Here is a 57,671-nt window from a genome sequence, read left to right as displayed (position 1 = left end):
GAGAATATCACGGGCGGCATTACACCCTGGGTTCCTGCCAGGGACAACCCATTTGGTCATGGAAAATATCAATTCAGTGCCAGTAATATCCGTTTTAATGACATGTCTGTTGAACATGCTGTTGTGCAAGGCAGTTACCAGAATAAAGCCCTGACTATCGACGCTTTTGGCGCAACATTTTTGCGAGGCGCCATTTCTGGCGATGGTCAGCAATTACCGGACGGCAGTTGGCGCTGGAACAATATCCTGCTCAGTGATATTCGCTGGCAAACCCCGATGACACTGAGTGATTTGAAAGGAAAAATCAGTCATCTGCCGGCGATGTATGTCAAAGATCTCAATATCACCAATGCCAAACTGCAAGGGCAAAACTGGTCTGTTGATTATCTGGACAGTTCTATCAAAAATTTAGGCTTAGTCAACGGCAGCTGGAACGCCGAAGATGGGTTGATTGATTTTAATGCGATGAACATAACGTTGAATAATGCACAGTTCAGCGACACGCTTGGAAAATTCCGTTTTTCTGGTGATACCTTTACCATCGCAAGCCTGACAACCCACTATCAAAAAGGGTTGTTCAATATCCAGTCTCAATGGGATCGCAAAAACCGATTGCTTACCCTCAAAGAGAGTTCTGTCACCGGGCTGCTTTATGCTCTGCCACCAACATGGCTCGATTATTTCAAACAGCCCGCGCCGGAATGGATTTCAGGCGTGAAACTCAACGATATTACTCTCAATAATACGCTGTTGATTGATACCAATCCCAATTTCCCGTTCCAGCTCACCACCCTTGCAGCCCATATTAACAACATGGATATCTTGAAAAATGGCAAGTGGGGATTATGGAAGGGTCAGGCATCGCTACAAGCGGCGGCGGGAACCTTTAACAAGGTCGAAATAACCCGTCCTTATCTGCAACTACACGCTACAGACGGCAAAGTCACTATTGATAAACTGAATGGCTTTACCCGTGAAGGGCTGCTGCAAGTGACTGGTTCAGCGGAACAACAAACTGCTCATACGCCTTTTAACCTCAATTTCAAAGGGATGAATGCAGATTTGAACATCTTGCCACAATGGGGCTGGATACCGCTTAATATTCAGGGAGAAGGCAATTTTTCACTCGCTTTCACGGGGGATCTCTCCGCTGACGATGTGAAGGGAACCATCAACGGGACATTAGTTGCTGAAGATAAATCATCAGACAAGGAGTCACAATCTATTGAGCAAGGTTTGATCTCAACGAGCCGCTGTACCCCGACAGCCCCGGCCTCCGTAGATAATCCTGAAACTGGAAACTCAACAACAGGCCACTCTACGGAAAGCCAACCCTGCGCAAAAATCAAGCTTTAGTGAGACGTTCGGGAGGCAGGACGATATAAGTCCCGGTGAACACGCTACCTACGCCATGTTCACCGCTAACCTGCACGTCCACCGTTACGCGGGCTTTATTACCGCGGGCAAGACGGGCAAGATCGCCGCTCATATTATTGAAATCCGCAGTTGCACAGGGGCGCCCTGTAATCGGTTGCCGATAACGAATATTGGCATCCACCAAAATGATATTTCCCCCCAATTGGCGCTCCTGTAGCAACAACCAAATCAATCCCCATGCCGTTAAGGTGGCCTGAGAAAATAAGCTACCCGCGAAAATAGTATGGTGGGGATTCTGGTTTCCGGCTTCCGGCATCGTCGTAACGAAGCGTTGCCCGGTATATTGGGTGATCCTAAGCCCCATTTTTTCACTCAAAGGGATTTGCTTATGCCATGCTTGCTGCAACTCCGCACACCAATCAGGACGGTGCAAGATATCATCAAGGCTTATTATCGGTTTGATCATGAGAAAATGGCTAATCGGCAATGCCTTAGCACCATTGATCAAACCCCTGTTTTGAAAACCCAACTTACCGAAGAAATCAACCGCGTTTTCCCGTGCGCTGCAAACAATTCGTTTCACACCTTCCTGTCTGGCTACAGATTCCAATGCCATCGCAATCAGTGTCCCCAAACCTTTTCGTTGTACATTGGGATGAACGGCCAGAAAACGAATAGCGCCTTCATTGTCTGCATTGATGTATAAACGCCCAACAGCCAGCGGATTACCCTGTTCATCCACCACCATTTGGTGATGAGCCATCGAATCGTAACCGTCTTTCTCTGATCCGACGGGCTGGTGAAGCGGTTTACGCAGCATCTCCCAACGAAATTGGTAATAGGTGTCCAACTCTTGTTCTGTTTGAGGTACTCTCAGATGGTACATAGAAACAACCCCTTCTTTTGTGTGTTGCCCTGTGTCGACAGAAAAATCCATCATACTTGCAACCAAAAAGTCACTGGCCCGTCATTTATCAAACTGACTTGCATGTCTGCCGCAAATTTCCCCGTTTCTGTTTTTACACCCGTTACACGACACTGTTCAATAAAATAGCGATACAGTTCCTTTGCTTTTTGTGGTTCAGCTCCACCCGAAAAACTGGGTCTTAAGCCTTTCTGCGTGTCCGCAGCTAATGTAAATTGCGATACAACCAGTAAACTACCACCCGCTTGCTGAACGTTAAGGTTCATTTTTCCCTGTTCATCGCTGAATACCCGATATCCTATTACCTTGTCGCATAAACGTTGCGCTTTCTGTGGGGTATCGTCTTTTTCCACCCCCAGCAACACCAGCAACCCCTGTCCAATGTCTCCAATCGTCTCATCTTCAACAACAACCTTTGCCTGTGTTACACGCTGAATTAATGCGATCATTTCTCTTGCCTGTTATTTCGTTGCAATAAGCAAACAATGTTAATTTTTTGCGGGAAGCGAGAAATCATGTGACTTAAAATAATCGGGGATGACACTCTTGTCAGTCACATGAATTGCATTGATGCCTGATTTTTTTGCTGCTTCGACGTTTTCTGACAGATCATCAAAGAATATGGCTTGTTCCGCTGCCACACCTTCTGCGGCCAGCACATAATTAAAAATATCCAGATTTGGTTTACGCATACCTAAATCCTGGGATAAATAAAGGAAATCCGTTGATGCAGCAACTTCAGGATAATGCACTGACCAGTAATCAAAATGCAGACGGTTGGTATTTGACAGCACAACTACACGATGCCCTTCGGCACGCAATTTATGCATTAGCTCAATGACTTCCTGCCTGACACCGACAAAGATTGTATTCCAGCCTTCCGCAAATTGTTCAAAACTGAGTGAGATATCCATTTCATCACACATCATTTCTGCAAATTCAGGGTCACTAATTTGCCCACGCTCGTGCTTTTCAATAGTTTCTCCCTGCGAAAATTTGGGGGTCAATGTTGCCAGTGGTGTCCCGCTCAGATTACTCCAGACAGCCAATACTCTTTTAAAATCAATATTAATAATCACGTTACCCAGATCGAAAATATACAGCATAATCCCTCCTGACTGACGCTCATTGTTTAGTACTTTTATCATACTTTTATTAAGAAAAAAGAAGGGCGGGATAAAAAAACAAATAAATTGTTCTTCTTATGAAGTGTCTTATAAATCGTCGTTGAAGCTCTTGACTGGCTACCGACCGATCAGCAGAGATAGATCACAAATGGCTAGAAGGGGATATCATAAAAGAACTCAGGGCACCGAAGCGCCCTAAGCAATTGATTTTCAGGTCATCAAATACAGCACATGACCCAAAAATTAAACGTCTTTGCTACGATTTGCACGGCGGCGATCGTTTTCAGTCAAATGACGCTTACGCAAGCGAATTGACACTGGCGTCACTTCAACCAACTCGTCATCATCAATAAACTCCAGCGCCTGCTCCAATGTTTTCTTGATATGTGGAGTCAGTGTTGTCGCTTCATCCGTTCCTGACGCACGCATGTTAGTCAGTTTCTTACCGGTCAGACAGTTAACGGTCAGGTCATTTGAACGTGAGTGAATACCAATGATCTGGCCTTCATACACTTCCGTACCATGACCCAGGAACAACTTACCACGCTCCTGCAAACTATACAGCGCGTAAGCCACTGCCTTACCTTGTCCATTGGCAATCAGTACCCCATTCAGGCGACGACCAATCTCACCTGGGCGGATATCATCATAGTGGCTGAATGTGGCATACAACAGGCCAGTACCCGAAGTCATGGTCATGAATTCAGTACGGAAGCCAATCAGGCCACGGCTTGGAATAACGTAATCAAGACGAACGCGGCCTTTGCCATCTGGCAGCATGTCACGCATTTCACCTTTACGCTCACCCAGTGCCTGCATCACATCGCCTTGGTGCTGCTCTTCGATATCCAGAGTAACCTGCTCGAAAGGTTCCTGCTTACGGCCATCAATGTCACGGAAAATCACTTTTGGACGGGAAACGCCCAGCTCGAAACCTTCACGACGCATGTTCTCGATCAGAACGGACAAGTGCAGTTCACCACGGCCAGATACACGGAAAGCGTCTGGATCTTCCGTTTCCTCAACACGCAGTGCAACGTTATGAACCAGTTCTTTTTTCAGACGATCAAGGATCTGGCGAGAAGTCACGTACTTACCTTCACGGCCACAGAACGGTGAAGTGTTGACACAGAAGTACATGCTGACGGTAGGTTCATCAACGGCCAGTGCAGGCAATGCTTCGACCGTATTAACTTCACACAGGGTATCGGAGATGTTCAGATCACCCAGACCGGTAATTGCGATGATGTCGCCGGCTTCCGCCTTATCAGACTCAATACGCTCCAATCCCAGATGGCTAAAGACCTTACCGACTTTACCGTTGCGCGTTTTACCTTCGCTGTCGATAATCGTGATGTTTTGGTTTGGTTTTACCATACCGCGCTTAATGCGACCGATACCGATAACCCCAACGTAGTTATTGTAATCCAACTGCGAAATTTGCATCTGGAATGGGCCATCAAGGTCAACCTTAGGTGGCTCAACGTGATCAACGATTGCCTGATACAACGGAGTCATATCTTCAGCCATTTCGGTATGCTCGTTACCCGCAACACCCATCAGTGCAGAAGCATAAATGATTGGGAAATCCAGTTGCTCATCGGTTGCACCGAGGTTCACAAACAAGTCAAATACCTGATCCACCACCCAGTCAGGGCGAGCACCCGGACGGTCAACTTTGTTGATCACCACAATCGGTTTCAGGCCGTGAGCAAACGCTTTCTGGGTAACAAAGCGAGTCTGTGGCATTGGGCCATCCATCGCATCAACCAGCAACAGCACGCTGTCTACCATTGACATGACACGTTCAACCTCGCCACCAAAATCGGCGTGGCCTGGGGTATCTACGATGTTGATACGATAGTCATTCCATTTGATCGCCGTATTCTTTGCCAGAATGGTAATACCACGTTCTTTTTCCAGATCATTGGAATCCATCACACGTTCGGTTGTTGCAGCACGCTCCCCAAAGGTGCCAGACTGTTGCAGGAGTTTATCAACCAGCGTGGTTTTGCCATGGTCGACGTGAGCAATAATTGCTATATTTCTTAAATTACTGATTTCATTTGACATTTAAAAATTCCGATAACGCTAAGATCATTTATGCACTCTCAATGCAGTACACAAAAAGAATTCTGTTTTACTTGGCCGCCGCCGAACAAAAGTGCAGCATTATACACTTTGGATGGTTGCACTGGTATTAAAAGTTGTGCAGTATTGGCGGTTTTCTCTTTATTTAGCGAGTTCCTTAAGTTCCGAGCCAACTACAGAAGCGAGCTTGGTATAGACAGCCTAGGGCATTCCTTCCCGCAAAATTTGATGCAAGTTTGCGAGATTTCAGCCGGCCAGTCGCACCATAATAATGCAAGCACATTGTCAGAATTCACCACTTTGGTGCAAAAATACCTAAAACCATACTCCTGTCTTATTTATTTTTTCTCTTCCCTCTGCCATACTTTTTTATCATATTGATATTAAATAATTTTTAAATATTGGCACATTTTTCGCATTTATCTTTAGCGATAGTGATTTCATAACATTGATCATACAGAGATCCACAATCGCCCTTAACTTTTAAGATAAAACAGCCTATTTCTTGCCCTGTTTTATCAGGCCGACGTAAACCAGGAGAGCCAGTATGTCCGTTGAACATGTTTTGTCCATGATTGAAGAACATCAGGTGAAGTTTATTGACTTACGCTTTACTGACACCAAAGGTAAAGAACAACACATCACTATTCCTGCCCACCAAGTTGATGAAGACTTCTTTGAAGATGGCAAAATGTTTGACGGTTCATCTATCGGTGGCTGGAAAGGTATCAATGAATCCGACATGGTGCTCATGCCAGATCCAGGCACCGCGATGCTTGATCCCTTCTTTAATGATGCCACCCTGATCCTGCGTTGTGATATCCTTGAACCCGGCACCATGCAAGGCTATAGCCGCGATCCTCGCTCCATTGCCAAACGCGCAGAAGATTTCCTGCGGGCAAGCGATATTGCTGATACCGTTTTATTTGGGCCAGAACCCGAATTCTTTTTGTTCGATGATATCCGTTTCGGCAGCTCCATCTCTGGCTCTTATTATCATATCGATGATACGGAAGCCGCCTGGAACAGCGGCACACGCTATGAAGGCGGTAACAAAGGCCATCGGCCCGGCATTAAAGGCGGGTACTTTCCGGTTCCTCCGGTGGATTCTTCCCAAGACCTGCGTTCAGCCATGTGCCTGACCATGGAAAAAATGGGCCTGGTCGTTGAAGCCCACCACCATGAGGTCGCAACTGCCGGACAAAACGAAATTGCCACCCGCTTTAATACTATGACCAAAAAAGCGGATGAAACCCAGATTTATAAATATGTGGTTCATAACGTTGCCCATAAATTGGGTAAAACCGCGACATTTATGCCAAAACCGTTGGTGGGCGATAACGGATCAGGTATGCACTGTCATATGTCACTGTCCAAAAATGGCACTAACCTGTTTGCAGGTGACAAGTACGGTGGCTTGTCCGAAATGGCGCTTTACTATATCGGCGGTGTCATCAAACACGCACGTGCGTTAAATGCCTTTACCAACCCAACAACTAACTCGTACAAACGTCTGGTGCCTGGCTTTGAAGCCCCGGTGATGCTGGCCTATTCTGCCCGTAACCGTTCTGCGTCTATCCGTATCCCGGTGGTCGCCAGTGCCAAAGCTCGCCGTATTGAAGTGCGTTTCCCTGATCCCGCAGCGAACCCTTACCTGGCTTTCTCTGCGCTGTTGATGGCAGGTTTGGATGGCATCATCAACAAAATCCATCCAGGTGATGCGATGGATAAAAACTTGTATGACTTGCCCGCAGAAGAAGCCCAGGAGATCCCAACCGTGGCCCCTTCTTTGGAAGAAGCGCTGGCCGCATTAGATGCCGACCGTGAATTCCTGACGCGCGGTGGTGTTTTTACCGATGATACGATTGATGCTTATATCACTTTATTGAATGGGGAAATTGAACGTGTTCGCATGACACCACATCCTCTGGAGTTTGAACTGTATTACAGCGTGTAGTGCTTTATCAGGTAATGCCCCATAACGTAAGGGCATTACTTGTGTTTTTTTGTTGCCGTGAAACTTTTGGCCCATCCTTGGATGGGCTTTTTTCCCTCGCATAGACACAATGACATCATGATTGACGATATATGCTGAGTAAAAGGATTCATCGAACTATGCTTAAATAAGCTACAACGCACCAAAAAAGTGCAGGAACTGAATGACAATGGTTAGTTTGCCCAAAGCAGAACAGATTCTCGACTCACAGATAAACAACGTCCTGATACTGGATAATGATTTAGTGATTCGCTACGCCAATCATTCTGCCATGCAACTTCTGGCACAAAGTTCCCGTAAATTATTCGGCACGCCGCTTCCTATCCTGTTTAGTTATATTTCACTGGATACAGAATTGATGCGTTCCAGTTTGATCAACGGTCATGGCTTTACCGATAACGAAGTCATATTGGTGATCAATAATCACTCTCATGTGATGTCGCTCAGTGCCCAACCAATTTCCGAACAGTTTGTCCTGCTGGAACTGGCATCTATGGACAGTCAACGCCGGTTAAGCCAAGAGCAGATCCAACAAGCACAGCAGGCGGCTGCGCGGGAATTGGTTCGGGGACTGGCACATGAAATCAAAAACCCTCTCGGCGGGCTGCGGGGAGCCGCACAGTTGCTTGCCAAGGCTCTGCCTGATCCGTCCTTGAGGGAATATACCCAAGTGATCATTGAACAGGCAGACAGGCTACGTAACCTGGTTGATCGCTTGCTGGGACCACAGCATCCCGGCTCCCAAACCCGCCAGAGCATTCACCATGTGGTCGAGCGGGTCTGTCAATTGGTTTCGCTGGAAATGCCCGCCAATGTCACGCTGATTAAAGATTATGATCCGAGCTTACCTGAGCTGGCGCATTATCCTGATCAGATTGAACAGGTATTACTGAATATCACCCGTAATGCCCTAAAAGCACTCGGTGAGAAGGGAGGAATTATCACCCTGAGAACACGAACCGCATTCCAGATTACCTTACAAGGGGAGCGTTACCGATTGGCAGCCCGAATTGATATTGAAGATAATGGGCCTGGTATTCCTCCCAATATTCAGGATACGCTTTTTTACCCGATGGTCAGCGGGTATGAAGGAGGAACTGGACTTGGCTTATCCATAGCACGTAATCTTATCGACCAACATGCGGGCAAAATTGAATTTACCAGTTGGCCAGGACATACGGAATTTTCCATTTACCTGCCTATCAAGAAATAACCGTTAAGTAGGAGTGACTATGCAACGAGGAAAAGTTTGGATCGTTGATGATGACAGTTCTATCCGCTGGGTACTTGAACGGGCGCTGAGTGGTGCAGGGATGGAGTGTATCAGTTTTGAAAATGCCGATGCCGTACTGGCCGCGCTGGCACAGGGTCATTCAGGGCAGGGTAATCCAGAAGTGATCCTGTCAGATATCCGTATGCCCGGATTGGACGGACTGAGTTTGCTCAACCAGATAAAGCAGAGCTACCCACAGCTTCCGGTCATCATTATGACGGCCCATTCTGATCTGGATGCCGCTGTCAGTGCCTATCAACACGGTGCCTTCGATTATTTGCCAAAGCCTTTTGATATTGATGAAACGGTTGCACTGGTCGAGCGAGCACTAAGTCATTATCGGGAACAACATCAATCAACCTCGAACCCACAGTTGCCGGTATCGGTTTCAGATATGATCGGAGAAGCCCCGGCCATGCAGGAGGTATACCGGATTATCGGCCGCCTTTCCCGCTCCTCCATCAGTGTGTTAATTAATGGTGAATCCGGCACGGGAAAAGAGCTGGTTGCCCATGCCCTTCACCGCCACAGTCCACGCGCCTCAGCCCCCTTTATTGCCCTGAATATGGCGGCAATCCCGAAGGATTTGATTGAATCCGAACTGTTTGGTCACGAAAAAGGGGCATTCACCGGTGCCAATCAAGTACGTCAGGGTCGTTTTGAGCAAGCCAATGGTGGTTCACTGTTTTTAGATGAAATTGGTGATATGCCGCTGGATATCCAGACTCGCTTGCTGCGGGTTCTGGCTGAGGGGCAATTTTATCGCGTCGGAGGCTATGCACCTGTGAAAGTGGATGTCCGTATCATTGCCGCCACTCACCAGAATCTTGAACAACGCGTTGCAGAAGGTAAATTCAGGGAAGACCTCTACCATCGCCTGAATGTGATCCGCGTCCAATTACCGCCTTTGCGGGACAGAGTGGAAGATATTCCTCGTCTGGCACATCATTTCCTGCAACACACTGCCAAAGAGCTGGGCGTTGAAGCCAAGGTGCTGCATCCTGATACGGAACTCGCGCTGATGCGCCTGCCGTGGTCAGGCAATGTCCGTCAGTTGGAAAATGTTTGCCGCTGGCTGACCGTGATGGCGGCAAGCAAGGAGATACTGGTACAGGATCTGCCCGCTGATCTGATTGGCAACTCACCCACAGGGCAGACCGGAAATACTCCTATTTCCCGCGTCATGCCACCATCGGAAGACTGGCCACAACTGCTGGCTGAATGGGCGCGACATGCCTTAGAAGAGGGAAAAACTGATCTCCTTGCCGATGCCCTGCCATTACTGGAACGCACTCTGCTTAATTGCGCACTGGAATATACCAATGGACATAAACAGGAAGCCGCCCGTTTGCTGGGCTGGGGAAGAAATACAATCACGCGGAAATTGAAGGAATTGGGTTTGTAACGGGCTATTCAGCCAAGGCCCAGAACGAGAGCGAGAATATTAAAGACTGTTTGGTGTCCATTGAAGCTATGGGATGCCAGACTAAAATTGCCAATTATTTGTTATTTCTCTAACTAATTTAACAATTATACCAATCCAACTTCAAGATGCATGTTATATTTCTCCGCTGCGCGGGGAAATATAAGGCCTCGCGTCGTCTTGCGGATTGCAACGTGAAGTTTATCGTGTATAAAAATCACACATAGATTATTTAATTGAAATTTAAAAAATAAAATCCCAAAGAAAAACCATATTATTGCAAAATAAAAAGATAATTATTTAAATATTCACTTATGGAAATATAAAACACCAGAAATTAAATACAGTTAATGTGGTTTAAAATATGATAAATATCATTGACAAAACAAATAATTATTCTGTATTTTATAGCAAATTAAAATACAATAAGGAAAAAATAGAATGGCTAATATTATTTATTTAACGATTAAAGGAAAAAAACAAGGTCTAATATCTTCTGGATGTTCATCAGAAAGTTCAATTGGTAATCTTTATCAAACTGGTCATGAAAATGAAATATATATTTACGAATTAAACTCTTCTTTATCCAGAGAACAAAATGTAAATCACTTCCCTATTAACATAAAAAAACCAATAGATAAGTCAACACCATTACTAGGAGTCGCAATATCAGATAATGAAGAACTAGAATGTATGTTTAATATGTACAGAACAGATAGCAACGGTGGGTTATCTCTTTATTTTTCTATAAAGGTCATCGGTGTAACAATTTGCAATATTGATATTATTTGCCCTAACTCATCAACTCATAATGATGCACAACCATTAGAGAGCGTCTCATTTAAATACAAAAGTATAACATGGCAACATCACTTGGCGGGTACTAGTGGTTATAGCATCTGGGATGATAGGATTTATTAAACATGGACATATATGCAAATAGAGATAATGATTATTTTTCTGCAATGGGAGCATTAACTGCTAGAAGTGTCACCGAGGCAGCTTTGAGTGCTTCACTATTTTTAGATAACTTTATTACAAAACAAAAATTTAAATCGGAAATAAAAAAATTTACTGATCATAATTTAGATATAATATTAAGCAAGTCATCTACACAATCATCTAAATCGCAAGCAATAAAAGATCTAAAAAAAGAAAAACTCTATCTATCACAACAAGAAAGTATCTTACGAAATAAGATAATTCAGAAATACGCTGTTATAGAGATTAAGAAAGAACTTGATTTTTTCACTTATGTTTTAAAGGGTATTGGATTGGTTGCTGGAGGGTTCCAACTAATTACAGGTACTGCTATGGTAACAACTACAAGTCAAACAGTGGTTGGTTATGTTGCAGGTTCAGCGCTCATAGTTCATGGCATGGGTAATATAGAAGAAAATTTAATATCATTATTAAATAATGATGCCGACTATAAAGGATATCTAAGAAAAGGATATGAGCATGCTTTTTCATTTATAGGATCAGACAATAAAACCGCAAATTTAGTTTATGGTGGTGTAGATATTGCTCTATCTGGCTATGGTGTATTTAGAAATGTGTTAAAGCCTGAAGCATGGCGACTATTTAATTATATAAAAGATGATTATATCGCCAGTTATAAAATAATGAGTGGCTATGCCCTTACATTTGAAATGTTAGCTGATGGAGTAACATTAAAATCAACCTACGATTCTTATAATGATCCCCAAAACAGCAAAAAATAATACTTATTCGCGTTTATATTTTCTCATAAATATAAACGCTCTATAGGATAACCTAAACGAAAGCATAAATAAAGTAGGTGGAATTGTAATAATAATAGCTATAATAAAACCGATAACACTAACCTCTCCCGCTATCAAAAATAAAAAAGCAAACCCCAAAAAAATTAAAGCATTAATAACTATTAATTTATAAAAACGTTTTTCCAAATCAATCATATTATCTATAAATGTAGTACCGTCTCTTTTATTAAGAGATCTCAATAAACTAATATCATTAGATGTGAATCCACTTTTCATCATTAATTCTTCTATATCTTCATTAGCCATTTTATGGCTCCTTTTTATTTATTCCGGTTTTTCTTCAACTTTTCATAATTATTTGTGATTATATTTGGTTTTTATCTAGCTGTTCAAACTTTTGATAAATAACCGTAACTGCATTGTAATTCTTCTCTAGCCAAGAAACAAATAATAATTTTACATTCAAATCGATAAGCACAGCCACTAACTATCTGATCCTAATTGTGCTACATTTTGGATATTATATGAATATTCGGCATTATCAATAAATTGGAATCATGTTAAAAAACAACAAAGATAAATCACCCATCCTTTATATTTTTTATAAAAATAAAGGATTTGTATCTTAAAGTTGGGGAGAAAAAGAGTAACACAAGAAAAATAGAAATAAAAAATGTTAATGCCACACTCAAATAATCAACATCTGGAACAAAAAAATGGCAGAAACAACAGAAAATAAAATAATAAGAAAAACCAATATCAACCTATAAAAACTATTACTTAGAATCATAACTTCTTTTTTATATTGTGACCAGACCGTTGAGAAGCCGATTTTATTTGATTTATTTACTTTAATGTAAAACCATGCTCCATCATCAACTCTTCTGTTACTTTTTCCATAGTGACTTACCTCAGATTTTTAGTGTGTTAGATATTTCAATAGAAAATTAAGTCCTCATATCACCCGCGAGAACTGCCGCTGTCGCATCTGGTTACGCAGATAGCTATCAAAACACATACAAATATTACGTATCAGTAATCGCCCTTTCGGGGATACCTGGAGCTGCGATTCGGTCACTTCAACTAATCCATCTTCGGTCAACGGTGCCAGCAATTGCAGGTCTTCGGCAAAGTAATCCGTGAAATTCAGCCCATAACGCTGCTCAATATCCGCAAAGTTCAGCCGGAAGTTACAAATTAGCGCCTTAATCACATCACGGCGAATACAATCATCTTGCGTCAAAGCTAAACCCCGCCACAAAGCATGGCCTTGTGCTTCTACCACAGCGTAATAAGTTTTCAGGTCTTTCTGGTTCTGGGCATAGCTATCCCCCAACATGCTGATCGCGGAAACCCCCATACCCAGTAAATCGCATTCCCCCTGCGTGGTATATCCCTGAAAATTGCGGTGCAAGATGCCTTGGCGTTGGGCAATCGCCAATTCATCATCAGGGCGGGCAAAGTGATCCATCCCAATAAACTGATAACCATTCCCTGTCAGGGTCGCAATCGTTTCTCGCAAGATATCCAGCTTCTGCGTCGCTGTGGGTAAATCCTGCTCCTTAATCTTGCGCTGTGCCGCAAATAAATCCGGTAAGTGAGCATAATTAAAGACACTTAAGCGATCTGGTGACAAGGCCAACACGCGCTGCAAGGTAAAGGCAAAACTCTCAGGTGTCTGTTTCGGCAGGCCATAGATCAGATCAATACTGGTGGATGTAAAGCCTGTTTCACGGGCACGCCTGATCAGTTCGAAAATAAACGCCTCATCCTGCTCACGATTCACCAAACGCTGCACCTCTTTATTGAAATCCTGCACGCCCATACTCAGACGGTTAAAACCTTCGTGATGCAAATGATCAATCACATCAAGTTCAATTTCACGCGGATCAATTTCAATGGAAAGTTCAGCATTGGGCAGAAACTGGAAATGGCTGCGCAGCATCGACATCAATCGGCTGATCTGCGTTTTATCCAGATAGGTTGGCGTACCTCCGCCCCAGTGCATCTGGCTGACTTTCCGCTGGGAAAATAATGTGGCGCGGGCAGCAATCTCTTTTTCCAACACATTCAGATAGTCATCCGCCTTGTGCTTCTGGCGCGTAACCAGCTTATTGCAACCACAGAAATAACAAAGCTTGTGGCAGAACGGGATATGGATGTAGAGGGAAAGCGGGCGATCAGGATAACGGGCGGCGGCCTGAGCAAAAGCAGCTGCATCGTATTGATGGCTAAACTCCAATGCTGTTGGATACGAAGTATAACGAGGCCCTGAATAGTTGTATTTTTGGATCAAAGGCAGATCCCAAACAATGGCTTGCTCTGACATGCTTATTCCTTCCGCTGTTTTCGCCCATCAAAACGATAGCCGCCATAGTTTACCCAATAACCACAATGAATAACATACTAATATTGTGGTTATTAATATCATGGTTATCAGAATGAACCCGCCTTTTACGATCACAATTCATTGATGAAAGCGTTACTTACCTTTCAGCAATTGCATGATATCTTCCTGTGGTTCTTCTTCATTGTCCTCTTCTTCCAGCTCGATACCCAACGCTTCCATCAGGGTATCAATGCGATCAAGCGTATTGTCGACATAAGCATTGTCTTCCTGAGACAATTTTTCACCTTGTTCAAGGCGTGCCAACAAGTCATCCAATCGCTCATCATGCTCCAACATTTCCAGCTCTTCCTGCGGTGACAGGCGCGGTTTTTGTTGCTCTACCACCGGCTTAACCGCGGGTTTCATTGTCGGTGCTTTTTCGCCTACGATCAGAGGAACCGGAACTTTACTGCCGACACGTGGATCTTGTTCCTGCTTGACTACTTTACGCTTATTACCGTCATCACTGTTATGACGGCTGCCGGCCGAATGACCACGGCGCTTTTTCTGGCGTTTACGTTCGCGTCCTTCTGCATCCAGCTCTGCGCGACTTTTTCTTTTTTGCTTACCAGCGGAAGGTTTCGCCGGTGATTTTTTCTTTAACGGGTTCATAGCTTGTGACTCAACTTATTTTTATCAAGATATTTTCGGCGGAATCTAACAGAAACTCCCTTTAACATCCAATGTCATTCACTGATTGTTTAAATTTCGTCTAGTATTATAGATAGATTTAACTCAAATAATATGTTCAGGCTACCATGCGTTTTTTTGATACCTCTTCTTACCGCATGCCATTGTATCTTTGGGTCACTGGTTATGCCGTTTTGTGGATAATAGCAAGTTATTTTCTCGATCCCACCGTTCCTTATGATGCCGTAGAAGCTTTAAACTGGGGTCTTAATGGGGAATGGGGTTCACCCAAAAATCCGTGGCTAGTGGGAGCCATCATGCTACCCGCTATCTCTATCAGCGACATTTCTCTGAGTTTTTATTGGTATTTCACCCACTTTGTTGCTATTGCCATTGGTATGCTTGGGGTTTGGCAGCTGGCTTTCCGGCTGACAGGCAAAGTTGCACTCGCATGGCTTGCCATGCTGACGCTGAACCTATCCGGTGTCATCAATTTTGATATCATTCCTTATAATGATAATTACTTTTTGGTTATGCTCTGGCCGTGGTCATTGCTGTTTTTTCTGCGGGCCATTGACGATCACCCCAAATGGTGGCTGGCATTCGCCCTCACCACAGGGCTGGCAACGATGGCAAAGTATTCTTCGCTTGCTATCGTCGGCTCGGTCTTTTTGCTCTCCCTGTTCGTGCCTAAAGTCCGTCGCAACTATCGGGAGCCACTGTTCTATCTCGCCATTGTCATCTGGTTTGCACTGGTACTACCGAACGTTTGGTGGCTGGTGCATAACGATTTCGTCGCATTTAAGTGGGTAGATTCCCAAATTCAGGAAGGGTTCAATCTACATACCACACGCGCTATCCTTTCCGTGTTCTACCCGTTAATTATCGTCGCTGCCATTATTTATCTGCTCGGTGGCCGGATTGGCTGGCCCAGGCATCAATCCAGTGCGCTGACTAATATCGTGATCCTGCTGCCTCTGCTGCTGATTTATGGCTGGTTCTCCTTCAATCAGGGCGGGCGTATGACCGAATGGGTACAACCTTTTATGACAGTTTCACCGGCACTGTTGGTGGGATCAATAACGGTCTTTCCCAATAAACCCTTGCGCGGCACATTACGGGGATTGGCCGTGTTTGGTGTATTGGTGTTAATCGGTTACGTCAGTGTGATGATGGCAAATGTCCGTGATGCCGGGCAAAAGTTTGTTGGCATAAAAACCTTCGCCAGCCAATTGGATCAACGCTGGAGCGAATTGTATCCAACGCCATTACGTTATGTGGGTGGAGAATATCTGCATCAATGGCTGACATTTTACAGCCACTACCATCCAGAAACGATACAACCCTGGGAGTTAGACAAAGGTATGCCACCCAATATCTATAACCGCCATATCAAACAGGGTAATATTGTGCAATATGGTGCCTTGTTAGTGGGAGAACGAGGAAAAAGCTGTGCAGAGGAAGATTTCCAACACACGTTTGAACAATGGCTATTATTGGTGCTCAGTCACAAAGAAGAGCTTTCCTTCCAGGCCCAGCCCAGTGCTGAGTTAGATACTGTCTGCATTGGCTTTGTGGCACCTGACAGTCTGCAAGGGTAGCCGCACACAAGGCCGATTGATTGGAACGTAAGATTCGAAACACACCATTGGTGTGCCCTATCAAAGCAGCTTGAAATACAAGGACATGAATATAGAGTTTTATCACTTTAAATGTGATAAAACTCCTTAAAATTCATTTTTAGTTAAAAACGTAATGCTCAGGTGTTATATCAAAATAAGTTGGTTCTGCTAATGAGCACTCCTCTGCTGATATGATTGCTGAAACAATAAATTTAAGAGGTTTCTTTTGATTACTAATATATGGAATCAACACTTCGGTTGTCTGTGTATATAACTGCCCCCAATCTTGAAATTCAATTGTTTTTTCCCTTTTGTCAATTTGGTTCTATTAATCAATACGGAAGTCGCTTTCATCCCGTCAAGTTGCTTATCTTTATCAAATTCATACATTATTACTCTTTGAGCAGGCCAAGATTCAACAGTGGAGCAATAATCTAATGCCTCTTGATTTTCTTTTGAAGCAGAAACAACACTAGGAATAAATATCATCGCAAATAAAATATTTTTTTTCATATTCATTCTACAATTAACTCTCTATCTACTGATCTAATTATTTCACTTCTTGCCTTTGGCTCTACAATAATACAACCCTCAGATGCGGGATTATTTTTATGCGATCCTTTTCCACTATACCCACCACGATAAACTAACTCATCATCATGATATAAATCGCCAGAGTATTGATGATAAATCCAAGCCATTTAAAACTCCTTTTAAAACATCGCTAACAAAAATAAGAATAAGAATAAGAATAAGAATAAGAATAAGAATTTCACCTTATACACTCTATCACTTTTTCTATTTTTATTTTAAATCACTTCATGAATTTTTCATTAAAAAATATACTATTTTATTTTTTTGATTTGATCCAATTGAATAAAGCTCCATTTGTCAAATTTCAATTCAAGCTAACTAGACTATTTGAAATTTTTAGTAGGATTCGTAACTTCGCATATATACCGAGAGGGAAATTTATCGTGCCCGTTGAAGGGTTCTTTTGTCTTCGACCGTCTGACTTTCGCGTCGCAAACAGATTGCTAAAAAATGGCTTTGCAGGGATGAGGGGGAGCGCATTCCCTAATTGAATCCCCTCTTGTATCGGCGGATAAAAATAAGCAAGCCTGACTTGAATACGCGTCAGGCTTTTTTTATTACCCTGTCAATCGTGGTCAGTGGGTATCCACAAACACCATTTTCAATACAAACAGGAATGTCACGACCAGAACACAGGGACCAACTTCACGCCATTTGCCCGTGCCTAATTTCATGGCACAGTAGGCGATAAAACCCAGTGCGATACCTTCGGTAATAGAAAAACTAAATGGCATCATCACTGCGGTGATAAAAGCAGGGACGGATTCAGTCAGATCGTTCCATTTCACCCTTGTCAGACTGGAAGTCATCAAAACGCCCACATAGACCAAAGCACCCGCTGTCGCATAGGCAGGCACCATGCTTGCCAGCGGAGAGATAAACATGACCAGTAAGAATAAAATACCCACGACAATCGCCGTCAAGCCAGTCCGTCCACCAACAGAAACGCCCGAAGAGCTTTCAATATAGGCGGTAACCGAAGAAGTCCCGATGTAAGCACCCGCCACCGAACTGATACTGTCCACATACAAGGCTTGCTTCATGCGTGGGAATTTACCATTACTGTCAGCAATACCTGCTTTATCCGTCACACCAATCAATGTGCCGGAAGAATCAAACAAGTTCACCAACATAAATGAGAAAATCACGCCAGCCAAAGCGATATCCAGTGCCCCTTTGACATCAACGTTACCCACCACGCTCATCACATTAGGCGGCAGATCAAAAATGCCGTGATATTCCACATAGCCCATCATCAAACCGATGCCGGTTGTCACGATAATCGAAACCAACACCGCAGCATGGAAATTGCGGGCTGCTAAAATGGCAATGATAAAAAAGCCCAATGTCCCCAATAAGACATTATGGGAAGCAAAGTTGCCGATTGACACAATCGTGTCGGGATTAGGCACGATAATGCCCGCATTTTTCAGCCCCATCATGGCAATAAAAAGACCGATACCACTGGTAATACCCACTCGCAGGCTCAATGGAATATTGGCGATCATCCAGTAGCGAACACGAAGGAGCGTCAAGATAAAGAGTCCCACAGCCCCCCAGAAAATGGCTCCCATCGCAACCTGCCATGAAAGCCCCATCGCACCGACCACAACAAAGGCAAAAAACGCATTCAGACCCATCGCAGGTGCAACGGCAACAGGCAGATTCGCCATTAATCCCATCATAATGCTGCCAACGGCGGCAATTAAACAGGTCGTGACAAATACCGCTTTGATATCCATGCCGGCAACCGCCAGAATTTGCGGGTTAACAAAGACGATATAAACCATCGTCAGAAACGTCGTTAATCCGGCAACTATTTCGGTACGAACTGTCGTGCCATGTTCCCCTAATTTAAACACGCGCTGAAGCAAGCCCTGACGATGAGCAGAGCCAGAATTTATTGTGCTCATGTAATATTGTTTCCCAAAAAAAAGCGAAGTTTTCGGCCTATCCTACAGGAAACCTACATAAATCGTTACCCTGAAACGACAAAAAAGAAAACGATTGCGAAACGTGAAATCAATAACTTAAATAACATTATGATTCTTGAGGAAATTCATTTTGTGACGATATTTTATTCGATTTATCCGCGATTGGTCTTGCCGGAGAAATTCAGGGTGACACAGCAGCAAGAATATCGGTAAAGATATCTCCCCACTCATCCTCGGACATATCCATTAAGCCGAAGAAACGCAAAACGAATGCCCCTTCTGTAGCTAAAAATGCCAAACGCGCTTGCCGGCCTTCTTCCGTCGTTGTGTCCAAGCCTGCTATGCGTTGTCGATACCAGATACGGGTTGATTCAAGATGTTCCGGTGTTTGTAATAAAGCCGCCATCAAACCAGCCGCCTTTGCCGTCGATGCTTCATCAGATCGTCTGGTCGCCTCAATATGCGCACGCACGGCTGTCAACGGGTGGGGATCATGTCCGGCAATTTCATGAAACTGTTCGTCATAACTCGCCTCCCAACGCTCAAACATCGCATCAATCAGGCCATCTTTTGTACTAAAACTGTATTGCACTCCCCCCTTGGTAATGCCAACCGCCTTCGCCAGTGCATCAATCGTGAGAGCCGCAGCGCCATGTGTTGTGACAATCTGTTCCGCTGCATCCAGCAGAACTTCTCGGTCAATTGTTTTACGTCGTCCCATGCGAACCTCCTTTTCATTAAATACGGATGTATTTATAATAATCGCCAACAATTTAGTCAAGGTTCGGTAAGGTGACCAAACCGCATTGGTGAATTTGCTTATGAAATCGAATATCCGCTGGCTTGTGCTCGCTATTATTTCCAGTGCACTTTTCTTAGTTGTTATTGATATGACCGTGCTATACACCGCTTTACCTCGGTTAACACATGATTTGCACGCTTCTGCTTCAGAGAAATTGTGGATCATGAATGCCTATACGTTGACCATCGCAGGATTACTTCCCGCTATGGGGGCGTTAACTGACCGTTTGGGTGCCAAAAAACTGTTTACTCACGGGTTAGCCATTTTCGGCGTTGCATCGCTGATGGCGGCATTTTCTCCCAATCCTGCCACTCTGATTGCTGCACGTGTGGTGCTTGCTTTTGGCGCGGCGATGATGATGCCGGCGACACTCGCCATAGTCCGGCAAGCGTTTACAGATCCAAACGAAAGGGCACTTGCCATCGGCATCTGGTCTGCTATAGCTTCGGGCGGGGCTGCACTTGGCCCGGTTATCGGCGGGTTCCTGCTCGAATATTACTGTGGGGATCGGTTTTTCTGATCAACATCCCGATTGCTCTGATTGCGTTTGGCTTTGCACTGGTCGTCATTTCTAAAAGCCCGGACAATCCAGGCCATCACTTTGACCTGATTGCTTCGGTGCAAATTATGATTGGTTTGGTCAGTATCACTTATGCCATCAAAGAATTAAGCAAACCAGTACCTTCATTGTTAACCGCCGCGACAGTGGGTATCGCAGGAATTATTTTCACCGTCATCTTCATTCGTCGCCAGTTAAGTTCATCAACCCGATGATCGATTTCAACCTCTTCCGCAATCGTGTTTTCACTGCGGGAGTCGTCGCAGCTTTCGTTTCCACAGCAGCGCTAGTCGGGATGGAGCTTGCTATCAGTCAACGCTTCCAACTCGCTATGGGTCTATCTCCCCTTCTGGCGGGATTATTTATTCTGCCCATTCCGATTGCCTCTTTTATTGCCGGCCCTTTGGCCGGAATTGCGATACCCAAATTTGGTGCCGGGCGGATCATGTGGCTTTCACTCGCTTTTGCCGGTCTGGGGATCACTGTTTATCTCGCTGGCCTGCAATCCGGGCTTTTCGTGCAAATCACTGCATTTTGCATCATTGGATTTGGTAGCGGCGCAGCAATGACCGCTGCTTCCACATCCATCATGCTAAATGCCCCAGAAAATAAAGCTGGCACCGCTGCCTCTATCGAAGAAGTCGCTTATGAACTGGGAAGTTTAATCGGGATAGCCGTTCTCGGCAGTCTGATGGTGGCGGTCTATTCTGCCTCATTTATTCTTCCGGCTGATACACGTATTCCAGAACTGGCGCGAAACAGTATTGATGAGGCACTTATTGTTGCAGAAGGGCTAAAGGGAGAGGTCGCACTGTCACTGATCCATGCAGCAAAACAGGCTTTCAATCACTCATTCCTGTCGGTGTTAATCGCAGCAGGGACATTGCTGTTGTTGACTTCTGTACTCATTGCTGTGTTTGGAAAAGAGAAACGCCATTAATTGAGCCAATAAACATGAAAAAGCCGCATTAAGCGGCTCTCTGAAAATGTTCCTTTAAGCGGTTAATTTAAATATCTTTATGACTAACATCACAAATTAAAGGTGATTTTGCAGTTCTTATATACTCGATAAACGTCAGGTTGCAATCCGCAAGACGACGCGAGACCTTATATTTCCCCGCTGCGCAGGGAATGAATACAACAACGAAAATATCTGCCAGATGCCAGATATTAATTTTGCGGCACCACGGTCAACGCTTTTTTATGCCAGAAGCCGAAGATTGCGGTTCTTTCACGCCTCACCGAGAAGCGGCGGGCAACGTAATTGGCAATTAACTCCAGTGATAAGCACATGACAAAATAAACCAGCGCAACGAATAAAAAGACTTCCATCGGATAAACCATACTGCGGCTATTCACCTGGGTCGCCAAAAATGACAGTTCTGCCACACCAACGATATACGCCAATGAGGTATCCTTAATTAACGCAATCCACTGATTGATGAATGAAGGCACCATCATACGCAATGCCTGCGGCAAAACGATATGCCAAAGCACTTCCCAACGATTGAAGCCCAGTGATAACCCAGCCCGCCATTGACCATCACCAATCGCTAAAATTCCCGCTTTAACACCATGTGCTAAATAAGCCGAAGTAATCAATGCCAGCGCACAGACAACGGTCGTAATTTCAGGGATCTCCATCCCCAATACGACAGGCAACAAAAAGTACGTCCAGAAAATCAGCATAATGACCGGAATAGCGCGAAAGAAACCCAGTACTGCCGCCAACAGGTTGGCCCAAAAACCACGCAACATCGCCAGAGCAACGCCACCCAGAATACCCAATACAATGGAGATCGTCCCCGCTATGATGCTGATGACCAGCGTCAATGCCGCGCCTTCCAACGGCCCATCGGGAAAGGTTCCCAATAGCAAATAACGCCAGTTTTCTGCAATAACAGTAAAGTCCATATCAATACCCTCTCGCCAATGTTTTCTGTTGGCGCCATTGTCCCCAGCCTTCCATCACCGCAATAATGGCGATATAGAGTACTGTCGCCACACCAAATGCCTCAAAGGTTTGTAAGGTTTGGGTTTCCACCTGACGAGAAGCATAGGAAAGTTCTGCCACCCCAATCGCCATGGTTAATGATGAATTCTTGACAATATTCATGTATTGCCCCAACAAGGGTGGCATGGCTATTTTCAATGCCTGTGGCAATACAACGTACCGCATGGCCTGCCAGCCCGTTAAGCCCAATGCATGGGCAGCATATTTCTGCCCGCGTGCGACGCCCTGAATGCCCGCACGTAATTCTTCCGCCACAAACGGGGCTGAATAAAGGGTTAATCCAATAAATCCCGCCAAAAATTCAAAGGATGGCCATGCCAGTGTCAGGCCGAAAATCAGGGTGTCGTGGGGCGTGTTCAGCCACATCATCGCCTCTTGTGGCAGAATTTGTCCGGATGCGAAATACCAGAAAAACAGTTGTACCAACAAAGGCGTGTTACGAAATACCGTAGTGTAAACCGTCACCAACCAGCGCAGTGGCTTGATTTGGCTATCCCGTGCCGCCGCAATGACAAAACCCAGTAAAGTGGAAGAGATCATGACACAGGCAGAAAGCCACAAGGTGATCAGAAATCCCTGCCAAAGCCACTGAAGATATTCAGGAGCCAGTAAATGCTCAGTAATCAATTGCTCAAACATATCATTCACCGCATAAACAAACAGCAAAGCCCCGAAATAACGGGGCTAATCAATTGGTGTTCTTAAATGGAAGCACTAAATGGAAGCACTAAACAAACATTACTGTTTTGCCTGATCCTCTAACGGAGCAAATTTAAAATCACCCCGCGGTTGAGCGGATTTAGTTTCCGGGCCAAACCAGCGATTGTAGATTTCCGCTGCTTCACCCTCTTTTTCCAATTTCACTAAGGTTTGGTTAACCGAATCAACCAATCGTGTTTCCCCTTTGGAGGCCGCAACTGCTTGATATTCACGAGTAATACTGAAAGGAGAAATTTCAAAATCGGCTTTCTGGGCTTCCGGTACATTTGCCAGCAAACCGACCAGTTTCGCATCATCCTGCGTAATCGCCTGAACATTGCCATTTCTTAAAGCCGCAAATGCCAGCGGCGTATCGTCATAAGAGATCACTTTGGCAGTTGGATAACGCTCACGCAGGGTAATCTCCTGTACTGTTCCCTTATCTGCCCCAATACGCAGTTTGGCAATATCATCCGGCTTGGTCAGAACGCCTTTGCGGGCAATGAACTTCTGGCCCGTGGCAAAATAAGGAACGGAGAAATCAACTTGCTTTGCACGTTCGTCAGTGATGGTGAAATTAGCGGCAATTAAGTCGATTTTTTTGGAAGAAAGCAGAGGAATACGGTTTGCCGGATTTGTTGGGCGCAATTCCAGTTTCACCCCTAAATCATTAGCAATCGCATTGGCGATATCGACATCATAGCCTGCCAATTTTTTCGTTTTGGGATCGATAAAGCCAAATGGTGGGTTACTGTCAAATACCGCAATACGTACCGTGCCGGCTTTTTTAATGTCATCAAGTTTATCTGCTTTTGCCACTCCTGAAACCAAGGCCAAACCGGTCAGCAAAGCAGTAACTGCTACGCGAGATTGATTGCGGATCTTCATTGTACACCCCTGTTGGTTATTAATTTTTATCTATCAACAAAAGCTATCAATTTAGATATAGCACCTGAAATAATATAAAATACTATATTTATTCCAATTAGGAATAAAAACTAGTCTTTTTGGGTGAGTAATTTCTCCAGCTTATCACCCCCAATATGACGAAAGTCCTGTCCTTTGACGTAATAGAAGATAAATTCACAAATATTTTGGCAACGGTCACCAATGCGCTCAATCGCGCGGGCACAGAAAAGCGCCGTCATGACATTCGGAATCGTTCTGGGATCTTCCATCATATAGGTCATGAGCTGACGGATAATACTTTCATATTCCTGATCAACTTTTTTGTCTTCACGGTAGATACGGATAGCCTCTTGCAGATCCATACGGGCAAAGGCATCCAACACATCATGCAACATTTGGATCGTGTGGCGTCCCAATGATTCCAAACTGACCAGCAAGGATTGCTGTTGATGTGAAAATCTTTCAAGCGCAGTCTGGCAGATCTTATCGGCAACATCGCCAATCCGCTCCAGTTCAGCAATGGTCTTTGAAATAACCATGATCAGACGCAAATCACTGGCCGTCGGCTGACGTTTGGCAATGATGCGAACACACGCTTCATCAATCGCCACTTCCATCATATTGACTTTCTGGTCATCCTCAATCACTTGCCGCGCCAACACTTCATCCTGGTTGTGCATCGCCAGAATCGCCTTACTGAGCTGTTCTTCCACCAGCCCGCCCATTGTCATCAATTCTGTACGAATATGTTCCAGTTCAGCATTGAACTGACCGGAGATATGTTTGCTGAGATTCAGATTATCCATATTATGCTATACCCCGTATTAACCGTAACGGCCGGTAATGTAATCTTCGGTCTGTTTCATCTTCGGTGTGGTAAACAATCTGTCCGTATCGCTAAATTCAATCAGTTCACCCAGGTACATAAATGCCGTGTAATCCGAACAGCGAGCCGCCTGCTGCATATTGTGGGTGACGATCACGACGGTATATTCCGATTTCAGTTCGCTGATCAACTCTTCAATGCGCCCTGTCGAGATGGGATCAAGTGCCGAACAGGGTTCATCCAGCAACAAAACCTCTGGACGAATAGCAATACCACGGGCGATACACAGACGCTGTTGTTGACCACCAGAAAGGCTATGCCCACTCTGGTGCAATTTATCTTTGGTTTCATTCCACAATGCCGCTTTGGTCAACGCCCATTGGACACGTTCGTCCATCTCTGTTCTGGGCAGTTTTTCAAACAGGCGCACCCCGAAAGCAATATTGTCGTAAATGGACATCGGGAATGGTGTCGGCTTTTGGAAGACCATCCCAACTTTGGCACGTAGCAAGGCAACATCTTGCTTGTCTGTCAGGATATTGGTGCCATCCAGAATAATTTCACCTTCAACGCGCTGCTCACCGTACAATTCATACATTTTATTGAAAGTACGCAGTAACGTGGATTTACCACAGCCCGATGGCCCGATGAATGCCGTTACCTTATTTTGTGCGATATCCAGCGTAATATTTTTCAATGCATGAAACTTGCCGTAATAGAAATTCAGATCACATACCTGAATTTTACTTCCTGCGATTTTATTGACTGCCATGTTGTTTATCGCCGTATTGTTTACTGAAATAACGTCATTAGCCTTATTCATCAGTATTTGTCTCTTTAATACTTTCTGCTTTTGTTCCTTTGAAAAACATCAGTCCTTTTTCTTCACAAACAACGCACGCGCCACAATGTTAATGAGCAATACACATAGAGTAATCAACAATACCCCCGCCCATGCCAATTGCTGCCAGTCGGAGAATGGACTCATGGCAAACTTGAAAATAGTGACAGGCAAGTTTGCCATCGGCTGGTTAAGATCGGTGCTCCAGAACTGGTTGGAAAGCGAAGTGAACAACAATGGAGCCGTTTCACCGGCGATACGAGCAATAGCCAGCAATACACCGGTCATAATGCCGGATATTGAGGCTTTCAACGTGATGGCAGAGATCATTTTCCATTTTGGTGTGCCCAGTGCATAAGCGGCTTCACGCAAGTTATCCGGCACTAGTTTCAGCATGTTTTCCGTTGTACGAATAACAATGGGGATCTGCAACAGTGCCAGTGCAATGACGCCTGCCCAACCCGAAAAGTGTTGCACTTTTGCCACCACAACCGTGTAGACAAACAATCCAACCACAATCGAAGGCGCTGAAAGCAGGATGTCATTAATAAAGCGGATGATTTCTGCCAGCCATGAACGGCGGCCATACTCCGCCAGATAAATGCCCGCCATAATCCCCAATGGTGTACCAAACACCGTCGCCCAGAAGATCAGCAAACCGCTACCCACAATGGCGTTTGCCAGCCCACCGCCCTCGGTATTGGGAGGAGGCGTCATTTCAGTAAACAACGCCAGCGACATACCATCGATACCTTTAGTGACAGTGGAGAATAAAATCCAGCCCAGCCAGAATAAACCGAATGCCATCGTCATCATGGAGAGCATCAGCGCCAGCCGGTTTTTCTGACGACGCCATGACTGCATACGGCGACGGCTTTTCATCTCCGCGTCATTTACTGTATTGGCGAAAGGGGCGGGTTGCTCATTGATGGTTGTCATCTCAGCGCTGCCCCTCATTTTTTGCCAGACGCAGAATCATCAATTTTGACAACGCCAGGACAATAAAAGTGATGACAAATAAAATCAGCCCCAGTTCCATCAATGCGGCAGTATGCAGGCCTGATTCAGCCTCAGCAAATTCATTTGCCAATGCAGAGGTAATACTGTTCCCCGGCATATACAGAGACACACTATCAAGTTGGTAGGTATTACCGATAATAAAAGTGACCGCCATTGTTTCTCCCAATGCCCGGCCAAGCCCCAACATGACGCCACCAATGACGCCATGTCGGGTATACGGCAAGACGATATGCCAAATCACTTCCCATGTTGTACAACCGATACCATAGGCAGACTCTTTCATCATCACAGGGGTCTGTTCAAACACATCGCGCATGACAGAAGCGATATAGGGGATAATCATGATGGCAAGAATGACACCCGCCGCCAGAATGCCGATGCCAAAGGCAGGGCCGGAGAATAGTGCTCCCACAATGGGAATACTGGAGAACACGTCACCAACGGGTTGCTGAAAATAGGTGGCAAACAGTGGAGCGAAAACAAACAGCCCCCACATGCCATAAACAATGCTGGGGATTGCGGCCAATAACTCAATCGCCATACCCAACGGACGTTTTAACCAGTTTGGTGACAATTCCGTCAGAAACAGGGCGATACCAAAACTCACGGGAACCGCAATAATCAGGGCAACTAACGAAGTCATTAATGTGCCATAAACCGGTATCAATGCGCCAAACATCCCTGCCGGCGCATCCCACTCTTTGCTCCATAAGAACGCAAAACCAAATGCTTGTATACTCGGCCAGGAAGCAATGATCAGCGAAATGATAATGCCGCCCAGCAGAAATAAAGTTAACAACGCCGCTAACTTAACCAGAACGCTGAAGATAATGTCACCCTTTTTGCTTGGTGCTTTCAGTGCCGTTTTACGTTCGGCCATACGCATCATTCTCATGTTAGGTTATTTCCCCTTAATAAAAGGGGAAATTACGCTTCCACGCTGCACGCACCTGGCTGACCACTTCTTCCGGCAGGGTGGCATAATCTAGCTCTTTCGCTTGTTGTTTGCCGTTGTTATAAGCCCAATCGAAGAATTTCAGCACTTCTGCATCCTTGACTGCATTTGCCTGCTTTTTGTAGATGAGAATGTATGTAGTCGAGGTAATTGGCCACGCATTATCGCCTTTCTGGTTTGTCAGATCTTGGGCAAAGCTGTGGCTCCAATCTGCCCCTTTAGCCGCCGCACTAAAGTTCTCTTCGGTAGGCGCTAGCACAGCTCCCTCCGCTGAAACCAGTTTGGTATAAGCCAGGTGATTCTGCTTTGCATAGGCATATTCGACATAACCAATCGAACCCGGCAGACGCTGAACAAATGCAGCAATCCCGTCATTACCTTTACCGCCCAATCCTGTTGGCCATTTGACGGTAGAGCCAGCCCCGACTTTTTGTTTCCAATCGCGGCTAACTTTGGACAGGTAACTCGTAAAAACGTAGGAAGTCCCTGAGCCATCCGCGCGACGAATCACGGCAATGTTTTGCTCTGGCAGTTTGAGATCGGGGTTCAACTTTGCAATCGCCGGATCATTCCATTTCTTGATATGACCCAGATAGATATCACCAAGGGTTTTACCATCCAGAACCAACTGACCCGCTTTAACACCGGTAATGTTCACTGCCAGCACAATCCCACCGATGACCGTTGGAAACTGGAACAAACCATCAGTCGCCAATTTTTCGTCAGACAGCGGGGCATCAGAGGCACCAAAATCAACGGTATTCGCAATAATCTGTTTTACACCCCCAGAAGAACCGATGCCTTGATAATTGATTTTGTTGCCCGTTTCTTTCTGATAAGAATCCGCCCACTTGGTATATATCGGAGCAGGAAATGTTGCACCTGCCCCCGTCAGGCTGGCGGCGGCAAATGAAGACAGGGATGTCATGGCAAATACAGTAACCATGATGCTCGCCACGGTGGTACGCATTGATTTCATACTATCTCCTGTTGGAATACGCATCATTAATGAAAAATACATGACAGGTATCGCTGACAATCTGATTTTCAGGTAAGAAAATGATTCAATAAAGAAAATAGGTGAATGCAATGACAATAAGATGTATGAATGATGACATTTTTATGACAGGCGGTTTCGGCAGTGCCTTATTTTGCGTCCAATGAGGTTTTTATGTTGCACTTAATGGAAGATATACACGAATGGACAGCCCCTGTTTTTCACTGCTCCCCACCTGAATATCTCCCCCGTGGCTATCAATGATACGGCGGATGATCGCCAACCCCAGCCCCACGCCCTTATTTATTTCGCCCCTATTATTTATTTCACTTTTATTATTTCCCTGCATAAAAGGCTGAAATAAAATGGCGGCGGCTTCTTTCGTCATTCCAGTACCGTTGTCCTCAACCTGAAACCAGCCAAATTTTTCTGTTGAGCCACTACTGATACGAACCCATCCATTGCCATAACGCCGGGCATTAGTCAACAGATTGACCAGTACACGTTTGATGGAAAAGGAATGGGCTAAAATGAAAATCGAACTTGTCGCTAAACGATTTTCAATATCGGTATCTGCCGCACAACGCTGTTCTGCGGCAATCACCTCTTTAAGCAACCCGTTCAATTCACAGCATGTCATCGGCATATCCTGCCCTGCCCGCTGATAATCAATGAATTGATCAATCATCGCATTGCACTCTTCAATGTCCTGATGAACCGATTCTGCCAGAAAATCATCTTTTCCCTCCATCATTTCCATCGCCAGACGAATACGGGTAAGCGGAGTGCGCAAGTCATGACTCACGCCAGCCATTAATACCGCCTGATCGCTTTCCTGTGATTTCAGCTCTACCGACAATTGGTTAAGCGCCCTAATCACGGAACGGATAGCGGGCGTCCCCCTTTCAGGCACTGATGAGCCTCTTTTTCCTTTTCCCATGTCGATAACGGCATTCTGCATGGCTTTCAATGAATGTCTCTGGACAGCGGAATATCGCCCGAACATCATGAACACGGACAATACCACCGCAAAAACACTGATAAAGAGATAGGGAAATACCGCGTTAAAAGGGAGCTTTTCTAATACCACCAGCAGTAAGGTAACCAGAGCGCTGAACAGCAAACTGCCCAGCACTAAGTACAGAACACGGAAAAACAAAGTACGCAGAGAAAGCCAAACCTTTTTTACACTGGGCTTTTTCATACCTTGTTTCCATCAGGAACAAAAACGTATCCCAGCCCCCAAACCGTCTGGATATAACGCGGATGGGCAGGATCTTCTTCAATCAGGCGACGCAGACGGGAAATCTGGACATCAATGGAACGCTCCATCGCACCATACTCTCGTCCCCGAGCCAGATTCATCAATTTATCCCGTGATAATGGCTCACGTGGGTGAGAAACCAACACCTTCAACACGGAAAATTCCCCACTGGTCAAAGGTAACCCTTCATCTTGATGAAACATTTCACGCGTTCCAAGATCAAGTTTAAATTTCCCGAACTTGATCACCGCATCATCCGGCGTCGGTGCCCCCGGCAGTTCTTTCGCCTGTCGCCGCAGGACAGCACGCATACGTGCCAACAATTCACGCGGGTTAAACGGCTTGGCAAGATAATCATCAGCGCCAATTTCAAGCCCCACAATCCGATCAACCTCTTCCCCTTTCGCGGATATCATGATGATCGGGATCGCGTTATGCTGACTTCTCAACCTTCGACAGATAGACAACCCATCTTCGCCCGGCAACATTAAATCCAGGACAATCAATTGAATAGATTCTCTGGTCAATAAACGATCCATCTGCTCTGCATTTGCGGCGCTACGCACCTGGAACCCCTGTTCGAATAAATAGCGTTCCAGTAACGCCCGCAAGCGCATATCATCATCAACAACAAGGATTTTATAACTCTCTTGCATGTTTCAGCTCCCAAGATGCTCCATGCCCGCAACATCCATTACTTTCACAGAAAACCCATAACCCCAATAGAAACTTAACCGCATGTATTTTAAGGCAACTTATGCCAAAGGCTGATAGCGAATTTCCAGTATCCAGTAAGTCACCACGCCATTCGGTGTCATCACTGTGACTTCATCATCAACCTGCTTACCCAGTAATGCCCTCGCCACCGGAGAATCAATGGAGATCCACTTCCTGGCAGGATCGAATTCATCCGGCCCTACCAAACGAAACAGGTGTTCCTCTTCATTCTCGTTTTCAACTTTTACCCATGCCCCAAAAAAGACTTTCCCTTCTTGGCGCGGGTCAGGATCGACAATTTGCAGTACATCCAGTCGTTTGGACAAAAACCGTACTCGGCGGTCAATTTCCCTTAACCTTTTTTTACCATAAATGTACTCTGCATTCTCTGAACGATCCCCCAATGCAGCGGCATCTGAAACCGCTTGGGTGACTTTGGGACGTTCAACTTTCCAGAGATATTTCAATTCCTGATCAAGTACATGCCAGCCCTCTCGGGTAATATAGTGACTCTTGGCCATGAAAAACTCACTTGAGAAAAAGGATTAATGGCGCAGTACTATATCTTATCAACTTTCATCAACCCAATCCCAATTCAGAAGATATTTGATGAATTCTGCTGCAACATAACTGAAATATCGCGCTAAACTGGAAATTATCGCGCTCAGCACGTATAAATGGAGCCAGTTTGAACCATGCCGATACTGTTTCAGATGAAATTTGATCTTATCCGGCTCTGTCTGCTGATGTCTCAGAATATCTACAGGCCCTAAAGAAGTTGAAGAAAACAGACCATGAATGAATCTTTAAGTCGAATCATTGCCGGTGAGCTACAGGCTCAACCACAGCAAATCCTAGCTGCCATTTCCCTGCTTGATGAGGGAAATACAGTTCCCTTTATCGCCCGTTACCGTAAAGAGGCCACCGGTGGTCTGGATGACACACAGCTCCGCCAACTCGAAAGCCGTCTCGGTTATCTGCGTGAACTGTCCAACCGCCGTCAGACTATCCTGAAATCAATTGAGGAACAGGGAAAACTAACTGTTGAGCTGACAGAAGCGATTAACGCTACACTGAGCAAAACTGAGTTGGAAGATCTGTACCTGCCTTATAAACCTAAACGCCGTACCCGTGGACAAACGGCCATTGAAGCTGGATTGGAGCCGCTGGCCGATCTGCTGTGGCAAGATCCACAACAAGAACCAGAACTGGCGGCGGCGGCCTATGTCAATGCTGACAAGGGCGTTACTGATACCAAGGCCGCATTGGATGGCGCACGTTATATCCTGATGGAGCGTTTTGCCGAAGATGCAACCTTGCTGGCGAAGGTACGTGAGTATTTATGGAAAAATGCTCACCTGGTTTCCAAGGTTATCGAAGGTAAAGAGGAAGAAGGTGCGAAATTCAGCGATTATTTCGATCACCACGAAGCCATCGCCACCGTTCCTTCCCATCGTGCCCTTGCTATGTTCCGTGGACGCAATGAAGGCATCCTGCAACTCTCTTTGAATGCAGACCCACAATTTGAGGAAGCGCCAAAAGAGAGCCACTGCGAACAAATTATTACCGATCACCTGAACCTGCGCCTGAACAATGCACCGGCTGACAATTGGCGTAAAGCCGTGGTGAGCTGGACATGGCGCATCAAGGTGCTGCTGCATCTGGAAACCGAACTGATGGGCACCCTGCGTGAGAAAGCCGAAAACGAGGCCATCAACGTATTCGCCCGTAACCTGAATGACCTGCTGATGGCTGCGCCTGCGGGTATGCGTGCAACAATGGGACTGGATCCGGGTTTGCGTACAGGCGTAAAAGTCGCCGTTGTTGACGCGACAGGCAAACTGATTGCTACCGATACCATTTATCCGCACACCGGACAGGAAAACAAAGCGTCTGCCATCGTCGCAGCGCTGTGCACCAAACATCAGGTGGAGTTGGTTGCCATTGGCAATGGCACTGCATCCCGTGAAACAGAACGTTTCTTTGTTAACGTGCAAAAACAGTATCCTGACGTTACGGCACAAAAAGTCGTGGTCAGCGAAGCGGGAGCTTCTGTCTATTCCGCATCTGAATTGGCTGCACTAGAATTCCCTGATTTGGATGTTTCCCTGCGGGGCGCAGTCTCCATTGCCCGCCGCTTGCAAGATCCACTGGCTGAACTGGTGAAAATCGAACCCAAATCCATCGGTGTGGGTCAATATCAGCATGATGTTAGCCAGACCCTGCTTGCCAAAAAACTGGATAACGTGGTTGAAGACGGTGTAAATAGCGTCGGTGTTGACCTGAATACGGCCTCTGTTGCCTTGCTGACTCGCGTTGCTGGCCTGACGCGCACTGTTGCCCAAAATATTGTGAACTGGCGCGATGAAAACGGTCGTTTCGACAACCGTAATCAATTATTGAAAGTCAGCCGTCTGGGGCCCAAAGCCTTCCTGCAATGTGCAGGCTTCCTGCGCATCAATCAGGGTGATAACCCGCTGGACGCTTCAACGGTTCACCCAGAAGCCTATCCCGTGGTTGAGAAGATCCTGGCAACAACCCAGCAGACACTGCCTGAACTGATGGGCAACCCGGCTAATTTGCGTAACCTGAGCGCCCAAGAGTTCACGACCGAAAAATTTGGGATCCCGACCGTCACCGATATCCTGAAAGAGCTGGAAAAACCGGGGCGCGATCCACGTCCTGAATTTAAGACTGCCACCTTTGCCGATGGGGTTGAAACCATGAACGACCTGCAAGCAGGCATGATCCTAGAAGGTACGGTCACTAACGTGACCAATTTTGGTGCATTCGTGGATATCGGTGTCCATCAGGATGGTCTGGTTCATATCTCTTCCCTCTCCGATCGCTTTGTGGAAGATCCACACACCATCGTCAAGACAGGTGACATCGTGAAAGTGAAGGTGATGGATGTTGACCTCAACCGCAAGCGTATTGCATTAACCATGCGTCTTGATGAGCAACCAGGCGAAACCCAAGCCCGCCGTAGCGCCCAAGAAGGTAACCGCCAGGATCGCAATAATCGTAACGGTAATGGCAGAAACCGGCCTGCTTCGCGTTCAGGTTCTGCGCCTTTAGCCAACAGCGCCATGAGTGATGCATTGGCTGCGGCTTTTAACAAAAAACGTTAATCAATAAAAAACGTTAGGTGGCTTAAAATGATTTCCTGAACTGGCCTAATTGTGCCAGTTCGGGATCTTTAATATCTGAAAAAATCATGATTTTCATCATCATAATTCTATTCATTGCTAACGTTATAAATTTGAATACGTTATGACATCTGCATATTTTAGTTAATTCTTCGTATAATCCATTTCGCAATAAATCTCATCATAATGGGAACTTATTGAATAATATAAATCATCAATAATACTCCAATGTTCTTATACCCAATGGGTTTCGCATTTTAGGTATAAAGAACGCATTCGTACTGTTGAGGAAAAGTCATGAATAAATATATCCAACGCAGTTTTGATCTACTCAGCAATATACGTTTCTTCAACCTTTCCACCCATGAACCAGATGAAGATTCAGCCTGGTCATCGACAATGTTCTATATTCCGAAATACAATCCACTGACACTAATCTGGTACTCAAAGCAAGATACCCGACATTCGCAAGAATTACATATCAATCCCCGTGTCAGCGGTGCAATCTACAGTAGCCGGGGCATGCCTGATTCATCGCTGGATCTGACCGGCGCCCAATTCGTTGGCTATGCCCGCCAAGTCCCCGATGAGCGACTACAGGAAACCTATGACTATTTTTTCTTAAAAACTTATCCTGATGAAAATATCAGACAGAAAAAAGCCCGTCCTATCAGTGACTATCAAGGCCACGCCATACGCCGTTTCTATGAATTGGCGATTCGGGCATGGTGGGTATACGATTCGGATGCCTGGAGCCAACATCAAGATGATGAACGTATACAGGTTCCACTGAGTGAATTACTTTATCCTCCAAAAGGTTAGTAAATACCGACAAATGATTTGTTAAATTAATAATAAAATTGAAATCAATGAGCCTTGTTTATTAACGAGGCTTATCAGTAAAAATTTTTTCCGAATATTTCCCCTTCTTAATAAAAATTTATTTTCAATAAAACCACCATTAATTTGATTAATATCAATTCATTTCCACATTATTCAGGATAAATGGCTAACATCGCAATTGCGTATTATTATCATTAACAACTATAATTCAGAGAAATTACCATACTTTTTTCTTGTGGTTCTTCCATTATTGAGGATAATAATTCTTATAATCACTTATTTTTTCAATCAGCGTGGAGATTTATATGGTTCTTATTCCAGAACGCAGATATAAAATTCTGGGATTTTCTCCAAAGATTACCCCAGCTTACCGACAAAAATTATTGTCACTCGGCATGTTACCTGGTTCAACATTTCAGGTCATTCGCTTCGCTCCATTGGGCGATCCAATACAAATCGAAACACGCAGAGTTAACCTTACCCTTCGTAAACAAGACCTGGCATTTCTCATGTTACATGAAGATCTGAATTAGCAAGGCCCGAAGTCAATTTGGTACTGAAATATATAAGGTACGAAATTCACTTTCCTGATTGGCAGAAAGTATGATGAAACAATTAACCATTGGCCTGATTGGTAATCCCAATGCCGGCAAAACAACGCTTTTTAACCAGCTTACCGGCTCTCACCAACGCGTGGGAAACTGGGCTGGCGTTACCGTAGAACGCAAAACCGGCCACTTTACCACCCATAACCATCAGATCGAACTTGTCGACCTTCCCGGCACTTATTCCCTTACCACCATTTCCGAGCAAACTTCCATTGATGAGCAAATCGCCTGCCACTATATCCTCAGTGGTGAAGCAGATATGCTCATCAATGTTATTGATGCGTCTAATCTGGAACGTAACCTTTATCTCTCACTGCAATTGATTGAACTGGGTGTTCCCTGCATCATTGCGCTGAACATGCTGGATATCGCCCAAAATCAACGCATCAAGATTGATATTCCTGCACTGGAAAAACGTCTTGGCTGTCCGGTCATCCCACTGGTTTCAACCCGTGCCACAGGGATAGATACGCTAAAAAAAGCCATCGACAATTACCCTCAGCATACCCGCCCTGTACAGGTTAATTATCCTGATGCGTTATTGCAGGAGATTTCCCACCTTTCCAGCCAGATCGCAGAAAAATTCACATCACAACAGCGCCGCTGGCTGACTTTACAAGTCCTGGAAGGGGATATTTACAGCCGTGGAGTATCCGGCCTGGCTCACGCACAACTGGCTGAAAGCAGAGAACGCTTACAAAAACAACAAATCGAAGAACCTGACCTCATCATTGCAGGCTCACGCTATCAAACCATCAGTGAAATTTGTCTGGCAGTCATTGATACCCGTACAGCCACACCCAACAAACTGACTCAAGCGTTAGATGCCGTTATCCTGAACCGCTGGTTGGGTCTGCCTGTCTTCCTGTTTGTCATGTACCTGATGTTTGTACTGGCTATCAATATTGGTGGAGCCTTACAGCCTATCTTTGACGGCGCTTCCACCGCCATTTTTATTGATGGCATGCAATGGCTCGGCCATACTCTCCATTTTCCGCATTGGTTAACGGTGTTCCTTGCTCAAGGCGTTGGTGGGGGTATCAATACCGTACTGCCGCTGGTTCCCCAAATTGGCATGATGTACCTGTTCCTCTCCTTTCTGGAAGATTCCGGCTATATGGCACGGGCGGCATTTGTCATGGACAGACTGATGCAAGCCCTGGGGCTGCCGGGTAAATCCTTTGTGCCCCTGATTGTTGGCTTTGGTTGTAACGTGCCTGCCGTCATGGGTTCAAGGACACTGGATGCGCCGCGTGAACGCCTGATTACCATCATGATGGCACCGTTTATGTCCTGCGGGGCAAGGTTGGCGATCTTTGCCGTCTTTGCTGCGGCTTTCTTCGGCAAAGAGGGCGCAAGCATCGTTTTCTCCCTGTATATTCTGGGGATTGTCATTGCCATCCTGACAGGGCTGCTATTGAAATTCACGCTAATGCGCGGTGAAGCATCGCCATTTGTCATGGAACTGCCGGTCTATCACGTTCCCCATGCCAAGACCCTGCTGCTCCAGACATGGCAAAGGCTGAAAGGTTTTGTCATACGCGCAGGTAAAGTGATTGTCGCAGCAAGCATATTGATTGGTGCCCTGAACAGTTTCTCCTTCTCCGGTAAGGCCGTAGACAATATCAACGAATCGGCGCTGGCTTCCGTCAGTAAAGTGCTCACTCCTGTTTTACAACCTCTCGGTGTGCATTCCGATAACTGGCAAGCCACCGTCGGGCTTATCACTGGCGCGATGGCAAAAGAAGTGGTTGTAGGAACCCTAAATACCCTCTATACCGCAGAAAACCTTGCTCAAGAGCCATTTAATCCAGATGAATTTAATTTACTGGATCAACTAAAAGATTCGTTCGCAGAAACGTGGGATAGCCTGAAAGAAACCTTCACTTTGAGCGCACTTTCTAACCCGATTGAAGCCAGTAAAGGTGATGGCAACATGGATCGCAGCTCTATGGGAACCATGAGCGCCAAATTTGGCTCTGCCATTTCCGCTTACAGTTACCTGATTTTCGTGTTGCTGTACGTACCCTGCGTTTCCGTGATGGGTGCCATTGCCCGTGAGACCAGCCGTGGCTGGATGATATTCTCGATTCTGTGGGGATTAAACGTCGCTTATTCTCTGTCAGCCCTGTTTTATCAAATCACAACGTTTTCAGCTCATCCACAAAGTAGCCTGATCACCATTCTGGCCGTGATCCTGTTTAACATTCTGATAGTTATTGGTTTACGCCGCGCACGCAGCCGAGTCACTGTGACATTCAACAACGCTGCTGCTGACCATAGTTGCGAATGTTCAAACAATAGCTGTCACTAGCCGGAGCCATTGAGGAGCCATAAATGATTAACCTGCTGAAAATCAGAGATGCTGTTGCCCTCAACGGGCGTACCGATGCCAGGTCATTGAGCCATCAGTTCTCAGCACCGCTGCCAATGGTAGAAGCCATGCTCAAGCAGCTTGTCATAATGGGTAAACTGGAGGAAGTGGATGCTTCCTCCTGCCTCAGCGGGGGCTGCAAGCAGTGCCCGGAAACACAGAAATGTGATACTAAAACATATCAGCTTGGCGTAAAAAAATAAGGGACTCCCTGCGTTATAGAATAGATGATTAAAAATATCCTATCGCTATAATTGCCCTGTAAGAAAATCCCTTCTAATAAGCGTTTAAAAAGAATAAATAGATTAATTATAATTATCTCTTTATTATCTGAGATGCTGTATCTCTACATTAATAACCTGAGGATAGTAATATGCCTAAAGAGTTATTCACTGCAACAGTTGAATCAGTTGGCAATCTCAAGATGAAATGCTCATCGCGAGATTTTAACTTCCATATGGACGAACCCAAAAGCCTCGGTGGAACCAATGAGGCGATGAATCCAGTGGAAGTGTTACTTTCTGCATTTGGTGCATGTCAGTGCATTGTGGCAAAAAGCTTTGCCCGCAAGCACAAAATCAATTTGATCGATATTCAGGTTAAAATGGAAGGAGAACTGGATACCGATGGCTTCACAGGTATAAATAAAAACGCCAAAATGGGCTTTTCCAAAATCACCTCCAAATTCTATATCAAAGCAGATAATACTGAACAAGAGATACGAGATTTTATTGATTTTGTCGAGAGCAATTGCCCTATTCGCGACACAATGGTCAATACACCTGAAATTGTGACTGAGGTTTATTCCTCAAGATAACTTATCGATTACCCATAACAATTAATGTTATGGGTAATTATCAATAATGACAAATCAATTGACTACCCTGCCACAAAATTCTTTAACGCTTCCACAAACTCATCAGGATGGGAAATAAAAGGCGCATGGGCAGCGTTGCGCATAAGAACGGAGCGCGTATGTGGCCATGCCTTGTCAAGCTGTGAAGCAATCTTACGCGGCACCAAACCATCAAGATAACCATAAAGGCGCAGGAAAGGTAATTGAAGTTGGGATAACTCCTCCCTTAGATCATCAGTGCGCAGGATTTCCAAACCGGCATTAAGTACCTCGACTGTCGGCATCGGCTGATTCAGTATCACTGATTTCAGTACACGGGCATCCTGACGGGCGCTGTCTGTTCCTAAGGTCTGCAAAGCCAGAAAACGTTCAACCGTCTTTTGAAAATTCGCACTCAATTGATGCTCAAATGCCTTCAAGACCTCTGGCTTAATGCCCGGCCAGTCGCCATCAGCACTAAATTTTGGCGAGGAGGCCACGGTTATCAAACCCGCAACGTGTGCCGGATGATCCAAAGCAATCCGGCTAGCCACCAATCCACCTAAAGACCAGCCTAGCCACAAGGCATTCTCTGGCGCCTGCTGCCATACAGTGTTCGCCATATCCGCCAATGACAGAGCCGAATGCGATTGGCTACGCCCATAACCCGGCAAATCCACTAGATGCAAACGAAAATGCGGAGCCAATCGCGTTTCCACTGAGCGCCAAACCTCAGAATTTAGCCCCCATCCGTGCAGCATCACAAGATCACGTGGCGCATCGCCAATTGTCTGCCAAAACAACTGATTCATTGTTATTCTCACTTTATTTGTCACCAAGGAAGGAAACTATGCTAACAATGGTTGGATACTGTTGGCTATGCCAGCAAAATTTGTATTTTGCCCATCATGGGATCTGCAACAGCTGCTACCGTCACTTAAAGCGGCTGCAACATGTCTGTCCACGCTGTGCATTGCCTTCTGAATCCGGCAACCTTCCCTGTGGACGATGCATAAGGAATCCCCCTGCATGGCAACATTTGATCGCCATTACGGATTACACCCCACCATTAAGCCAGCTTATTCAACAATACAAATATTACAGTACCCCACAACTCGCACCAATGCTGGCGCGGGTGTTCCTGCTGCATTGGCTGCAAGGCTATCGTGAAGGCCGCTGGCATAAACCAGATTGCATACTGGGTATTCCTCTGCACAGCAGAAAACGCTGGCAACGTGGTTTCGATCACATTGAACTCATTACCCGATCCCTATCACGTTGGCTGCAATGTCCATATCAACCCGATTTTTTACGCCGCCCACGTGCTACACTCACGCAGCGGGGCTTATCTGCCGCCCAAAGGAGAGCCAATCTTAAGCAAGCCTTTCAATTACAGGGCGATTTTACCGATCAACATGTCGCTATTTTCGACGATGTGATCACCACGGGCACAACGCTGCATGAAACGTCACAGTTGATGATTCGTGCTGGCGCTCGCTCTGTACAGGCTTGGGCAATATGCCGAACCTTGTAGTTCCTTTATAAATGGGCGTATTATAACCAACTAGAACAGTCAACTATTGAGCAAATGACATGATTAATATTACTGAAGCAGCGCAAGCACATTTTGCCAAGCTACTGGCAAATCAAGAACCGGGCACACAGATCCGCGTCTTTGTTATTAATCCAGGAACGCCGACCGCTGAATGCGGTGTCTCCTATTGCCCACCGGATGCTGTTGAAGCCACTGACACCGAATTGAAGTTTGATCAACTCTCTGCTTATGTTGATGAAATTAGTGTCCCTTTTCTGGAAGAGGCCGTCATTGATTTTGTGACCGATCAATTGGGTTCCCAACTGACCCTGAAAGCCCCGAACGCTAAAATGCGTAAAGTGGCGGATGATGCCCCACTGATTGATCGTGTTGAATACGTCCTGCAATCGCAGATCAATCCGCAGCTAGCTGGGCATGGGGGTCGTGTCAGCCTGATGGAAATCACCGATGAAGACTATGCTATCCTGCAATTCGGTGGTGGATGTAACGGCTGTTCAATGGTCGATGTCACTCTGAAAGAGGGGATCGAAAAACAGTTATTACAGCTATTTCCTGAATTAAAAGGCGTGAGAGATCTGACTGAGCACCAGCGCGGTGAACATTCATATTACTGATTTTTCATTCTTATTTTGACAGTTTTTAACCATTTTTCTGTTTCTGACGTTTTCCATCTCAATTTCTATGTCTTCCCAATGGTTAATATTGGGAAGACAGTCAGGTCATACCAGACGACTATTCAGAAATGAATATATTGAAAATAAAAATCTTAGAAACTACGTTGAGTATTTATGAACCATTTTCAAACGATAACGCCTGAACAGGCTTACCAACATTGGCTCGATAAAACCGCAGTCATGGTTGATATCCGCGATCCACAAAGCTTCCATGCCGGGCACGCAACCAATGCGTTTCACCTAACAAATGAAACACTCAATGGCTTTCTACAGGAAGCGGATTTTGACCAACCGGTCATGGTGATGTGTTACCACGGTCATAGCAGTCAGGGCGCAGCACAGTACCTGATCAATATGGGTTTTGAGACCGTTTATAGTGTCAATGGCGGTTTTGAAGGCTGGCAAAAAGACTATCCTCACGCTGTCCATACTCAATAAACATTTAATACATTGATTTTAATGCCATTAACTTCAGTGTAATTAACCTCAACTTAAGGCAGAGATAAGACGAGCAATGATCCATATAACCTCAATATCTAATCCTCGGCTGGCTCAGGCCTTTATTGATTATATGGCGACGCAGGGCATTCATTTGACCATGCGGCCCACCAATGAGCCACCATTAGTTGAACTCTGGTTAGAGGATGATAGCCAACGAAGTCAGGTTGAAGAGGAGCTTCGCCACTTTGCTCGCGATCCACTGAATGAACGCTATCAAGCTGCCAGTTGGCAAACAGGCCAATCTGTCAGCTTCTTCAAGTATCATAACAACCTGAATTTAAATACGCTCAAAAACCAATCTGGCCCACTGACTATTGCCATAACCCTGCTCTGCATCCTCGTTTACCTCTGGATAGCAATGGCAGACATAAAGGATGTGATGAACTGGTTAGCATGGCCAGCCAACAGTGATCAGTATCTGGAATTATGGCGCTGGATAAGCCCAGCTCTATTGCATTTCTCTCGGACACACCTGCTCTTTAATCTTGCCTTATGGTGGTATTTCGGCAGCCAGGTAGAGCAGAAGATTGGGGGCAGCAAACTGTTTGAAATTACGATAGTGTCAGCCATTTTCAGTAATTGGGCGCAATCATTATTCAGCGGATCTAATTTCGGGGGATTATCCGGTGTCGTCTACGCACTGATCGGCTATGTTTGGCTAACCGGTGAAATCTCCCCAAAACGTGGGATCAGTGCTCCCAGAGGATTAATCGCTGTCTCTGTCATTTGGTTGTTGGTGGGTTATTTCGATCTATTTTCGTTAAACATCGCCAATGCCGCCCATGTTGCAGGATTAATCATCGGGTTATTAATGGGGTTATGGGATAATTTGCGCAAACAAAAAAACCAAAAAATGCCAAATAAGCCCCAATAGATTTCAAGTTTCAGCATCGGCTTGAAATAGAAGGGAGATAATTTTGGTCAACGATAATCCATCTATGCATATATTAGGGGAATTTTGTGAAGCAAACTCAGCGACATGATGCAATAATCGAGCTGGTACGCATTCAAGGTTATGTCAGCACTGAAGAGCTGGTTGCACATTTTGATGTTAGCCCGCAAACCATTCGACGCGATTTAAATGATCTCGCAGATAAAAATAAGATCCAGCGTCATCACGGCGGCGCTGCGTTGCCATCCAGCTCTGTCAACACAGCCTACCATGACCGCAAGATCATGTGGTCGAATGAAAAAGCGCGAATTGCACAACACGTTGCCACCCAAATTCCAAACGGCGCAACCCTGTTCATCGATATTGGAACAACGCCAGAGGCCGTAGCACATGCGCTGCTCAACCACCGCGATTTACGGATTGTCACCAACAATCTCAACGTCGCCACTCTGTTTATGGGCAAAGAAGATTTTCGCCTGATTTTAGCGGGTGGTGAAGTACGCTCCCGCGATGGCGGCATCATTGGCGAAGCAACGCTAGACTTTATTTCCCAGTTCCGCCTTGATTTTGGCATTCTTGGGATCAGCGGCATCGATAGTGATGGTTCACTGCTGGAATTCGATTACCACGAAGTTCGTACCAAACGTGCCATTATCGAAAACTCCCGCTGTGTCATGCTGGTTACCGACCATTCAAAATTCGGCCGCAATGCGATGGTTAATCTCGGCAACATGAACCTGATTGATTTTTTGTTCACGGATAAAGCCCCTCCTTCCGGCCTCCAGAAAATTATCGAGCAACACAACGTTAAGTTGGAATTGTGCTAATCACTTTTTAGGCAAAAATGCCCCATCAGAGATTCTGGTGGGGTTAGCTCCCACCAATATCCCCCTCAAATTTGTATCCCACAGAATCCTTATTAATCTTATGTATATGATGAGATTTTGCTACCCATATCACGTGAATGTGTTTTTTCTGAGTTAAAGGTTGGCGATTGATGAATTTTTAATTACAATCCTTGAGCGAAAACGAACATTAAAGAACTGTTTCGAACATTTCATAGGGGATGCAATGGAAACCAAAGACTTGATTGTAATAGGCGGCGGAATTAACGGCGCTGGTATTGCGGCAGATGCTGCTGGCCGGGGGCTTTCAGTCCTACTGTTGGAAGGTCAGGATTTGGCCAGCGCAACTTCGTCTGCCAGCTCCAAGCTGATCCACGGTGGTTTACGCTATCTGGAACATTATGAGTTTCGTTTGGTCAGTGAAGCACTGGCAGAGCGTGAAGTGCTTTTAAAACTGGCTCCCCATATTGCATTCCCGATGCGCTTTCGCCTGCCACATCAACCACACCTGCGCCCAGCGTGGATGATCCGCATTGGCCTGTTCTTGTACGATAACTTGGGCAAACGCGTTAGCTTACCAGGCAGTAGAGGGCTGAAATTTGGTGCAAACTCAGTACTGAAACCCTCGATCACCCGTGGCTTTGAATATTCCGACTGTTGGGTTGACGATGCGCGTCTGGTTGTTCTGAACGCACAGGAAGTGCAGAAACACGGCGGTGAAGTACGTATCCGTACTAAAGTAACCCGTGCATGGCGTGAAAATGGTTATTGGATGGTTGAAGCCACAGACCTCAAAACTGGCGAAACCCATACATGGCGCGCAAAAGGTTTGGTTAACGCAACAGGCCCGTGGGTGAAAAATTTCTTCGATAACGGTCTGCAACTGAAATCGCCTTATGGCATCCGTCTGATCAAAGGCAGTCATATCGTTGTGCCTCGCGTTCACGATGAACCGCAGGCTTATATTCTGCAAAATGAAGATCATCGCATCGTATTTGTTATTCCATGGAATGACGAATTTTCGATTATCGGCACGACGGATGTTGAATACAAAGGCGATCCTAAAGAAGTCAAAATTGACGATAAAGAGATCGGCTATTTGCTGAAAGTCTATAACGACCACTTTAAGAAACAACTTGGGTGCGATGATATTGTCTGGACTTACTCTGGCGTTCGTCCCCTGTGTGATGATGAATCCGATTCACCCCAAGCGATCACCCGTGATTACACGCTGGATGTGCAGGATGAGCAAGGCCAGACGCCATTGCTGTCCGTATTTGGCGGTAAGCTGACAACTTATCGTAAACTGGCTGAACACGCTATGGAAAAACTGGTGCAGTACTACCCTAACGCAGGTAAGGCCTGGACCAAAAATGGCAAGTTACCGGGTGGTGAGCTGGAAGGCTGTGATCGTGATGGTTATGCGCGCCTGCTACGCCAGCGTCATAACTGGCTGCCTGAAGGTGTGGCACTGCGTTATGCCCGTACTTACGGCAGCAACAGCCAATTCATCCTGCAAGGCGCAGAAACGCTGGCCGATCTCGGCGAATGCTTCGGTCACGGTTTATATGAGGCAGAACTGCGTTATTTGGTTAAACACGAATGGGTAACGCAGTTAGATGATGCTATCTGGCGCCGTACCAAACTGGGCATGTGGCTCACTGAGGAACAAAAACAGCGTGTAGCTGATTGGCTGGCACAAAACGCCAAAGCCGCTTAATTGCGAGATTGATTTTTAAAATGGCGATAGAAATTATCGCCATTTTTTATTCGATTTTATTCCTGTCATATACGTTTTTTCCCGCTCATCAATGTCCACAAACGAACGTTAACTTTCGAAATCAATCATCCCTGTTTTTTATCGCAATTCCCTTATTTTTTTATTTCATTCAGCTGGTTATTTTATGATCACACCTTTATCGCCGTGATAGTATGTCAGAAATTAAATTGGGCGATATCCATGTTAACGATCCGGAATGCAACGATAAAAGACGCTGCACGACTATTCTGGCTACTGGAAACAAGCTGTCGTTTTCACTTTTCTTATTTATGGCATGACCAAAATGAACTGGAAGAATATATTGCGGGAGAATGTTCCATAGAGAAAATATTGACTTCATTACAATCTCCCGACCATAAATGGTTTATTGCTGAATCCCAGCATACTATTGGATCACATATTTAATTTATCAAAAAAGCCTTATTGCTCGATCCATGCAAAATATATTAGGCATAAAATCAGATACATCCATAAGATATTTTATTGATTCATGCAAGAATGGCGTGCAGAATATAGCCTAATTATTCTGTAGCGTGATCAATAGCATGGCAAAAATCACCATCTATACAGAAAAATACAGTGAGTAAGCATCAATAATACTCCCGCCTTCCCTATATTCTCCCATAATGGAGATTTTTATATCTTCAATACAAAATTAGAATATATATTCAAAATATTGATAATATTACACTTTATCATTTTTTAAATTTTCATTTTTTTTGTAATTGTGATATTAATCCCCTTTCTTTAATTCGCTTATTGCGATTTATGTTCAATTTTATGAATATAAACAGGAATGGACAACAACTTGTAATGATGAGTCAAACATTCATTAAGAAAGAGGGGATCGCACAGTCATTTCTGGCTCGTTATCTCCTCTCTGAACAATGTGGTAACCGCCTGAAAACCATAGAGTTATTGGCTAAAGAATGTGCATTGTCCGTGGGTTTGATGCAAGCAGCATTAAAATCTCTTGAACAAGCACAGGTGGTTGGAATTAAGCGTCGAGGTCGTAGTGGTAGCTTTCTTGTACAGATAAACCACAGATTACTGTTGCAGTATGCCGATATTGGCAATGTGGTTTGTGCGATGCCGCTCCCGTATACCCGTGCTTATGAAGGGCTGGCAAGTGGTTTAAAAGCGTTGTGTGCAAGTGTTCCTTTTTACTTTGCACACATGCGTGGCTCAGACATCCGCATTGAATGTTTACTGAACGGTGTTTACGATTTAGCGGTAACATCAAGGCTTGCCGCAGAGCAGCACCCAGAAAATAAAGATTTATATATTGCGCTTTCACTAGGGACACAAAGTTACACAGACGGGCATAGGTTAATCTTTCGCAATGGCGAAATGGAATCAATTCGTCGCGTTGGGTTAGATAGCACCTCAGCAGACCAAAAAATAATGACAAAGCAATACTTTGCTGACAGAGAGATCGAATTGGTCGAGGTTTCCTATCATGAATGCCTAAATCAAATCATAAAAGGCCACATTGATGCGGCCATCTGGAATGTTGGGCAAGGCCATGAACTCATAGCACAAGGCCTGATGACCCAACTCCCTGACAACAGTGCGTGTTTTATCAAGGCTTCTGAAGCCGTTATCCTTACCCGCAAGGATAATATCCCGATCCAGCAACTCCTGCATACTATGGTGGATCGGGATCTATTGCTGTCCCATCAACAAAATGTAGTAACAGGCATCATCGAACCGGTTTATTGAAACTCGATTAACCAAAATAAACTGCTGATTAACACCTACGTATAACAAAAAGCAATGATAGAACAACGGTTAACTATCCTGCTACAAGGTAATGTTATCGATCAAGATATCTACGAAAACATGCTGGAAGTTGTGCATGTTCTGGAAGATACGTGGCTCATCCCTATCCGTCATCCACAAGGCGAAATGGCACTCACCCATATGGCAAGTGCTTTCATGCGTTCACGCCGTGGTGAAATCATTGCTCCGTTGGATAAAGAAATATTAGCAACACTCAAGCAATCTGAATACTACGAGCAATTACTCACCATTCATCACTCCCTGATTGAAAAATTTACCGTCGCCTTACATCCCAACGAGGAAGGCTATCTGTTGGCAAATTTATATGGTTTAATATTTTCATTCGAAAGAGGTTAGCTTTTGATTCTCATAAAAATATTCAAAAAAATGAAAATTTATCTGTAAAAATGTTGATTTCACACAGCCTGGCTGCTTTGCAGCTATAAAAAGGGAGTCCTATGTTTATTGAGGCATTAAAAAAACAGAACCCCGAATTGATTGAAGTTGCAAAAAACCTTTGGCAACAAGGTGTAATCTTGCCAGATACCTACATCATCGACGTCGATCAGGTTTTGGACAATGGTCGGCGTTTGCTGCAAACCGCAGAGCGGTATGACATTGAACTCTATTTGATGACCAAACAAATTGGACGTAATCCATGGCTGACCAAGAAATTGATTGAACTCGGTTATCGCGGTGTCGTGGCTGTCGATTTCAGGGAAGCGTATAGCCTAAGCCAACATGGTATTCCACTGTGCCACATCGGCCATTTAGTGCAGACCCCAACCCATTTAATAGAAACCATGCTCAAGCATAGTCCGAGTATCATTACCGTATTTTCCCTTGAAAAAGCCCAGGCTATTTCAGATATTGCGGAGAAATTGGGGCGAATTCAGCCCATCATGCTGAAAATATTTGATAAACGAGATATCGCCTTTCCCGGCCAAGAAGCCGGGATCGCCTTTGATGAGTTAGATACCGTCGTGGATGCCTTAAAGCACATGCCAGGCATCAAATTGAGCGGACTAACGCATTTTCCTTGCCTGGCATGGGATCCCCGCTATCAGATAACCTTACCTACCACCAATTTGCTCACCCTCATTCGTGCACGAAACCGACTGGAACAACTCGGCATCAAACTTGCGCAAATTAATGCTCCGGCGGCCTCAAGCTGCAACACCATACCCTTACTGGCCAAATACGGGGCTACCCACCTGGAACCGGGCCATGCCCTGACCGGAACCATTCCCGCTAACTTCTGTGGCCGAGAACCAGAACATATTGCAATGGTCTATCTCACAGAAATTTCCCATCACCACAGTGGCCATAGTTACTGCTATGGTGGCGGCTATTATAAACGCGGGCAGATGAAACATGCATTGGTTCTCCCTGAACGCACCCTCCCTCCAGGCATTACCCTGGCTAAAAAAGTACGCATACTGCGTCTGGGTGAACCCTGCATTGACTACCACCTCCCATTAGCAGGCATTCATCCTATTGGTAGCCCAGTGATAATGTGTTTTCGCCCTCAGATTTTCATAACGCGCAGCGATGTTGCCCTTGTCTCAGGTATTCAGTCTGGCTCTCCAAAACTTGAAGGTATTTATGACAGTCAAGGCAATTGGAAAAATAGTGGTTATTGTGACTAATCCCCCGACAAAGGTATTACAAATAAGATCATTCCATCGTTAAATAATATTATTTTCGCTATAACGGAATTACCGCATGATCCGGCCGTTTGGCAATAAAGGCAAATAACTTGATTGATGTTTCAGGCTACACCTATGTACATGAACACTTGCATATCGATCTCTCTGATGTGAAAGGAAATCTGGATTGTCGATTGGATCAATACGATCTGATCGTAGGAGAACTTCGTTACCTCTACATCCTTGGGGTAAGAAACATCGTGGAGATGACCAATCGTTACATGGGGCGCAACGCCGCTTTTCTGTTGGATCTGATGCGTGATACCCGTATCAATATCATTGCCTCGACGGGCTACTATAAACAATCATTCTTCCCGGCTCATTTCAGAGAGTTAAGTGTACAGGCTATCGCCGATGACATGATCGCTGAAATTGAAATTGGCATTGATGGCACCGCATTAAAAGCAGGGGTCATTGCAGAAATTGGTTCTAGTCTCAATCAAATTACGAAAGATGAGCAAAAGGTATTCACTGCTGCGGCATTGGCACACCAGGCTACAGGCTGTCCCATTTCCACCCACACGACATTAAGCACAATGGGACGTGAGCAGTTGGCGCTGCTAAAGAAGTCTGGTGTTTCTCCTGAATATGTGGCTATCGGTCATTGTGATCTGAGAGATAACCTGGACACCATTATTCCGCTGCTAGAAGCCGGAGCATGGGTACAATTCGATACAATCGGCAAGAATAATTACTACCCCGACAGCCGACGCATAACCCTGTTGCAAGAGGTTGCCAAGCGTGGGTTACTTGATCGGGTCATGCTTTCCCAAGATATCACGCGTCGATCTCATTTGAAAAGCAATGGGGGCAATGGCTTCGATTACTTGCTAACCGTATTCGTTCCCATGTTACTGGAAGCGGGTTTTTGCCAAAAACAGATAGACCAAATGCTGCGTGATAACCCTGCACAATTTTTCCAAGGTAAGATTAAATAAAGCTATAAAACAGAATATTAATTCTAAAAACCTGGCTTTTTCAAAAAGCAATCCGATATGAAGATACAAAAGAGAGGGATAACAACATGAAATTTGTCGTTGGTGGACAAATAGAGAAACAGGCAATAGCCGAAGGTATTCGTCAATTAGCAGGCAATAAAGCCACCGCCATTACCATCATGAATGATATTGACGCGGCGATGGCAATTAAAAATGGCGAAGCGGATTACTATTTTGGCGCGTGCAATACGGGTGGAGGAGGTGCGCTGGCAATGGCAATTGCTCTTATTGGACTAAACCAATGTGCCACCATCGGAATGCCGGGAAAAATCCTGTCTAATGACGAGATCATCGCCCATGTGAAAGCAGGCAAGAAAGCATTTGGTTTTACCGGCCAGGATATTGATATCGTCCTTCCTGTGATCATCAATACCATCATCTCACTGTAAGGAGGCAATCATGCAACATTTCCATGATTTCCTGCTGAGATTGATGGAAGTCGACCCTTTTAAAGCCGGATTATTGGCAACCATTGGTGCCATTGCCGCGATGATGGCAAACCGGGGTATCGCCGTATTCCACGATGGCCTGCGGCCACTTTTGCCGGAATACCTTGAAGGTCGCATGAGCCGCAAAACGCTTGCCGCAACCAGTTTCGCCCTGAGCATCGGTTTGGTTGTCGGTTTCGGCATTCCCTTTTCACTCACTGCCCCCATTGTTTTGGTTCACAGCCTGTTACTCGGTACAGACATGATCGGGATTTGGTGTGCCAACAGCCGGAGAGGTTTTATCACCTCAGGCATCATTGGTGCCTTATATGCCATCGCGTTGCTGGCTGGTCTGCGTTCGGTGGTGGAACTGTTTGCCATGCTGCCCGTCAATTTCACCGATGACCTCAAAAAAGTGGGCGATCCGATTGTGGCCTGTTTTGCCCTGTTTCCTGCGATGGTCGTCGGTTATCAATATGGCTATCGCAAAGGGCTTTTAGTCATGTTCACCGCACTGATCGGCTATCTGGCAACCAAGGCCATTGGCCCATTGAGCTTTGGGGGGATGATCGAAAAACCCGTCAGCATTGACCCTAACGGTGCTGCACTATTGCTGTCGATGATTGCCATGTTCTACTTTGCAATGCGTGAGCGCCCAACGCAGACAGCGGAGCAAAAAGGCACCAACGAGGTCTTAGTCGGCCTGTTTTCAACCCGCATAGCGCGTATCCAAAAAAACAAATGGCTGTTAATCCTGTGCGGTGGCCTGACCGCCAGTGCAGCCACTATGTCTTTTAGCCTGCTGGCGGAAGGGCCTGTTTCCCTGCAACTCATGGCACAAGGTGAGCAGACCAATGCACTACTGGTAGCACTGGCACGTGCCATTAGCTTTATTCCGTTAGTGGGCACGACAGCTATCGCCACCGGCGTTTATAGCCCAAATGGCATGAAATTTGTGTTTGTGGCAGGGTTAGCCACTAACAACCCGTGGATTGCCTTTATCGCAGGCGGTATCACCATGTTTATTGAAATCCAGCTACTGGCAAAAATCGCTATCTGGTTGGATAAATACCCTGGCGTGAAAGCGTGCAGCGGACATATTCGTACCGCAATCACCAAAATGCTCGAAGTTGCCTTGCTGGTGGGTGCCATGATTGCTTCCAACGCCATTCTGCCGGGTATGGGCTTTATGATCGTGGCGGGTATCTACCTGCTTAACCGTACATCCAAACGTCCTTTAGTGGAAATGGCTATCGGCCCAATCGCAACAATCATGGTGGGTATTCTGGCAAACGTGCTCTTTCTGCTGGGAATAAAATAAGAAAATGCAAACCGATCCATTGAAAACTGATCCATTGAAAACCGCGCCATTGCAAAGCATGACGATGGCGCAAGCGCAACAGCAACAATTCAGGCTGGTTGATATTATCTGTCGCCACTTTCCTGGTGCTGATTTTCTTTCGCAAGGCGATCTGGGCTTAGTCCCAGATCTTCACCAACCACGGATGACCCGACGCATTGAAACGGTGATTGCGGCGTTTTTTGGTGCTGAAACCGCCGCTTTTGTCAATGGAGCAGGAACAGGCGCATTACGCGCTGGGCTGGCCGCTTTGGTCAGCCCGAATTCAACGTTACTTGTGCATAATGCACCGATTTATCCCACAACCCGGGCATCAATTGAACAAATGGGGCTTCGTGTCGTTCAGGCAGATTTCAACCACACAAAGCAAATTGTGGCCGCCATTGAGCAATACCAACCCGCAGCCAGTCTTGTCCAACATACACGCCAGAAAATGTCTGACCGTTATTCCCTGCAAGAGGTTATCCGCACCCTGAATCAATATGACATTCCTTCATTGGTCGATGATAACTACGCGGCGATGAAAGTGGCACATATCGGTTGTCAATATGGCGCAACCCTTTCCACATTCTCTTGCTTCAAATTATTGGGACCACAAGGCGTTGGGTTAATTGTAGGAAAACAGGCAATTATTGATAATCTACGCCACAGCATGTACTCCGGTGGCTGCCAGATACAAGGTTATCAGGCTATGGAGGCGTTGCGCGGTATGGTATTCGCGCCAGTGATGCACGCAGTGCAAGCAGAAGTGAATAACGAACTGGTGACCCGTCTGAACCAAGGGGAGTTACCACAGGTAAAACACGCCTTTCTCGCCAATGCACAATCAAAAGTATTATTAGTGGAATTTCACGATCCCATTGCAGAAAGCGTACTCGCCACAGCCCATACACTCGGTGCACTCCCTTATCCGGTAGGTGCAGAGTCAAAGTTTGAAATTCCGCCCCTGTTTTACCGTATTTCCGGCACCTTCCGTCAGGCAGATCCCACTCTGGAACAGCGCATGATCCGCATCAATCCCAACCGTAGCGGCGCAGATACCGTTATGCGCATTTTACGGGAAAGCTGTCAGTTGAAATAAACGGCCTGAGAATTACCGCTGCCCTTGCCTTTGGCAAATACCCTCAGGCTCTTCTGTTCCCTTGACTCAACAACGCGCCTCCTAAGCCGCAAAATCCCCTTGCTGCCGTTCCACTAAAGTCAGAATGCTATAAAGCGCCACCGGCTGTTGCTCCTGATTCAGCACCTGAACATCCCACACCACCACCCCATGTGGTTTATCTTCTGGCGTCTTCTGGACTTTTTTAATCTTCTTCTTGCAGGTCAAACGAACCTGAATGGTATCGCCAATCTTGACCGGCTCAATGAAGCGCAGGTTTTCCATACCGTAGTTGGCAAGTACCGGCCCTACCGCACCATCAACGAACAAGCCCGCCGCCGCCGATACGATAAAATAACCATGTGCCACACGCTCGCCAAACAAGGATTCAGCCGCGCCAATTTTATCCACGTGGGCGTAAAAATGATCGCCACTCAGACAAGCGAAATTCACGATATCCGCTTCCGTCACCGTCCGGCGAGCCGTCAGCAAACTTTCACCCATTTCAATTTGTTCAAAGTACTTGCGGAATGGATGAATCGGCCCTTCTTTCACTTTCGCGCCACGAACCCACTCACGGCCAATCGCGGCCAGCATACTGGGGCTGCTTTGGATCGCTGTACGCTGCATATAATGTTTCACAGCACGCAAGCCACCCAACTCTTCTCCGCCACCGGCACGCCCTGGGCCACCATGTACCAGCATGGGCAGCGGGGAGCCGTGTCCCGTGGACTCCGCAGACGCCGCTTCATCCAGCACCAGCATCCGACCATGCGCACAGGCTGTCGCCCGGATCACCTGTACGGCAATCTGTTCATCTGCCGTCACCAGTGAGCCAGCCAGACTCCCCTGTCCCATCATCGCCAATGCAATCGCCTGCCCGGTATCCTGATACGCCATTAACGTGGCCACCGGCCCAAAGGCTTCGGTGCCGTGTACCACCTGATTGGTCATTGGATCTGCACAGTAGAGCAATGTCGGCGGGTAGAAGGCACCATGACGGTTGTTATTGCCTGCCAGCACCCATTTATCCAGTGAACCACCACATAAAACCTCGCAACCACTATTGCGCAATTCGTTGACCTTCGCCTGCACCTCATCACGCTGTTCCCGATTAATCAACGCCCCCATGCGCACTTCCGGCAAAGCAGGATCACCAACTACCACGCCAGATAGCCGTTTAAGTAGTGCTTGTTTGACCGCTTCCATTTGGCTGGCGGGCACAATAACACGCCGGATAGCCGTACATTTCTGGCCGGCTTTTACCGTCATTTCACGAACGACTTCCTTGATGAAAACGCCAAATTCTGGCATGTCAGGTGTCACATCCGCGCCTAAAATGCAGCAGTTAAGCGAATCCGCTTCCATCGTAAAAGGAATAGATTTTTCTATCAGCCGAGGATGGACCCGCAACTTTTGCCCCGTTTTAGCCGAACCGGTAAACGTCACCGCATCCTGATAATCGAGATGATCAAACAGATCACCAATGCCACCGCAGATCAATTGCAACGCCCCTTCCGGCACCAGACCGCTATCGATGATCATGCTCACCATCGCCTGTGTCAGTTGGGCGGATGCCGTGGCAGGCTTGATAATCGCTGGCATGCCTGCCATCCACGTCGGTGCCAGTTTTTCCAGCATCCCCCAACACGGAAAGTTAAACGCATTGATATGCAGTGCAACACCGGGACGGGAAGTCAGCACATGGCGTGCCACAAACTGGGACTGTTTAGACAGCGGGATCATCTCATCTTCCGGCCACAGGGTATCATCCGGCAATTCACGCCCGGCTAACCCGGCATAGGAGAACAGAGTAGCTACGCCCCCCTCAATATCCACCCAGCTATCCGCACGGGTTGCGCCTGTTTCTGTGGAAATGGCATACAGGGCTTCTTTGTTGGCGAGCAGGTGTTTTGCAACTGCTTTCATCATCTGCGCCCGTTGCTGGAACGTCATCGCAGCCAGCACCTTTCCGCCTTTTTCACGGGCGTAGCCTAAACTTTCTGCCAAGGACAAACCTTCTGAAGAGACCTGATACAAAGCTTCGCCGCTGACTGCATGATAAATAGTTCTGGGATCACCGTGCCCATAAACCCAGGCACCACAAATGTAACTCGTTAACTGTTGCATTTTTTTCTCCACCGATTTAACCCATGAAACAATCATTAAGTAATGAAAGGCCATTTATGTATCACATATATGATTGACAAAACCACCCATAAAATTAACAAAAAACAAACATTTTCACCTGATCACTTGTTAATATTTATCCCATCGCTAAATAAAAATAACTAATCAATTGTTTTATAACGAATAAAAATTAATATTGTGATATGGACAACAAATACACAATTTTTGTGTTTGCTATTTTTGTTATCAGTTTGTAGATTTGCAGTTATGTAAAGTGATTCATTTTTATATATTATCTCATAAAATAAGAATCATAATGGAGTCGCACATGACAACAGATCCGCGTCAGGCGAGCTTTGAGGCAAAAATAGCGGCCGATCTCTCGATCGAGGCTAAAGATTGGATGCCCGAAGCCTATCGCCAAACCCTGATACGCCAAATCGGCCAACACGCACACTCGGAAGTCGTCGGCATGTTACCGGAAGCCAATTGGATCACCCGTGCCCCGACCCTGCGCCGCAAGACCATATTGCTGGCGAAAGTCCAGGATGAAGCCGGGCACGGGCTGTATCTCTACAGCGCCACTGAAACATTGGGCTGTTCCCGTCAGGATATTTACCAAAAGTTGTTGGATGGCAAGATGAAATATTCTTCAATCTTTAACTATCCCACCCTCAGTTGGGCTGATGTTGGTGTGATTGGCTGGCTGGTGGATGGTGCGGCAATTGTCAATCAGGTTGCCTTGTGCCGTGCCTCTTACGGTCCCTACGCCCGTGCGATGGTAAAAATCTGCAAGGAGGAAAGTTTCCACCAGCGGCAGGGCTATGAAGCGGTAACCGTGCTGGCGAATGGCAGCGAAGCCCAACGCGCCATGTTACAAGATTCTATCAACCGCTTCTGGTGGCCGACATTGATGATGTTTGGTCCCAATGACAGTGATTCCCCCAACAGCGCCCAGAGCATGGCATGGAAAATCAAGCGATTCAGTAATGATGAACTGCGGCAAAAATTCATCGACAACACCGTACCCCAGTTGGAAGCCCTGGGTATGACAGCGCCCGATCCTGAGCTGGCTTGGGATGAAACAACAGGCCATTACCGTTTTGGTGCAATCAATTGGGATGAATTTTATCAGGTGCTGAAAGGACAAGGGCTATGCAACCACGAACGGCTGGCAGCCAAACGCCGGGCCTGGAAAAACGGAAGTTGGGTACGGGAAGCGGCAGCGGTTCACGCCGGGAAAATAGCCGCCAAAAATCGTGTCGCTTAGTATCTCGCGTTACTGAACCACCTTGAAGGGAGTAAATCTGATGAACGATACCGATTGGCCACTGTATGAAGTCTTTGTTCGCAGTAAACAGGGATTGGCGCACCGTCACGCCGGCAGCCTCCACGCGGCAGATGATCAAATGGCACTGGAAAACGCACGCGATGCCTACACCCGGCGCAACGAAGGCTGCTCCATCTGGGTAGTGAAATCCATCTATCTGGTCGCGTCACAACCGGAAGATCGTGGTGCTTTTTTCGAGCCATCGGAGGACAAAATTTACCGTCATCCCACGTTCTACGCCATTCCTGATGGCATCAAAAATATGTAGGGGACGAGAATATGCATACACATAGCGTTTCATCTCCCCGCCATTCCCTGTTAAACCACGCCCTGTTCAACTATGTCCTTCGTCAGGGAGATACCCCACTGATTCTGGCACAGCGCTTGTGCGCATGGTGTGGACATGCACCCGAACTGGAAATTGACCTTGCCCTGTCCAACATCGGACTCGACCTGTTGGGCCAGGCACGCCATTGCCTCAGTTATGCCGCCACCCTTGCAGGAACAGGGCTGGATGAAGATCATCTGGCATTTTCGCGTCATGAGCGCGAATTCTGCAATCTGTTGCTGGCAGAACAACCCAATGGTGGCTTTAATGACACCTTGGTACGCCAATTTTTTATTGATGCCTATCATGTTTTGCTGCATCAGGCGCTGGAGCAAAGTCGTGATCCCCAATTGGCAGCAATCAGTGCCAAATCGTTGAAGGAAGTGGAATATCACCTGCGCTTTAGCCGAGGCTGGATGATCAGATTAGGCGATGGAACAGCACTGAGCCACGAAAAAATCCAGCAGTCTATAAATCAACTGTGGCGCTTTACCGGCGAACTGTTCTATTGCGACGAAATCGAACAGCAACTGGCAGAAGAAGGCATTGCCATTGATCCCCGCACCCTGCATGAACCGTGGTTGCACATCATCAACGAAACGCTCACCGAAGCCACGCTAGCAATGCCACAAGAGGTGCCTTATCGACATGGCGGAAAACAAGGGCTGCATACAGAGCATTTGGGATACATGTTGGCAGAAATGCAATACCTGCAACGCACCTACCCCAACTGCAACTGGTGACAATACGGATTGGTATAGGAGAAGATCATGGAACAGCAATGTAACCCTCGCTTCCATGCAGAGATACAACCGCCGGAAATTCATCAAATCTGGCAATGCCTGCACCAAATTGCCGATCCAGAACTGCCCGCGCTCTCCATTACTGATCTTGGCATGATACGGGCTGTCACCCCGTTACAAAACGGCTGGCGGGTGACATTTACCCCAACCTATTCCGGCTGTCCTGCAACGGAGTACCTGATCGGAATCATTCAGGAAATGCTGGCCCAAGCAGGCTTTGCGCCGGTGGATATCGAAGTAAGCCTGCACCCTGCGTGGACGACCGACTGGATAAATGCAGATGCCAAACAACGCTTGCGAGCAGCCGGTATTGCCCCTCCGCAGGGATTGGCTTGCGAAAAAACAGCGGATATGGTCCCCATTACCTGCCCGTACTGTGGCAGTCATAAAACAGAAACAATCAGCGAATTCGGTTCCACGGCCTGCAAAGCCCTCTATCGCTGTCGGGATTGTCTGGAACCCTTTGATTATTTCAAATGCATTTAACGAGGTGCACTTAACGAGGACGCACTTAACGAGGAACGTAAGATGTCCACTTTGCATCAAACACGCTCACATGGCTTTCATCGCTTAAGCATTGCTGCCATCGAACGGGAAACGCCGGATGCAGTGGTCGTCACCCTGCATATTCCCGCTGAACTGAAAAAACAGTTCTGCTATCACCCTGGCCAACACCTGACACTCAAGGCAAAAGTGAATCACGAAGAACTACGCCGCTGCTACTCTATCTGTAGCTCACCGTTGGATGATGTATTACAAATTGGTGTCAAAGCCATTCACCAGGGCCGTTTTTCGACCTTCATCAACCAACAATTAAAAGTCGGGGATGAGCTGGAAGTCATGCAGCCACAGGGCAATTTTGGCCATCACCCCAATACAGACCAGCTGGGGCATTATCTGGCTATTGCCGCAGGGTCGG

Annotated in this window: 56 protein-coding genes and 1 pseudogene (2 of these 57 cut by a window edge); 33 read left to right on the top strand and 24 right to left on the bottom strand. The window is 46.0% G+C overall.

What is annotated here, in order from left to right:
* Nucleotides 1–1,356: the 3' portion of an AsmA family protein gene (locus AAY47_RS01285; protein ID WP_047766433.1), read on the top strand. It extends 426 nt beyond the left edge of the window; the window shows 1,356 of its 1,782 coding nt (coding positions 427–1,782); the start codon falls outside the window, past its left edge; it ends in the stop codon at nucleotides 1,354–1,356.
* Here the strand turns inward: AAY47_RS01285 and fabY are convergent.
* The 4 genes from fabY to typA form a co-directional block, all read right to left on the bottom strand.
* Entirely contained in the window at nucleotides 1,346–2,263 is a 918-nt protein-coding gene (fabY, locus tag AAY47_RS01280) for a fatty acid biosynthesis protein FabY (protein WP_047766454.1), read from the bottom strand. The two genes, AAY47_RS01285 and fabY, sit on opposite strands and share 11 nt — an antisense overlap.
* 50 nt (nucleotides 2,264–2,313) lie before the next feature.
* Nucleotides 2,314–2,751, bottom strand: coding sequence for a D-aminoacyl-tRNA deacylase (gene dtd, locus AAY47_RS01275; RefSeq protein WP_047766432.1), 438 nt, complete (start codon nucleotides 2,749–2,751; stop codon nucleotides 2,314–2,316).
* Between the two features lie 39 nt (nucleotides 2,752–2,790).
* A complete protein-coding gene (gene yihX / locus AAY47_RS01270; protein WP_047766431.1) occupies nucleotides 2,791–3,408 on the bottom strand; it encodes a glucose-1-phosphatase in 618 nt (205 codons plus the stop codon).
* Between the two features lie 264 nt (nucleotides 3,409–3,672).
* Entirely contained in the window at nucleotides 3,673–5,502 is a 1,830-nt protein-coding gene (typA, locus tag AAY47_RS01265) for a ribosome-dependent GTPase TypA (RefSeq protein WP_047766430.1), read from the bottom strand.
* 565 nt (nucleotides 5,503–6,067) lie between these two features.
* Between typA and glnA the strand changes: the two genes are divergently transcribed.
* The 5 genes from glnA to AAY47_RS01240 all read left to right on the top strand — a co-directional run bounded on the left by glnA (nucleotide 6,068) and on the right by AAY47_RS01240 (nucleotide 11,936).
* Nucleotides 6,068–7,477: a glutamate--ammonia ligase gene (glnA, locus tag AAY47_RS01260; protein WP_047766429.1), complete on the top strand. Its 1,410-nt coding sequence runs from the start codon at nucleotides 6,068–6,070 to the stop codon at nucleotides 7,475–7,477.
* A 208-nt stretch (nucleotides 7,478–7,685) separates the two neighbouring features.
* Nucleotides 7,686–8,729 (top strand): nitrogen regulation protein NR(II), encoded by a 1,044-nt coding sequence (glnL, locus tag AAY47_RS01255; protein WP_369813296.1) that lies wholly within the window; start codon nucleotides 7,686–7,688, stop codon nucleotides 8,727–8,729.
* Between the two features lie 19 nt (nucleotides 8,730–8,748).
* On the top strand, nucleotides 8,749–10,194 hold the full coding sequence (glnG, locus tag AAY47_RS01250) for a nitrogen regulation protein NR(I) (protein ID WP_047766427.1): 1,446 nt from the start codon (nucleotides 8,749–8,751) through the stop codon (nucleotides 10,192–10,194).
* Nucleotides 10,195–10,653: 459 nt separating this feature from the next.
* Nucleotides 10,654–11,133 (top strand): Hcp family type VI secretion system effector, encoded by a 480-nt coding sequence (locus AAY47_RS01245; RefSeq protein ID WP_047766426.1) that lies wholly within the window; start codon nucleotides 10,654–10,656, stop codon nucleotides 11,131–11,133.
* A gap of 2 nt (nucleotides 11,134–11,135) precedes the next feature.
* Nucleotides 11,136–11,936, top strand: coding sequence for a DUF4225 domain-containing protein (locus AAY47_RS01240; RefSeq protein WP_047766425.1), 801 nt, complete (start codon nucleotides 11,136–11,138; stop codon nucleotides 11,934–11,936).
* Nucleotides 11,937–11,939: 3 nt separating this feature from the next.
* On the opposite strand, the gene AAY47_RS01235 is transcribed toward AAY47_RS01240, so the two are convergent.
* From AAY47_RS01235 to yihI, 3 genes are all read right to left on the bottom strand, one after another.
* Nucleotides 11,940–12,263, bottom strand: coding sequence for a hypothetical protein (locus tag AAY47_RS01235; protein WP_047766424.1), 324 nt, complete (start codon nucleotides 12,261–12,263; stop codon nucleotides 11,940–11,942).
* Nucleotides 12,264–12,912: 649 nt separating this feature from the next.
* Nucleotides 12,913–14,286: an oxygen-independent coproporphyrinogen III oxidase gene (hemN, locus tag AAY47_RS01230; protein WP_047766423.1), complete on the bottom strand. Its 1,374-nt coding sequence runs from the start codon at nucleotides 14,284–14,286 to the stop codon at nucleotides 12,913–12,915.
* Nucleotides 14,287–14,439: 153 nt separating this feature from the next.
* On the bottom strand, nucleotides 14,440–14,958 hold the full coding sequence (gene yihI, locus AAY47_RS01225) for a Der GTPase-activating protein YihI (protein WP_047766422.1): 519 nt from the start codon (nucleotides 14,956–14,958) through the stop codon (nucleotides 14,440–14,442).
* Between the two features lie 146 nt (nucleotides 14,959–15,104).
* Here yihI and AAY47_RS01220 point away from each other — a divergent pair, with 146 nt between their 5' ends.
* Nucleotides 15,105–16,577 carry a glycosyltransferase family 39 protein gene (locus AAY47_RS01220; RefSeq protein WP_047766421.1) on the top strand — a complete coding sequence of 491 codons (1,473 nt, stop codon included), beginning with the start codon at nucleotides 15,105–15,107 and terminating at the stop codon, nucleotides 16,575–16,577.
* A gap of 267 nt (nucleotides 16,578–16,844) precedes the next feature.
* Here the strand turns inward: AAY47_RS01220 and AAY47_RS01215 are convergent, their stop codons facing one another.
* The 4 genes from AAY47_RS01215 to AAY47_RS01200 all read right to left on the bottom strand — a co-directional run bounded on the left by AAY47_RS01215 (nucleotide 16,845) and on the right by AAY47_RS01200 (nucleotide 19,847).
* Nucleotides 16,845–17,111, bottom strand: a complete 267-nt coding sequence (locus AAY47_RS01215) for a hypothetical protein (RefSeq protein WP_053460710.1) — start codon at nucleotides 17,109–17,111, stop codon at nucleotides 16,845–16,847.
* Nucleotides 17,112–17,113: 2 nt separating this feature from the next.
* A complete protein-coding gene (locus AAY47_RS01210) occupies nucleotides 17,114–17,299 on the bottom strand; it encodes a hypothetical protein (protein ID WP_047766419.1) in 186 nt (61 codons plus the stop codon).
* A gap of 468 nt (nucleotides 17,300–17,767) precedes the next feature.
* Nucleotides 17,768–19,105 carry an NCS2 family permease gene (locus AAY47_RS01205; RefSeq protein ID WP_047766418.1) on the bottom strand — a complete coding sequence of 446 codons (1,338 nt, stop codon included), beginning with the start codon at nucleotides 19,103–19,105 and terminating at the stop codon, nucleotides 17,768–17,770.
* Nucleotides 19,106–19,307: 202 nt separating this feature from the next.
* On the bottom strand, nucleotides 19,308–19,847 hold the full coding sequence (locus AAY47_RS01200; RefSeq protein ID WP_047766417.1) for a TetR/AcrR family transcriptional regulator: 540 nt from the start codon (nucleotides 19,845–19,847) through the stop codon (nucleotides 19,308–19,310).
* A 100-nt stretch (nucleotides 19,848–19,947) separates the two neighbouring features.
* Here AAY47_RS01200 and AAY47_RS01195 point away from each other — a divergent pair.
* Nucleotides 19,948–21,427 (top strand): annotated as a pseudogene (locus AAY47_RS01195) (MFS transporter).
* A 230-nt stretch (nucleotides 21,428–21,657) separates the two neighbouring features.
* On the opposite strand, the gene AAY47_RS01190 reads toward AAY47_RS01195, so the two are convergent.
* From AAY47_RS01190 to greB, 11 genes are all read right to left on the bottom strand, one after another.
* Nucleotides 21,658–22,401 carry an amino acid ABC transporter permease gene (locus AAY47_RS01190; RefSeq protein ID WP_047766416.1) on the bottom strand — a complete coding sequence of 248 codons (744 nt, stop codon included), beginning with the start codon at nucleotides 22,399–22,401 and terminating at the stop codon, nucleotides 21,658–21,660.
* Nucleotide 22,402: 1 nt separating this feature from the next.
* A complete protein-coding gene (locus tag AAY47_RS01185; RefSeq protein WP_047766415.1) occupies nucleotides 22,403–23,140 on the bottom strand; it encodes an amino acid ABC transporter permease in 738 nt (245 codons plus the stop codon).
* 99 nt (nucleotides 23,141–23,239) lie between these two features.
* Nucleotides 23,240–24,088: an ABC transporter substrate-binding protein gene (locus tag AAY47_RS01180; protein WP_047766414.1), complete on the bottom strand. Its 849-nt coding sequence runs from the start codon at nucleotides 24,086–24,088 to the stop codon at nucleotides 23,240–23,242.
* 110 nt (nucleotides 24,089–24,198) lie between these two features.
* Nucleotides 24,199–24,915 (bottom strand): phosphate signaling complex protein PhoU, encoded by a 717-nt coding sequence (gene phoU / locus AAY47_RS01175; protein ID WP_047766413.1) that lies wholly within the window; start codon nucleotides 24,913–24,915, stop codon nucleotides 24,199–24,201.
* A gap of 18 nt (nucleotides 24,916–24,933) precedes the next feature.
* Complete coding sequence (gene pstB / locus AAY47_RS01170; RefSeq protein ID WP_047766453.1) at nucleotides 24,934–25,707, bottom strand: phosphate ABC transporter ATP-binding protein PstB; 774 nt, start codon at nucleotides 25,705–25,707, stop codon at nucleotides 24,934–24,936.
* Nucleotides 25,708–25,806: 99 nt separating this feature from the next.
* Nucleotides 25,807–26,715 carry a phosphate ABC transporter permease PstA gene (gene pstA / locus AAY47_RS01165; protein ID WP_047766412.1) on the bottom strand — a complete coding sequence of 303 codons (909 nt, stop codon included), beginning with the start codon at nucleotides 26,713–26,715 and terminating at the stop codon, nucleotides 25,807–25,809.
* 1 nt (nucleotide 26,716) lies between these two features.
* Nucleotides 26,717–27,676, bottom strand: coding sequence for a phosphate ABC transporter permease PstC (gene pstC, locus AAY47_RS01160; RefSeq protein WP_047766452.1), 960 nt, complete (start codon nucleotides 27,674–27,676; stop codon nucleotides 26,717–26,719).
* 31 nt (nucleotides 27,677–27,707) lie between these two features.
* Entirely contained in the window at nucleotides 27,708–28,730 is a 1,023-nt protein-coding gene (pstS, locus tag AAY47_RS01155) for a phosphate ABC transporter substrate-binding protein PstS (protein WP_047766411.1), read from the bottom strand.
* 190 nt (nucleotides 28,731–28,920) lie between these two features.
* A complete protein-coding gene (locus AAY47_RS01150) occupies nucleotides 28,921–29,952 on the bottom strand; it encodes an ATP-binding protein (protein ID WP_047766410.1) in 1,032 nt (343 codons plus the stop codon).
* Nucleotides 29,949–30,668 (bottom strand): two-component system response regulator OmpR, encoded by a 720-nt coding sequence (gene ompR / locus AAY47_RS01145; RefSeq protein WP_047766409.1) that lies wholly within the window; start codon nucleotides 30,666–30,668, stop codon nucleotides 29,949–29,951. Before ompR ends, AAY47_RS01150 begins: the two co-directional genes overlap by 4 nt.
* Before the next feature lie 99 nt (nucleotides 30,669–30,767).
* Entirely contained in the window at nucleotides 30,768–31,250 is a 483-nt protein-coding gene (greB, locus tag AAY47_RS01140) for a transcription elongation factor GreB (protein ID WP_047766408.1), read from the bottom strand.
* A gap of 273 nt (nucleotides 31,251–31,523) precedes the next feature.
* Here greB and AAY47_RS01135 point away from each other — a divergent pair, with 273 nt between their 5' ends.
* The 6 genes from AAY47_RS01135 (at nucleotide 31,524) to AAY47_RS01110 (ending at nucleotide 38,520) form a co-directional block, all read left to right on the top strand.
* Nucleotides 31,524–33,860 carry a Tex family protein gene (locus tag AAY47_RS01135; protein ID WP_047766407.1) on the top strand — a complete coding sequence of 779 codons (2,337 nt, stop codon included), beginning with the start codon at nucleotides 31,524–31,526 and terminating at the stop codon, nucleotides 33,858–33,860.
* Between the two features lie 315 nt (nucleotides 33,861–34,175).
* Nucleotides 34,176–34,700, top strand: a complete 525-nt coding sequence (locus AAY47_RS01130) for a pyridoxamine 5'-phosphate oxidase family protein (RefSeq protein WP_047766406.1) — start codon at nucleotides 34,176–34,178, stop codon at nucleotides 34,698–34,700.
* A 326-nt stretch (nucleotides 34,701–35,026) separates the two neighbouring features.
* Nucleotides 35,027–35,254: a ferrous iron transporter A gene (gene feoA, locus AAY47_RS01125; RefSeq protein WP_047766405.1), complete on the top strand. Its 228-nt coding sequence runs from the start codon at nucleotides 35,027–35,029 to the stop codon at nucleotides 35,252–35,254.
* 73 nt (nucleotides 35,255–35,327) lie between these two features.
* On the top strand, nucleotides 35,328–37,643 hold the full coding sequence (gene feoB / locus AAY47_RS01120) for a Fe(2+) transporter permease subunit FeoB (protein ID WP_047766451.1): 2,316 nt from the start codon (nucleotides 35,328–35,330) through the stop codon (nucleotides 37,641–37,643).
* Nucleotides 37,644–37,666: 23 nt separating this feature from the next.
* A complete protein-coding gene (locus tag AAY47_RS01115) occupies nucleotides 37,667–37,906 on the top strand; it encodes a FeoC-like transcriptional regulator (RefSeq protein ID WP_047766404.1) in 240 nt (79 codons plus the stop codon).
* Between the two features lie 170 nt (nucleotides 37,907–38,076).
* Nucleotides 38,077–38,520: an OsmC family protein gene (locus AAY47_RS01110; protein ID WP_047766403.1), complete on the top strand. Its 444-nt coding sequence runs from the start codon at nucleotides 38,077–38,079 to the stop codon at nucleotides 38,518–38,520.
* A gap of 62 nt (nucleotides 38,521–38,582) precedes the next feature.
* Here the strand turns inward: AAY47_RS01110 and bioH are convergent, their stop codons facing one another.
* The gene (gene bioH / locus AAY47_RS01105) at nucleotides 38,583–39,350 is read right to left on the bottom strand and encodes a pimeloyl-ACP methyl ester esterase BioH (protein ID WP_047766402.1); all 768 of its coding nucleotides are present in this window, start codon (nucleotides 39,348–39,350) and stop codon (nucleotides 38,583–38,585) included.
* Nucleotides 39,351–39,388: 38 nt separating this feature from the next.
* Here bioH and gntX point away from each other — a divergent pair, with 38 nt between their 5' ends.
* The 14 genes from gntX (at nucleotide 39,389) to AAY47_RS01035 (ending at nucleotide 52,143) form a co-directional block, all read left to right on the top strand.
* Nucleotides 39,389–40,072, top strand: coding sequence for a DNA utilization protein GntX (gntX, locus tag AAY47_RS01100; protein ID WP_047766401.1), 684 nt, complete (start codon nucleotides 39,389–39,391; stop codon nucleotides 40,070–40,072).
* A 59-nt stretch (nucleotides 40,073–40,131) separates the two neighbouring features.
* Nucleotides 40,132–40,707 carry a Fe-S biogenesis protein NfuA gene (gene nfuA, locus AAY47_RS01095; RefSeq protein ID WP_047766400.1) on the top strand — a complete coding sequence of 192 codons (576 nt, stop codon included), beginning with the start codon at nucleotides 40,132–40,134 and terminating at the stop codon, nucleotides 40,705–40,707.
* A 174-nt stretch (nucleotides 40,708–40,881) separates the two neighbouring features.
* The gene (glpE, locus tag AAY47_RS01090) at nucleotides 40,882–41,205 is read left to right on the top strand and encodes a thiosulfate sulfurtransferase GlpE (protein ID WP_047766399.1); all 324 of its coding nucleotides are present in this window, start codon (nucleotides 40,882–40,884) and stop codon (nucleotides 41,203–41,205) included.
* Nucleotides 41,206–41,281: 76 nt separating this feature from the next.
* Complete coding sequence (glpG, locus tag AAY47_RS01085) at nucleotides 41,282–42,142, top strand: rhomboid family intramembrane serine protease GlpG (protein WP_047766398.1); 861 nt, start codon at nucleotides 41,282–41,284, stop codon at nucleotides 42,140–42,142.
* Between the two features lie 86 nt (nucleotides 42,143–42,228).
* Nucleotides 42,229–42,987: a DeoR/GlpR family transcriptional regulator gene (locus AAY47_RS01080; RefSeq protein ID WP_047766397.1), complete on the top strand. Its 759-nt coding sequence runs from the start codon at nucleotides 42,229–42,231 to the stop codon at nucleotides 42,985–42,987.
* Nucleotides 42,988–43,231: 244 nt separating this feature from the next.
* Nucleotides 43,232–44,725, top strand: coding sequence for a glycerol-3-phosphate dehydrogenase (glpD, locus tag AAY47_RS01075; protein WP_047766396.1), 1,494 nt, complete (start codon nucleotides 43,232–43,234; stop codon nucleotides 44,723–44,725).
* A gap of 240 nt (nucleotides 44,726–44,965) precedes the next feature.
* Complete coding sequence (locus AAY47_RS01070) at nucleotides 44,966–45,190, top strand: hypothetical protein (protein ID WP_053014179.1); 225 nt, start codon at nucleotides 44,966–44,968, stop codon at nucleotides 45,188–45,190.
* Nucleotides 45,191–45,598: 408 nt separating this feature from the next.
* Nucleotides 45,599–46,507 (top strand): GntR family transcriptional regulator YhfZ, encoded by a 909-nt coding sequence (gene yhfZ, locus AAY47_RS01065; RefSeq protein ID WP_047766395.1) that lies wholly within the window; start codon nucleotides 45,599–45,601, stop codon nucleotides 46,505–46,507.
* Between the two features lie 54 nt (nucleotides 46,508–46,561).
* Nucleotides 46,562–46,924, top strand: coding sequence for a hypothetical protein (locus tag AAY47_RS01060; RefSeq protein ID WP_047766394.1), 363 nt, complete (start codon nucleotides 46,562–46,564; stop codon nucleotides 46,922–46,924).
* A 101-nt stretch (nucleotides 46,925–47,025) separates the two neighbouring features.
* The gene (locus tag AAY47_RS01055) at nucleotides 47,026–48,216 is read left to right on the top strand and encodes a YhfX family PLP-dependent enzyme (protein ID WP_047766393.1); all 1,191 of its coding nucleotides are present in this window, start codon (nucleotides 47,026–47,028) and stop codon (nucleotides 48,214–48,216) included.
* 89 nt (nucleotides 48,217–48,305) lie between these two features.
* Nucleotides 48,306–49,214 carry a phosphotriesterase-related protein gene (locus AAY47_RS01050; RefSeq protein WP_083446756.1) on the top strand — a complete coding sequence of 303 codons (909 nt, stop codon included), beginning with the start codon at nucleotides 48,306–48,308 and terminating at the stop codon, nucleotides 49,212–49,214.
* An 86-nt stretch (nucleotides 49,215–49,300) separates the two neighbouring features.
* Nucleotides 49,301–49,663: a DUF2620 domain-containing protein gene (locus AAY47_RS01045; RefSeq protein ID WP_047766391.1), complete on the top strand. Its 363-nt coding sequence runs from the start codon at nucleotides 49,301–49,303 to the stop codon at nucleotides 49,661–49,663.
* Nucleotides 49,664–49,673: 10 nt separating this feature from the next.
* Entirely contained in the window at nucleotides 49,674–51,023 is a 1,350-nt protein-coding gene (locus AAY47_RS01040) for a YhfT family protein (protein ID WP_047766390.1), read from the top strand.
* Between the two features lie 34 nt (nucleotides 51,024–51,057).
* Complete coding sequence (locus AAY47_RS01035; RefSeq protein ID WP_047766449.1) at nucleotides 51,058–52,143, top strand: aminotransferase class V-fold PLP-dependent enzyme; 1,086 nt, start codon at nucleotides 51,058–51,060, stop codon at nucleotides 52,141–52,143.
* A gap of 81 nt (nucleotides 52,144–52,224) precedes the next feature.
* Here the strand turns inward: AAY47_RS01035 and paaZ are convergent, their stop codons facing one another.
* Nucleotides 52,225–54,291, bottom strand: a complete 2,067-nt coding sequence (paaZ, locus tag AAY47_RS01030; protein WP_047766448.1) for a phenylacetic acid degradation bifunctional protein PaaZ — start codon at nucleotides 54,289–54,291, stop codon at nucleotides 52,225–52,227.
* Nucleotides 54,292–54,619: 328 nt separating this feature from the next.
* On the opposite strand from paaZ, the gene paaA reads away from it, so the two are divergent.
* The 5 genes in view from paaA to paaE are tightly spaced (at most 42 nt apart) and all read left to right on the top strand, a layout consistent with a single transcriptional unit that may run on beyond the window.
* Nucleotides 54,620–55,561 (top strand): 1,2-phenylacetyl-CoA epoxidase subunit PaaA, encoded by a 942-nt coding sequence (gene paaA / locus AAY47_RS01025; RefSeq protein ID WP_047766389.1) that lies wholly within the window; start codon nucleotides 54,620–54,622, stop codon nucleotides 55,559–55,561.
* 40 nt (nucleotides 55,562–55,601) lie between these two features.
* Nucleotides 55,602–55,889 carry a 1,2-phenylacetyl-CoA epoxidase subunit PaaB gene (paaB, locus tag AAY47_RS01020; protein ID WP_047766388.1) on the top strand — a complete coding sequence of 96 codons (288 nt, stop codon included), beginning with the start codon at nucleotides 55,602–55,604 and terminating at the stop codon, nucleotides 55,887–55,889.
* Nucleotides 55,890–55,900: 11 nt separating this feature from the next.
* A complete protein-coding gene (gene paaC, locus AAY47_RS01015; protein ID WP_047766387.1) occupies nucleotides 55,901–56,692 on the top strand; it encodes a 1,2-phenylacetyl-CoA epoxidase subunit PaaC in 792 nt (263 codons plus the stop codon).
* Nucleotides 56,693–56,719: 27 nt separating this feature from the next.
* A complete protein-coding gene (paaD, locus tag AAY47_RS01010; protein ID WP_047766386.1) occupies nucleotides 56,720–57,238 on the top strand; it encodes a 1,2-phenylacetyl-CoA epoxidase subunit PaaD in 519 nt (172 codons plus the stop codon).
* A 42-nt stretch (nucleotides 57,239–57,280) separates the two neighbouring features.
* Nucleotides 57,281–57,671, top strand: partial view of a 1,2-phenylacetyl-CoA epoxidase subunit PaaE gene (gene paaE / locus AAY47_RS01005; protein WP_047766385.1) — the 5' portion only. Its footprint extends 698 nt past the window's final position; 391 of the gene's 1,089 nt are visible here — the first part of the coding sequence; it begins with the start codon at nucleotides 57,281–57,283; its stop codon lies beyond the right edge, outside the window.

The sequence above is a fragment of the Xenorhabdus griffiniae genome (assembly GCF_001028135.1).
GTDB lineage: Bacteria > Pseudomonadota > Gammaproteobacteria > Enterobacterales > Enterobacteriaceae > Xenorhabdus > Xenorhabdus bakwenae.
This window is presented reverse-complemented; position numbering and strand designations above follow the sequence as displayed.

Excerpts from the sequence above, each read along its gene's own strand:
- glpD (WP_047766396.1), top strand. The coding sequence starts at position 43,232 with ATGGAAACCAAAGACTTGATTGTAATAGGCGGCGGAATTAACGGCGCT.
- glnL (WP_369813296.1), top strand. The coding sequence starts at position 7,686 with ATGGTTAGTTTGCCCAAAGCAGAACAGATTCTCGACTCACAGATAAAC.
- fabY (WP_047766454.1), bottom strand. The coding sequence starts at position 2,263 with ATGTACCATCTGAGAGTACCTCAAACAGAACAAGAGTTGGACACCTAT.
- AAY47_RS01150 (WP_047766410.1), bottom strand. The coding sequence starts at position 29,952 with ATGAAAAAGCCCAGTGTAAAAAAGGTTTGGCTTTCTCTGCGTACTTTG.
- AAY47_RS01210 (WP_047766419.1), bottom strand. The coding sequence starts at position 17,299 with ATGGCTTGGATTTATCATCAATACTCTGGCGATTTATATCATGATGAT.
- dtd (WP_047766432.1), bottom strand. The coding sequence starts at position 2,751 with ATGATCGCATTAATTCAGCGTGTAACACAGGCAAAGGTTGTTGTTGAA.
- yhfZ (WP_047766395.1), top strand. The coding sequence starts at position 45,599 with ATGATGAGTCAAACATTCATTAAGAAAGAGGGGATCGCACAGTCATTT.
- AAY47_RS01205 (WP_047766418.1), bottom strand. The coding sequence starts at position 19,105 with ATGAGCACAATAAATTCTGGCTCTGCTCATCGTCAGGGCTTGCTTCAG.
- paaC (WP_047766387.1), top strand. The coding sequence starts at position 55,901 with ATGCATACACATAGCGTTTCATCTCCCCGCCATTCCCTGTTAAACCAC.
- glnA (WP_047766429.1), top strand. The coding sequence starts at position 6,068 with ATGTCCGTTGAACATGTTTTGTCCATGATTGAAGAACATCAGGTGAAG.
- yihX (WP_047766431.1), bottom strand. The coding sequence starts at position 3,408 with ATGCTGTATATTTTCGATCTGGGTAACGTGATTATTAATATTGATTTT.
- greB (WP_047766408.1), bottom strand. The coding sequence starts at position 31,250 with ATGGCCAAGAGTCACTATATTACCCGAGAGGGCTGGCATGTACTTGAT.
- typA (WP_047766430.1), bottom strand. The coding sequence starts at position 5,502 with ATGTCAAATGAAATCAGTAATTTAAGAAATATAGCAATTATTGCTCAC.
- AAY47_RS01180 (WP_047766414.1), bottom strand. The coding sequence starts at position 24,088 with ATGAAGATCCGCAATCAATCTCGCGTAGCAGTTACTGCTTTGCTGACC.
- phoU (WP_047766413.1), bottom strand. The coding sequence starts at position 24,915 with ATGGATAATCTGAATCTCAGCAAACATATCTCCGGTCAGTTCAATGCT.
- AAY47_RS01200 (WP_047766417.1), bottom strand. The coding sequence starts at position 19,847 with ATGGGACGACGTAAAACAATTGACCGAGAAGTTCTGCTGGATGCAGCG.
- AAY47_RS01055 (WP_047766393.1), top strand. The coding sequence starts at position 47,026 with ATGTTTATTGAGGCATTAAAAAAACAGAACCCCGAATTGATTGAAGTT.
- AAY47_RS01060 (WP_047766394.1), top strand. The coding sequence starts at position 46,562 with ATGATAGAACAACGGTTAACTATCCTGCTACAAGGTAATGTTATCGAT.
- AAY47_RS01040 (WP_047766390.1), top strand. The coding sequence starts at position 49,674 with ATGCAACATTTCCATGATTTCCTGCTGAGATTGATGGAAGTCGACCCT.
- paaB (WP_047766388.1), top strand. The coding sequence starts at position 55,602 with ATGAACGATACCGATTGGCCACTGTATGAAGTCTTTGTTCGCAGTAAA.
- glpG (WP_047766398.1), top strand. The coding sequence starts at position 41,282 with ATGATCCATATAACCTCAATATCTAATCCTCGGCTGGCTCAGGCCTTT.
- ompR (WP_047766409.1), bottom strand. The coding sequence starts at position 30,668 with ATGCAAGAGAGTTATAAAATCCTTGTTGTTGATGATGATATGCGCTTG.
- gntX (WP_047766401.1), top strand. The coding sequence starts at position 39,389 with ATGCTAACAATGGTTGGATACTGTTGGCTATGCCAGCAAAATTTGTAT.
- pstB (WP_047766453.1), bottom strand. The coding sequence starts at position 25,707 with ATGGCAGTCAATAAAATCGCAGGAAGTAAAATTCAGGTATGTGATCTG.
- pstS (WP_047766411.1), bottom strand. The coding sequence starts at position 28,730 with ATGAAATCAATGCGTACCACCGTGGCGAGCATCATGGTTACTGTATTT.
- nfuA (WP_047766400.1), top strand. The coding sequence starts at position 40,132 with ATGATTAATATTACTGAAGCAGCGCAAGCACATTTTGCCAAGCTACTG.
- AAY47_RS01215 (WP_053460710.1), bottom strand. The coding sequence starts at position 17,111 with ATGAAAAAAAATATTTTATTTGCGATGATATTTATTCCTAGTGTTGTT.
- glnG (WP_047766427.1), top strand. The coding sequence starts at position 8,749 with ATGCAACGAGGAAAAGTTTGGATCGTTGATGATGACAGTTCTATCCGC.
- hemN (WP_047766423.1), bottom strand. The coding sequence starts at position 14,286 with ATGTCAGAGCAAGCCATTGTTTGGGATCTGCCTTTGATCCAAAAATAC.
- glpE (WP_047766399.1), top strand. The coding sequence starts at position 40,882 with ATGAACCATTTTCAAACGATAACGCCTGAACAGGCTTACCAACATTGG.
- AAY47_RS01240 (WP_047766425.1), top strand. The coding sequence starts at position 11,136 with ATGGACATATATGCAAATAGAGATAATGATTATTTTTCTGCAATGGGA.
- AAY47_RS01070 (WP_053014179.1), top strand. The coding sequence starts at position 44,966 with ATGTTAACGATCCGGAATGCAACGATAAAAGACGCTGCACGACTATTC.
- AAY47_RS01185 (WP_047766415.1), bottom strand. The coding sequence starts at position 23,140 with ATGTTTGAGCAATTGATTACTGAGCATTTACTGGCTCCTGAATATCTT.
- yihI (WP_047766422.1), bottom strand. The coding sequence starts at position 14,958 with ATGAACCCGTTAAAGAAAAAATCACCGGCGAAACCTTCCGCTGGTAAG.
- paaD (WP_047766386.1), top strand. The coding sequence starts at position 56,720 with ATGGAACAGCAATGTAACCCTCGCTTCCATGCAGAGATACAACCGCCG.
- AAY47_RS01220 (WP_047766421.1), top strand. The coding sequence starts at position 15,105 with ATGCGTTTTTTTGATACCTCTTCTTACCGCATGCCATTGTATCTTTGG.
- AAY47_RS01245 (WP_047766426.1), top strand. The coding sequence starts at position 10,654 with ATGGCTAATATTATTTATTTAACGATTAAAGGAAAAAAACAAGGTCTA.
- pstC (WP_047766452.1), bottom strand. The coding sequence starts at position 27,676 with ATGGCCGAACGTAAAACGGCACTGAAAGCACCAAGCAAAAAGGGTGAC.
- AAY47_RS01190 (WP_047766416.1), bottom strand. The coding sequence starts at position 22,401 with ATGGACTTTACTGTTATTGCAGAAAACTGGCGTTATTTGCTATTGGGA.
- AAY47_RS01235 (WP_047766424.1), bottom strand. The coding sequence starts at position 12,263 with ATGGCTAATGAAGATATAGAAGAATTAATGATGAAAAGTGGATTCACA.
- bioH (WP_047766402.1), bottom strand. The coding sequence starts at position 39,350 with ATGAATCAGTTGTTTTGGCAGACAATTGGCGATGCGCCACGTGATCTT.
- AAY47_RS01045 (WP_047766391.1), top strand. The coding sequence starts at position 49,301 with ATGAAATTTGTCGTTGGTGGACAAATAGAGAAACAGGCAATAGCCGAA.
- feoA (WP_047766405.1), top strand. The coding sequence starts at position 35,027 with ATGGTTCTTATTCCAGAACGCAGATATAAAATTCTGGGATTTTCTCCA.
- feoB (WP_047766451.1), top strand. The coding sequence starts at position 35,328 with ATGAAACAATTAACCATTGGCCTGATTGGTAATCCCAATGCCGGCAAA.
- pstA (WP_047766412.1), bottom strand. The coding sequence starts at position 26,715 with ATGACAACCATCAATGAGCAACCCGCCCCTTTCGCCAATACAGTAAAT.
- AAY47_RS01135 (WP_047766407.1), top strand. The coding sequence starts at position 31,524 with ATGAATGAATCTTTAAGTCGAATCATTGCCGGTGAGCTACAGGCTCAA.
- paaA (WP_047766389.1), top strand. The coding sequence starts at position 54,620 with ATGACAACAGATCCGCGTCAGGCGAGCTTTGAGGCAAAAATAGCGGCC.
- AAY47_RS01110 (WP_047766403.1), top strand. The coding sequence starts at position 38,077 with ATGCCTAAAGAGTTATTCACTGCAACAGTTGAATCAGTTGGCAATCTC.
- AAY47_RS01130 (WP_047766406.1), top strand. The coding sequence starts at position 34,176 with ATGAATAAATATATCCAACGCAGTTTTGATCTACTCAGCAATATACGT.
- AAY47_RS01115 (WP_047766404.1), top strand. The coding sequence starts at position 37,667 with ATGATTAACCTGCTGAAAATCAGAGATGCTGTTGCCCTCAACGGGCGT.
- paaZ (WP_047766448.1), bottom strand. The coding sequence starts at position 54,291 with ATGCAACAGTTAACGAGTTACATTTGTGGTGCCTGGGTTTATGGGCAC.